The sequence below is a fragment of the Thermopirellula anaerolimosa genome (genome assembly GCF_054657335.1).
Genome location: NZ_BAAHYX010000006.1, coordinates 2,998,919 through 3,056,589 on the forward strand (window position 1 = coordinate 2,998,919; position 57,671 = coordinate 3,056,589).

General features: G+C 61.5%; 46 protein-coding genes (2 of these 46 running past the window's edge). 20 read left to right on the forward strand and 26 right to left on the reverse strand.

The genetic code is table 11. The features are described from left to right. Positions 1 to 1,472, forward strand: the 3' portion of a protein-coding gene (locus ACYQ6J_RS16710; protein ID WP_460185334.1) for a sulfatase family protein. 73 nt of this gene lie to the left of the window's left edge; only the last 1,472 of its 1,545 coding nucleotides appear in the window; its start codon lies off the left edge, out of view; it ends in the stop codon at positions 1,470 to 1,472. A 334-nt stretch (positions 1,473 to 1,806) separates the two neighbouring features. Beyond that, complete coding sequence (locus tag ACYQ6J_RS16715) at positions 1,807 to 2,802, forward strand: aldo/keto reductase (RefSeq protein ID WP_460185335.1); 996 nt, start codon at positions 1,807 to 1,809, stop codon at positions 2,800 to 2,802. Between the two features lie 147 nt (positions 2,803 to 2,949). Here ACYQ6J_RS16715 and ACYQ6J_RS16720 read toward each other — a convergent pair whose 3' ends face one another. Together ACYQ6J_RS16720 and ACYQ6J_RS16725 are read right to left on the reverse strand one after the other, a co-directional pair. Further along, positions 2,950 to 3,243, reverse strand: a complete 294-nt coding sequence (locus ACYQ6J_RS16720) for a BON domain-containing protein (RefSeq protein ID WP_460185336.1) — start codon at positions 3,241 to 3,243, stop codon at positions 2,950 to 2,952. A gap of 125 nt (positions 3,244 to 3,368) precedes the next feature. Continuing rightward, positions 3,369 to 3,638 (reverse strand): BON domain-containing protein, encoded by a 270-nt coding sequence (locus tag ACYQ6J_RS16725; RefSeq protein WP_460185337.1) that lies wholly within the window; start codon positions 3,636 to 3,638, stop codon positions 3,369 to 3,371. Between the two features lie 701 nt (positions 3,639 to 4,339). On the opposite strand from ACYQ6J_RS16725, the gene ruvB reads away from it, so the two are divergent. Both ruvB and ACYQ6J_RS16735 read left to right on the forward strand, forming a co-directional pair. After that, the gene (gene ruvB, locus ACYQ6J_RS16730) at positions 4,340 to 5,368 is read left to right on the forward strand and encodes a Holliday junction branch migration DNA helicase RuvB (RefSeq protein ID WP_460185338.1); all 1,029 of its coding nucleotides are present in this window, start codon (positions 4,340 to 4,342) and stop codon (positions 5,366 to 5,368) included. Between the two features lie 237 nt (positions 5,369 to 5,605). After that, positions 5,606 to 6,892: a uroporphyrinogen decarboxylase family protein gene (locus tag ACYQ6J_RS16735; RefSeq protein ID WP_460185339.1), complete on the forward strand. Its 1,287-nt coding sequence runs from the start codon at positions 5,606 to 5,608 to the stop codon at positions 6,890 to 6,892. 165 nt (positions 6,893 to 7,057) lie between these two features. On the opposite strand, the gene ACYQ6J_RS16740 is transcribed toward ACYQ6J_RS16735, so the two are convergent. The 3 genes from ACYQ6J_RS16740 to ACYQ6J_RS16750 all read right to left on the reverse strand — a co-directional run bounded on the left by ACYQ6J_RS16740 (position 7,058) and on the right by ACYQ6J_RS16750 (position 8,893). Continuing rightward, positions 7,058 to 7,414: a DMT family protein gene (locus ACYQ6J_RS16740; RefSeq protein ID WP_460185340.1), complete on the reverse strand. Its 357-nt coding sequence runs from the start codon at positions 7,412 to 7,414 to the stop codon at positions 7,058 to 7,060. Positions 7,415 to 7,626: 212 nt separating this feature from the next. Next, a complete protein-coding gene (locus ACYQ6J_RS16745) occupies positions 7,627 to 7,956 on the reverse strand; it encodes a DUF6793 family protein (protein ID WP_460185341.1) in 330 nt (109 codons plus the stop codon). A gap of 244 nt (positions 7,957 to 8,200) precedes the next feature. Continuing rightward, entirely contained in the window at positions 8,201 to 8,893 is a 693-nt protein-coding gene (locus ACYQ6J_RS16750; protein ID WP_460185342.1) for an RraA family protein, read from the reverse strand. A 643-nt stretch (positions 8,894 to 9,536) separates the two neighbouring features. On the opposite strand from ACYQ6J_RS16750, the gene ACYQ6J_RS16755 reads away from it, so the two are divergent. Beyond that, the gene (locus tag ACYQ6J_RS16755; RefSeq protein ID WP_460185555.1) at positions 9,537 to 10,079 is read left to right on the forward strand and encodes a SufE family protein; all 543 of its coding nucleotides are present in this window, start codon (positions 9,537 to 9,539) and stop codon (positions 10,077 to 10,079) included. Positions 10,080 to 10,224: 145 nt separating this feature from the next. Further along, complete coding sequence (locus tag ACYQ6J_RS16760) at positions 10,225 to 11,223, forward strand: methyltransferase (RefSeq protein ID WP_460185343.1); 999 nt, start codon at positions 10,225 to 10,227, stop codon at positions 11,221 to 11,223. A gap of 249 nt (positions 11,224 to 11,472) precedes the next feature. Here the strand turns inward: ACYQ6J_RS16760 and ACYQ6J_RS16765 are convergent, their stop codons facing one another. The 6 genes from ACYQ6J_RS16765 to ACYQ6J_RS16790 form a co-directional block, all read right to left on the reverse strand. After that, positions 11,473 to 11,895: a DUF3467 domain-containing protein gene (locus tag ACYQ6J_RS16765; RefSeq protein ID WP_460185344.1), complete on the reverse strand. Its 423-nt coding sequence runs from the start codon at positions 11,893 to 11,895 to the stop codon at positions 11,473 to 11,475. A 432-nt stretch (positions 11,896 to 12,327) separates the two neighbouring features. Further along, positions 12,328 to 13,062 (reverse strand): metalloprotease, encoded by a 735-nt coding sequence (locus ACYQ6J_RS16770; RefSeq protein WP_460185345.1) that lies wholly within the window; start codon positions 13,060 to 13,062, stop codon positions 12,328 to 12,330. Between the two features lie 75 nt (positions 13,063 to 13,137). Further along, positions 13,138 to 14,436 carry a lipid-A-disaccharide synthase gene (locus ACYQ6J_RS16775; RefSeq protein ID WP_460185346.1) on the reverse strand — a complete coding sequence of 433 codons (1,299 nt, stop codon included), beginning with the start codon at positions 14,434 to 14,436 and terminating at the stop codon, positions 13,138 to 13,140. Between the two features lie 91 nt (positions 14,437 to 14,527). Further along, positions 14,528 to 15,502, reverse strand: a complete 975-nt coding sequence (gene lipA / locus ACYQ6J_RS16780) for a lipoyl synthase (protein ID WP_460185347.1) — start codon at positions 15,500 to 15,502, stop codon at positions 14,528 to 14,530. A 166-nt stretch (positions 15,503 to 15,668) separates the two neighbouring features. Further along, entirely contained in the window at positions 15,669 to 17,462 is a 1,794-nt protein-coding gene (locus ACYQ6J_RS16785; RefSeq protein ID WP_460185348.1) for a S1 RNA-binding domain-containing protein, read from the reverse strand. Positions 17,463 to 17,729: 267 nt separating this feature from the next. Beyond that, positions 17,730 to 18,434 carry a 3-keto-disaccharide hydrolase gene (locus ACYQ6J_RS16790; RefSeq protein ID WP_460185349.1) on the reverse strand — a complete coding sequence of 235 codons (705 nt, stop codon included), beginning with the start codon at positions 18,432 to 18,434 and terminating at the stop codon, positions 17,730 to 17,732. Positions 18,435 to 19,005: 571 nt separating this feature from the next. On the opposite strand from ACYQ6J_RS16790, the gene ACYQ6J_RS16795 reads away from it, so the two are divergent. After that, the gene (locus tag ACYQ6J_RS16795) at positions 19,006 to 20,346 is read left to right on the forward strand and encodes a Gfo/Idh/MocA family protein (RefSeq protein WP_460185350.1); all 1,341 of its coding nucleotides are present in this window, start codon (positions 19,006 to 19,008) and stop codon (positions 20,344 to 20,346) included. A gap of 950 nt (positions 20,347 to 21,296) precedes the next feature. On the opposite strand, the gene ACYQ6J_RS16800 is transcribed toward ACYQ6J_RS16795, so the two are convergent. After that, a complete protein-coding gene (locus ACYQ6J_RS16800; RefSeq protein ID WP_460185351.1) occupies positions 21,297 to 22,406 on the reverse strand; it encodes a glycoside hydrolase family 5 protein in 1,110 nt (369 codons plus the stop codon). Between the two features lie 357 nt (positions 22,407 to 22,763). Between ACYQ6J_RS16800 and ACYQ6J_RS16805 the strand changes: the two genes are divergently transcribed. The 3 genes from ACYQ6J_RS16805 (at position 22,764) to ACYQ6J_RS16815 (ending at position 25,023) form a co-directional block, all read left to right on the forward strand. Beyond that, positions 22,764 to 23,156, forward strand: coding sequence for a bifunctional nuclease family protein (locus ACYQ6J_RS16805; protein WP_460185556.1), 393 nt, complete (start codon positions 22,764 to 22,766; stop codon positions 23,154 to 23,156). A gap of 430 nt (positions 23,157 to 23,586) precedes the next feature. Then, complete coding sequence (locus tag ACYQ6J_RS16810) at positions 23,587 to 24,678, forward strand: DUF1559 family PulG-like putative transporter (RefSeq protein WP_460185352.1); 1,092 nt, start codon at positions 23,587 to 23,589, stop codon at positions 24,676 to 24,678. A 129-nt stretch (positions 24,679 to 24,807) separates the two neighbouring features. After that, the gene (locus ACYQ6J_RS16815; protein WP_460185353.1) at positions 24,808 to 25,023 is read left to right on the forward strand and encodes a hypothetical protein; all 216 of its coding nucleotides are present in this window, start codon (positions 24,808 to 24,810) and stop codon (positions 25,021 to 25,023) included. A 263-nt stretch (positions 25,024 to 25,286) separates the two neighbouring features. Here the strand turns inward: ACYQ6J_RS16815 and ilvB are convergent, their stop codons facing one another. Continuing rightward, positions 25,287 to 27,077 (reverse strand): biosynthetic-type acetolactate synthase large subunit, encoded by a 1,791-nt coding sequence (ilvB, locus tag ACYQ6J_RS16820; RefSeq protein WP_460185354.1) that lies wholly within the window; start codon positions 27,075 to 27,077, stop codon positions 25,287 to 25,289. A 519-nt stretch (positions 27,078 to 27,596) separates the two neighbouring features. Between ilvB and ACYQ6J_RS16825 the strand changes: the two genes are divergently transcribed. Then, positions 27,597 to 29,096, forward strand: a complete 1,500-nt coding sequence (locus tag ACYQ6J_RS16825; RefSeq protein WP_460185355.1) for a DUF1570 domain-containing protein — start codon at positions 27,597 to 27,599, stop codon at positions 29,094 to 29,096. 309 nt (positions 29,097 to 29,405) lie between these two features. After that, positions 29,406 to 29,744, forward strand: coding sequence for a tetratricopeptide repeat protein (locus tag ACYQ6J_RS16830; RefSeq protein ID WP_460185356.1), 339 nt, complete (start codon positions 29,406 to 29,408; stop codon positions 29,742 to 29,744). A 66-nt stretch (positions 29,745 to 29,810) separates the two neighbouring features. On the opposite strand, the gene metG is transcribed toward ACYQ6J_RS16830, so the two are convergent. The 6 genes from metG to ACYQ6J_RS16860 all read right to left on the reverse strand — a co-directional run bounded on the left by metG (position 29,811) and on the right by ACYQ6J_RS16860 (position 39,147). Further along, positions 29,811 to 31,883: a methionine--tRNA ligase gene (metG, locus tag ACYQ6J_RS16835; protein ID WP_460185357.1), complete on the reverse strand. Its 2,073-nt coding sequence runs from the start codon at positions 31,881 to 31,883 to the stop codon at positions 29,811 to 29,813. Between the two features lie 422 nt (positions 31,884 to 32,305). Beyond that, entirely contained in the window at positions 32,306 to 34,591 is a 2,286-nt protein-coding gene (locus tag ACYQ6J_RS16840) for a glycoside hydrolase 5 family protein (RefSeq protein WP_460185358.1), read from the reverse strand. Between the two features lie 372 nt (positions 34,592 to 34,963). After that, positions 34,964 to 36,466, reverse strand: a complete 1,503-nt coding sequence (locus tag ACYQ6J_RS16845) for an alpha,alpha-trehalose-phosphate synthase (UDP-forming) (RefSeq protein WP_460185359.1) — start codon at positions 36,464 to 36,466, stop codon at positions 34,964 to 34,966. Next, positions 36,456 to 37,253 carry a trehalose-phosphatase gene (otsB, locus tag ACYQ6J_RS16850; protein ID WP_460185360.1) on the reverse strand — a complete coding sequence of 266 codons (798 nt, stop codon included), beginning with the start codon at positions 37,251 to 37,253 and terminating at the stop codon, positions 36,456 to 36,458. The genes ACYQ6J_RS16845 and otsB overlap by 11 nt, the downstream gene beginning before the upstream one ends. Further along, positions 37,241 to 38,497 (reverse strand): glycosyltransferase, encoded by a 1,257-nt coding sequence (locus ACYQ6J_RS16855; RefSeq protein ID WP_460185361.1) that lies wholly within the window; start codon positions 38,495 to 38,497, stop codon positions 37,241 to 37,243. The genes otsB and ACYQ6J_RS16855 overlap by 13 nt, the downstream gene beginning before the upstream one ends. Beyond that, positions 38,497 to 39,147 (reverse strand): DUF5752 family protein, encoded by a 651-nt coding sequence (locus ACYQ6J_RS16860; protein ID WP_460185362.1) that lies wholly within the window; start codon positions 39,145 to 39,147, stop codon positions 38,497 to 38,499. Before ACYQ6J_RS16860 ends, ACYQ6J_RS16855 begins: the two co-directional genes overlap by 1 nt. 632 nt (positions 39,148 to 39,779) lie before the next feature. On the opposite strand from ACYQ6J_RS16860, the gene ACYQ6J_RS16865 reads away from it, so the two are divergent. Next, on the forward strand, positions 39,780 to 40,793 hold the full coding sequence (locus ACYQ6J_RS16865) for a sugar phosphate isomerase/epimerase family protein (RefSeq protein ID WP_460185363.1): 1,014 nt from the start codon (positions 39,780 to 39,782) through the stop codon (positions 40,791 to 40,793). 70 nt (positions 40,794 to 40,863) lie between these two features. Beyond that, positions 40,864 to 41,589, forward strand: a complete 726-nt coding sequence (locus tag ACYQ6J_RS16870; protein ID WP_460185364.1) for a histidine phosphatase family protein — start codon at positions 40,864 to 40,866, stop codon at positions 41,587 to 41,589. Positions 41,590 to 41,601: 12 nt separating this feature from the next. Here the strand turns inward: ACYQ6J_RS16870 and ACYQ6J_RS16875 are convergent, their stop codons facing one another. Both ACYQ6J_RS16875 and metK read right to left on the reverse strand, forming a co-directional pair. Continuing rightward, positions 41,602 to 42,696: a hypothetical protein gene (locus tag ACYQ6J_RS16875; RefSeq protein ID WP_460185365.1), complete on the reverse strand. Its 1,095-nt coding sequence runs from the start codon at positions 42,694 to 42,696 to the stop codon at positions 41,602 to 41,604. Between the two features lie 28 nt (positions 42,697 to 42,724). Next, positions 42,725 to 43,885: a methionine adenosyltransferase gene (metK, locus tag ACYQ6J_RS16880; protein ID WP_460185366.1), complete on the reverse strand. Its 1,161-nt coding sequence runs from the start codon at positions 43,883 to 43,885 to the stop codon at positions 42,725 to 42,727. Between the two features lie 433 nt (positions 43,886 to 44,318). On the opposite strand from metK, the gene ACYQ6J_RS16885 reads away from it, so the two are divergent. The 3 genes from ACYQ6J_RS16885 (at position 44,319) to ACYQ6J_RS16895 (ending at position 47,926) form a co-directional block, all read left to right on the forward strand. Beyond that, positions 44,319 to 45,311: an aldo/keto reductase gene (locus ACYQ6J_RS16885; RefSeq protein ID WP_460185367.1), complete on the forward strand. Its 993-nt coding sequence runs from the start codon at positions 44,319 to 44,321 to the stop codon at positions 45,309 to 45,311. A 298-nt stretch (positions 45,312 to 45,609) separates the two neighbouring features. Continuing rightward, a complete protein-coding gene (locus tag ACYQ6J_RS16890; protein ID WP_460185368.1) occupies positions 45,610 to 46,680 on the forward strand; it encodes a sugar phosphate isomerase/epimerase family protein in 1,071 nt (356 codons plus the stop codon). Between the two features lie 79 nt (positions 46,681 to 46,759). Further along, complete coding sequence (locus ACYQ6J_RS16895) at positions 46,760 to 47,926, forward strand: Gfo/Idh/MocA family protein (RefSeq protein WP_460185369.1); 1,167 nt, start codon at positions 46,760 to 46,762, stop codon at positions 47,924 to 47,926. Positions 47,927 to 48,085: 159 nt separating this feature from the next. Here the strand turns inward: ACYQ6J_RS16895 and ACYQ6J_RS16900 are convergent, their stop codons facing one another. The 3 genes from ACYQ6J_RS16900 to ACYQ6J_RS16910 all read right to left on the reverse strand — a co-directional run bounded on the left by ACYQ6J_RS16900 (position 48,086) and on the right by ACYQ6J_RS16910 (position 51,523). Then, positions 48,086 to 48,823, reverse strand: coding sequence for a PEP-CTERM sorting domain-containing protein (locus ACYQ6J_RS16900; RefSeq protein ID WP_460185370.1), 738 nt, complete (start codon positions 48,821 to 48,823; stop codon positions 48,086 to 48,088). Between the two features lie 129 nt (positions 48,824 to 48,952). Continuing rightward, complete coding sequence (locus tag ACYQ6J_RS16905; protein ID WP_460185371.1) at positions 48,953 to 50,134, reverse strand: putative glycoside hydrolase; 1,182 nt, start codon at positions 50,132 to 50,134, stop codon at positions 48,953 to 48,955. 78 nt (positions 50,135 to 50,212) lie between these two features. Then, positions 50,213 to 51,523, reverse strand: a complete 1,311-nt coding sequence (locus ACYQ6J_RS16910; RefSeq protein ID WP_460185372.1) for a glycoside hydrolase family 16 protein — start codon at positions 51,521 to 51,523, stop codon at positions 50,213 to 50,215. 228 nt (positions 51,524 to 51,751) lie between these two features. Here ACYQ6J_RS16910 and ACYQ6J_RS16915 point away from each other — a divergent pair, with 228 nt between their 5' ends. From ACYQ6J_RS16915 to gdhA, 3 genes are all read left to right on the forward strand, one after another. Beyond that, positions 51,752 to 51,877 carry a hypothetical protein gene (locus ACYQ6J_RS16915; RefSeq protein WP_460185373.1) on the forward strand — a complete coding sequence of 42 codons (126 nt, stop codon included), beginning with the start codon at positions 51,752 to 51,754 and terminating at the stop codon, positions 51,875 to 51,877. After that, positions 51,874 to 52,074 carry a hypothetical protein gene (locus tag ACYQ6J_RS16920; RefSeq protein ID WP_460185374.1) on the forward strand — a complete coding sequence of 67 codons (201 nt, stop codon included), beginning with the start codon at positions 51,874 to 51,876 and terminating at the stop codon, positions 52,072 to 52,074. The genes ACYQ6J_RS16915 and ACYQ6J_RS16920 overlap by 4 nt, the downstream gene beginning before the upstream one ends. A 336-nt stretch (positions 52,075 to 52,410) precedes the next feature. Then, complete coding sequence (gdhA, locus tag ACYQ6J_RS16925; RefSeq protein ID WP_460185375.1) at positions 52,411 to 53,763, forward strand: NADP-specific glutamate dehydrogenase; 1,353 nt, start codon at positions 52,411 to 52,413, stop codon at positions 53,761 to 53,763. 341 nt (positions 53,764 to 54,104) lie between these two features. Here the strand turns inward: gdhA and ACYQ6J_RS16930 are convergent, their stop codons facing one another. Both ACYQ6J_RS16930 and ACYQ6J_RS16935 read right to left on the reverse strand, forming a co-directional pair. Beyond that, the gene (locus tag ACYQ6J_RS16930) at positions 54,105 to 56,612 is read right to left on the reverse strand and encodes a GIY-YIG nuclease family protein (protein WP_460185376.1); all 2,508 of its coding nucleotides are present in this window, start codon (positions 56,610 to 56,612) and stop codon (positions 54,105 to 54,107) included. Beyond that, a protein-coding gene (locus ACYQ6J_RS16935) for an Eco57I restriction-modification methylase domain-containing protein (RefSeq protein ID WP_460185377.1) crosses the window boundary here: on the reverse strand, positions 56,605 to 57,671 show its 3' portion. 442 nt of this gene lie beyond the right edge of the window; only the last 1,067 of its 1,509 coding nucleotides appear in the window; its start codon lies off the right edge, out of view; it ends in the stop codon at positions 56,605 to 56,607. The genes ACYQ6J_RS16930 and ACYQ6J_RS16935 overlap by 8 nt, the downstream gene beginning before the upstream one ends.

Here is a 57,671-nt window from a genome sequence, read left to right on the forward strand (position 1 = left end):
CCGTGCGGGCGGAATCCGCGTCCGACTCTCGGCCCAATATCCTCTACATCATGTCGGACGATCACGCTTATCAGGCTGTCAGCGCATACGGGCACGGGCTGAATCAGACCCCCAATATCGACCGCCTGGCGCGCGAGGGGATGCTCTTTCGGAACTGTTTCGTGACGAACTCCATTTGCGGACCGTGCCGGGCCGTGGTTTTGACCGGCAAATACAGCCATCTCAACGGGTTCACCCGTAACGGCGACCGCTTCGACGGCAGCCAGCAGACGGTGGCGAAGTTGTTGCAGCGGGCCGGTTATCAAACGGCGATCATCGGCAAGTGGCACCTGGAGACCGATCCCACCGGCTTTGATCACTGGGAGGTCTTGTTCGGGCAAGGGCCCTACTACAACCCGCCCATGAAGACGCCGCAAGGCCGCGTGGAGCATGAGGGTTACACGACGGACATCATCACCGATTTGGCGCTCGAGTTCTTGAAGAACGGACGCGATAAGAGTCGGCCGTTCTTCTTGATGTATCACCACAAGGCCCCGCATCGGAATTGGTGCCCCGGTCCGCAAGAACTGGACCTGTTCAAGGACGTCACGATTCCCGAACCGCCCACCTTGTTCGACGACTACGCGACGCGCGGCCGCGCCGCCCATGAGCAGGAAATGACCGTCGCCAAGCACCTCACCCCCCACGACCTCAAACTCGTGCGGCAAAACGAGAAGTTCACCCCAGAGCAGGCCGAACGCTTTTACAACGCCTACGCCGATGAAAACAAGGCCTTCGAGGAGGCGAATCTCCAGGGCGACGAATTGGTGCGATGGAAATACCAGCGTTATCTGAAGGACTACCTGCGCTGCGTGGCGGGCGTGGATCGCAACGTCGGTCGCGTGCTCGACTACCTCGACGAGTCCGGATTGGCCAAGAATACCGTCGTGATCTACACCTCCGATCAAGGGTTCTATCTGGGCGAGCACGGTTGGTTCGACAAGCGTTTCATGTACGAAGAGTCGTTCCGCACGCCGCTGTTGGTGCGTTGGCCCGGACACGTCTATCCCGGCAGCGTGTGCGAAAAGCTGGTCATGAACCTCGACTTCGCCGAAACGTTCCTCGACATCGCGGGCGTCCCCGTCCCCGACGACATGCAAGGTCGAAGCCTGAAACCGCTGCTGGAAGGCCGGGACGTCCCCGATTGGCGAAAGTCCATGTACTATCGCTACTACGAATATCCCGGACCGCACATGGTCCACAAACACTACGGCGTGCGGACCGATCGCTACAAGCTGATCTATTTCCACGAAATCAACGAGTGGGAATTGTACGATCTGGCTGAGGATCCGCATGAGTTGCGGAATGTGTACGGCGATCCGGCTTACGCCCAGATCACGGCGGAACTGAAGGCCGAGTTGCTGCGGTTGAAGACGCTGTACAAGGACGACGACACCATCCGCGGCGTACCGGTGACGCAGGCTTCGCGGTAAGCGGTTCGAGGTCCGCCCCGTTGCGCGTGAGCCGGCGGCTCCACCTCGGGCTGCCGCCCGAGGCTCGCGCTGCCGCGTTGTGCATCACGCTTGCGCGCCGCGTCCGTTCCAAGAGTTACCGGTGAGGTCCGGCGGTGTCCTGTGGAACACGTTTTGACGGCGCAGACATGAGCCGCCGGCGTAAGCCGGCGGTGGGGGCAAGCCAAGCCGAGGACGCCCACGGGTGGCCTCTCCGAGCGGCACGTATACAATACGGCAAGAACCGTCGGCAAGGCCCGCGCAACCTTACGCGATGCCCGGTTGCTGTGCCTCGGGTGATTCTCCCGAGGTTGGGATGGCAACGGTAAACCGGCGGTTGCACTGGGTGGAAGCAAGAGAAAGAGACCCCAACATGGAGCCAAATGCGATGCGTGTCGATCGACGTGAGTTCTTGAACGAGGCGATGGCCGGTTCGGCGGGCGTCCTGCTGGGCGGCGGCATCGCGACCAGCAGGGCCGACGTCGTCGAAGCCCCGGTTTCCCGGGATCCCACGGCCTGGGTGTCGCTGGGAAAGTCGCTCACGGTGCCCCGAATCGGGATCGGCTTCGGCGTGAAATCCTACAACCGCGAATCGAATCTCACCCGCCGCGGAATGGATCACGCCGAACGGATCGTTCGCTATGCCTACGACTGCGGCATCCGCCTCTTCGACAACGCGGATCTCTACGGCAGCCACGGGTACGTGGGCAAGGTCCTCCGCGATAAACCCCGCGACAGCTACGCCCTGGTTTCGAAGGTCTGGTTCCACCCAAGCGGACTTCCCGAAACGGAGCGGCAGGACGCCGGCGACGCGGTGCGGCGATTCCTGAAGGAATTGGGCACGGACTACATCGACCTGGTACAAATCCACTGCATGACCGCCCGAGACTGGACCTCCACCATGCGGCGGCAGATGGATCAGTTGGAGGAACTGAAGGAGAAGGGGCTGATTCGCGCGCACGGGGTCTCGTGCCATTCCGTCGCCGCCTTGGAGGCCGCCGCCGAATCCGATTGGGTCGAGGTGGTGCACAGTCGGTTCAATCACCTGGGCACCAAAATGGACGATCGCCCGGAAGTGGTGCAGCCCGTTCTAAAGCGAATTCACGACGCAGGCAAGGGCGTCATCGCCATGAAGGTCGTGGGCGAAGGGGCCTTTAGCAAAGACCCCGAATTGCGGGAGAAGGCCCTGCGCTTTGTGATGGGCTCCGGTTGTGTGGACGTGATGATCGTGGGCTTCGAACTGGAATCGGAGATGGACGAATTCAAGTCCCGCGTGGCCGCCGTCTTGGAGGAAAGGGCCGTCGCGGCCTGAACCCCATCTTTCGGCCCTGTGCCGAGGGGGACGGATGTTCCCCCGCGCTCGGCATCGCTCGATCGGTGCTCCCGGGGTATGCGCCCGGCCTTCGACGAGAGGTAACCCTCTCGCGTCGCATCGGCGTTTCCTAACCGCCGGATCGGCTCAACGCCGCCAAGCGACCTCGATTTCGTTCTCCAGGTTGCCGGAGACGAATTTCAAAGCGGCATGTTGGGCCTTTTGCTTAAGGTGATAAGTCGGGCAGCGTCCGGTGAGGACGACGCCGTCGGGCAGCACCACAACTTGGAGGTCCTGAATACCGCCCGCGGTGGCCTCGTCGATGGCCCGTTCGATCTTGGCCGCCAAACGATCGACTTCGGCGGCGACCGGGGCGAGGGGAAATTCCCGCACGCCTCGCAACTGGATCACGACATCCTGGTCGTACGGCAAGAAAGCCATGGCTCCCTCCCTGGGCGGCACTTCGGGATCCTTCGTTCGCCGCCCTCCGGCTTGGAGAGAAATCCGTTCCTCCCGTCCTTCACCTCCCCGCAATCGAAACGCACTCCCTCCATGCTGGGGTGCGACTAATCCGCCGAGACCGCGGCGGTCGCTTCGAGACTGCGGACCGTAATGCGATTGTCGATGTCGTACGCTCCCGGTCCCGCAATCGCTCGAACCGCCTCTTGTGCCAGTTGCTTGTGATAAAAACTGGAGACCGTGCCGCACAGGACGACTTTTCCGTCCTCGATGGAGGCCGTCACGTCGCGAAGCTCGTACACCGGACTTTCGGCCAATGCCCGGCGCAGGCGCATCACCGTGTCCGGAGCAAACTCTTGAACCTCGACCACCATCATTGTCATCCTTGCTATGCGCCCCAATTCGCAATTTCCGATCCGGACGGCGCGGCCGAAGATGAGGGATGCCGTGGTGAGGAGTGCCGAGCCGATCGGAAATCGTTACGCGAGATTGAATTCGTCGTTCGCCGATGGAACTCGTTTCCTCGGCAACCATTACTATTTATACCGGCTACCGGTGCGGAGTCAATCCTGGAATCGGTCCCGCCCGACCGTCTACCATGTTGCGGCGCCGGCATCGTGCGTTGAAAGAACGATCTCCGAACCGGCGGCGTGACCTGACGAAGTGTTTTGTTGTATCGTAAGCATGAGCCGCCGGCGTAAGCCGGCGGTGGAAGAACTGCGAACGCGTTTTCTACGTTGCACGTTGTCCGGCGTCTCCACCTCGGGCTGACGCCCGAGGCTCGCGCTGACGCGTTACGCAACGCGTTTTCGCTCCCCATCGGCTCTCACGCGGCACCGGCGTGAGCCGATGGTGCGACCGCGCGACGGAGCGCGGACCGCCGGCGTCATCGCTGCGGCTTTCCGCCTTCGCTCCATCCCACCGTTCGGATATACTACCGATAACGAAAATCGCCGCGGACTGGGAAAACCATGACGTCCCGGTGCGTCCTCGGCACCCGAATTTGGATCGGTCGCGTGGCGAATCGTCGGACAATTCCCAGTCCGGTATTCCCCGGCACCGCCGTATTTCCGCCATCATGACACGTGAACCCCTCCTTAGACCGCCTGTCTCCGCCCCGGACGACGATCACGACCTCCGCCCACAGCGGATGGAAGAGATGGTCGGACAGCGGGAGGTCTACGCGCGGCTCAAGATCGCCATCGACGCCGCGCTGGTCCGTCGGGAACCCTTGGGGCACATCTTGTTCGACGGTCCGCCGGGGTTGGGGAAGACCACCTTCGCCATGTGCATCCCTCGGCACCTCGGCGTGCCCGTCCAAATCGCCAGCGGCGCCACCCTTAAGGCCCCCAAGGACCTGATACCGTATCTCACCAATGCCGAGGAGCGTTCCGTGCTCTTCGTCGACGAGATCCATCGCATGCACAAGTCGGTGGAGGAATTCCTCTATCCCGCCATGGAGGACTTTCGCATTGACATCACCTTGGGGGAGGGTGTCAACGCACGGACACTGAACCTGCGGCTCAAGCCTTTCACGTTGATCGGGGCTACGACGCGGACGGGCTTGATTTCGGCCCCCCTGCGGGACCGTTTCCACATGCGGGAACACTTGGAATTCTACACCGTCACGGAACTGGCCGAGATCGTCCGCCGCAACGCGGTCAAGCTCCGCATCGAGATCGCGGACGATGCCGCCGAATTGATCGCCGCACGGAGTCGCGGCACGCCCCGCATCGCCAACAACCGCCTCCGCTGGATTCGCGATTTCGCCACGGCCAAGGCGTCGGGTCGGGTCTCGAAGAAGGTGGCCGAGGACGCCCTGGCCATGCAAAAGGTCGACCATTTGGGCCTGGATCGGCAGGACCGTCGCTACTTGGAGACCATGGCGCGGGTCTTCGGTGGGGGACCGGTGGGGGTCGAGGCCCTGGCCCACACCATGAACATCCCCGCCGACACCCTGGTCGATGAAGTGGAGCCTTTTCTCCTCCGCTCGGAATTGATCGTCCGCACGCCGCGGGGACGACGGATGACCGCCAAGGCCTTCGAGCACTTGGGATTGTCACCCGTCGCCGCGCCCGGTGAGGATCAGCCCACGCTTTTCGACTGATCGACGGTCGGCCCGCAATTGGTTCGCGGCCTGTGTCTGCCGCCAAACGCGAAAAAACCGCTTCGTGACGCAAACCGCCGATGCGTTGCGGGTGTCATGTTGAGCGGCCTACAATATGGTCCTAATGAGGGACGAGGGGTCCCATTGCCGGCGTCAGACATGCTCAGACGCGTACGGGCGGCGTATCGGTTTGCTCGAAACTTTGATCGAACGATGAACGCTCGGAGGGGGTGATCGATGGCGATGTCTTCACGTGAGCGGGTACAGGCCGCGCTGCGGCACGAAGAACCGGATTACCTGCCCTTGGATTTGGGAGGCAGCGCAGTCACGGGGATGCACGTCAGCAGCGTTTATCTTCTCCGCCAGGCCCTCGAGCTGGACCCGCCCGGCACGCCCGTCAAGGTCGTCGAACCGTACCAAATGCTGGGAGAAATCGACGACCGACTGATTCACGCCCTGGGCGTGGACGTCGTCCCGCTCGGTCGCCGCAAGAACATGTTCGGCTTCGAAAACAAGGATTGGAAGCCGTGGCAATTGTGGGACGGTACGCCGGTTTTGGTGCCAGGCGACTTCAACACCGAACCGGAGCCCAACGGCGACATCTTGATGTATCCCGAGGGCGACCGCTCCGCTCCGCCCAGCGGTCGCATGCCGAAGAACGGCTTTTATTTCGACACGATTATCCGCCAAGATCCGATCGACGACGAGCGTCTGGATCCCGAAGATAACTTGCAGGAATTCACGCCCATCGAAGACGACGAATTGCAATGGTTGGCGTGCGAGGCGGAGCGATTGCGGCGGGATACCGACAAGGCGGTCCTGGCCAATTTCGGCGGAACGGCCTTCGGTGACATCGCCCTGGTGCCCGCTCCTTTTCTCAAGCACCCCAAGGGCATCCGCGACGTCGCCGAGTGGTATATGAGCACGGCCTCGCGATTCGATTACGTTTATGCCGTCTTCGAGCGACAATGCGAGATCGGCGTCGCCAACCTCCGGCGCATTTACGAAGCGGTGGGCGACCGCGTGGATGCGGTGTTCGTCACGGGGACGGACTTCGGACAGCAGCAAGGTCCCTTCATCAGCCCGGCCAGTTATCGCCGACTGTACAAGCCCTTTCACCAAAGGGTCAACAACTGGATTCACGAGAACACGCCGTGGAAGACGTTCATCCATTCGTGCGGGTCGGTGACGGCGTTCTTAGAGGATTTCGTGGAGGCGGGCTTCGACATTTTGAACCCCGTGCAGTGCTCTGCCGCGGGCATGGACGCCGCCATCCTCAAACGCAAGTACGGCGACAAACTGACGTTCTGGGGCGGCGGCGTGGACACCCAAAAGACGCTGCCGTTCGGTTCGCCCGACGATGTTCGCTGGGAGGTCCGCGAGCGCATTCGCACGTTTTCGCCCGGCGGCGGCTTCGTATTCAACACCGTCCACAACGTGCAGGCCGGCGTACCCGTCGAAAACTTGCTGGCCCTCTACGAAGCCGTGAATACTTGCCGCGGTCTGCCGTTTCCGGTGCCTTGAGCGCCGGGTGTGCGGATATGCCTCGACCGCCGAATCATGCGCGAGGCTAAGGCGAACACCGCCGGTTCGTAAATGCCCTCGCCGTGTTCACGCTCACTGCCACGCGATGGTGAGCACCCCGGCGAGAAGCGTCGGCGGCGAATACGGGCCAAGTCGCGTGCCGTTTCATCCCCCGCTCAAGCCGCGGAACATGAAGAAGGCCGCCGCCGTCAATGAAATACCCGCCGCCACGAAATCCCAACTGAAACTCTGCCGCATGTACATGGTGGCGAAGACCGCGAAGACGCCCATGGTGATGATCTCCTGCATCACCTTGAGTTGGTAGAGCGAATAGACGCCGCTGCCGATTCGGTTCGCGGGCACCTGCAAGCAGTACTCGAAGAAGGCGATTCCCCAACTGGCAAGAATCGCCACGAAGATTGGGGCATGCTTGAGGTCCTTGAGGTGACCGTACCAAGCGTACGTCATGAAGATGTTCGAGCCGATCAGCAGCAAGATGGGGAGAACGCGCGGCCAAAACATAAAAAGTCGCCTTGGCAAAACGATGCAACCGCGGGGACGGAATTCGGAAAGCCGTTCGTGAACGCTTCGCCCGAGGGAAGGGAACAATACGCCGGGAATACTACGCGATCGAGGAGGGGGGCGGAATATCGCCGGACGCAAACGTCGTCAAGCGGAATTTACGCCGAGGCACGGCGGCATGGGGCGGTGTTGACGGCGAAAGCCGGGCACGCTCACCAGCCCATCACCATGTTGGACTCGATGACCTTTTTCGCCCGTTCCAGGTCCACGCCCGTCTCCTGCATGTACAACCGAATGGCGTGAATCTTGTCGCCGGCAGCGCGGGCCAAGCAATCTCGGGCGACGTTGCAGGGGTCCGTCCTCTCACCCAGACCCAGTCCTAGGGCAGCCTTGGAAATGACCCAGGTATTGCGCGGCCGCTTGGCCAAGCGGAGGAGCTTTTCGCGGGGATAGCTGGCCTGCACCACTTCCCGGGCGGACTCTTCGCTCTCCGCCCAAGTGATCAGGATATGGCACTCGGTCTCAATCTCGTAAAGCGGCATGAACGATGGAACCTCTATCAAAAATGACCCAAATTCCCGGCGATCGCGTGCGAGCCTGCATCCACCAACCCAAGGTTGGGCCGGTCCGGTCTTGAAAACCCCTCTCATGGATGGATTTTCTCTGCCCAACGTCGCCCAACTTGTTGCATTATACTCTGTCGTGCGATTTCGTCGTCGGCCCCCCCAGCGGCGAGTCGGACGGATAGTCACTCGCAAGGGCTGACGGCAGCCTGACCGAACGGCGTCAAATCATATTGTGCCTGGCGAAAATCTCGACCGCCGACGTGCCCAACTCCAATTCCCGGCGGACCTCCGAGCGTTTTTTCGTCCTTTCCAGTGCGGCGTTGGCGACTTCCTCCTCGGCTCCTTGCGGGATGAGGCAGACACCTTCGTAGTCCCCGAAAACAAGATCGCCGGGGCGGACTCGGACCGTGCCGATCTCGACCGTAGCTCGGAAGTCGACGACTTTTCCGCGGATGCGTTGGTCTTGCGCGAACGAACCGCGGCAGAAGACGGGAAAATTCATCCGGAGCAGGGCGGCGGTATCGCGGACGCAACCATCCACCAAGGCCCCTGCGGCGTGCAACCGCTGTGCCCGAAGCGTCATCAATTCGCTCCACATCGCCAAGTGATTTCGCCCGCCGGTGGCCAAAAAGATCTCGCCCGGTCGAAGATCATCCAGGGCCTCCAACATCAAGCCGAAGGGCTTGGCAAAGACGGGGTTCAACCCGCTGGGGGAGAAGGTCTCGAAGCAATCGGCGAACAAAACGGGCATGGCTCGGCCGATGATCGTCATTCGCGGATCCAACGGACGAATGGCATTGGGGAGAAACTGCGCCCCCAGCCCAAATTGATCCAAGACCTCGCCGACGATCGCCGTGGAAAGCTCCTGGCGAAACAGGGCGAAAATCTGCTCATCGTTCTTCGTCTGGTTCATGGTACGCGTCCCCAAAGTGTCGGCCGAATGCGGCACGCAACCCGGTTCGGCCCGGCAAAGGCCTCGCCCCGCGACTGCGGTAATCGTGCGGCGGTACAGGTGCCTCGCGGTGCCGCCCCGTTCGGTGGGGTAAAGCGGACCGCGCAGGAAGCCGGTTTTGCGGTTCCTGTCCCCCAAGTAAGTCTGTCTAATTCTCGCAGGTTGTCAACTGTGGAGTTTCCGAATTCTGCGGTGTTTGCGCCGGAATTCACTATTAGCTAATGCCGGAATTCACCATCAGCTTACGACGGTGCTCACCACCAGCTTACACTGGTGGCTCCAGGGGGCATTTGGATTGCTGCGCCGTCGGGGCGCGGCGTGGCGATGAATAAACACAATTGAAAAAGTTGAAAATAGCGTGTTGTCCCCTACCGTCGGGTAGGATACAATCCAAGGAGGGTTTGGGCCGAAATAAAACAGGCCTGCGTAAGCCGCATTTTGAACATTTAGGCTCAGCCGTCTTCGTTGGGTTCACATCCGAACCGGCCTCGGCGGGATCTTACCCGAACGGAGCACGCCTTTTTTTCGTAGATAAGTTTTCGGAAATAGCAGTTGTTCCGCATCCGACCATCGTGAACGCGACCGAATCTGCCTTACCTTGACCATGCTCAACCAATCGACATCTCCCCAGGCCCACGATAACTGGTGCTGTGCGACGGAAGCCTCGTGCGAACTGGACCGCGCCATGCAGGCGGTCGAGGCGGAATTTGCCGGAGTGGAAGAGTGGGAGGAGCGGTATCAAATCTTGGTGGAGTTGGGCGACACCCTCGAACCGCTGCCGGACGAGTTCAAAGACGATGAGCACCGCGTGCACGGTTGCTTGAGCACGGTCTGGATGGCGTTCTCTTGGAGCGACGACGATCCGCCTCGGCTTCATGTGCTGGCCGACAGCGACTCGCCGATGGTAAAAGGGCTGCTCGCCATCGTATTGCGTATCTACAACGGGCGGACGCCGGAAGAGGTCTTGTCCTGCGATATTCGGTGCCTCTTCCAGCGTTTGCAATTGGAAAAGCATCTCAGCTATAACCGGCGGAACGGTCTGACGGCCATGATCCGCAGGATTCAGGACGCTGCGCGGCAGAAAACGCAGTCGTTCGAGCAGGAATCGGCGTCGGCACTGCCGACCGCCGATGCTGCCGGGGCTTGATTTCCCACCTTGATATTCGCAACTCCCCGCCGTTTTCGGGCACGTCTCGGCGACGCAATGCCGTGGTCGCCGGATAAGCGATGCCCCGCTTGGCCTTTACCGAGGAAGCATTCTCTCGAAAACTTGTTGGCAGGAGAACATAATCGTGCATGATGTCGCGGAAACCAAGACGTGGCTTATGGGCTTGAGCGACGGTTTTCGTCAAGCTTGCATCCTGGGGGCGGCGACCGAATTGGGCATTTTCGACGCCCTTTCGCCGCAAGGCGACACCGCCGCCGAACTGGCGCAACGCACGGAAACCGATCTGCGGGCGCTAACGATTCTGCTGGACGCCTTGGCCGCGATTCAAGTCCTCAAGAAGAACGGCAATCGCTACAGCGTCACGGACGGAATCCGCGAATGCCTGTCCGATCACTCGCCCGCCACCGTCGCACCCATGATCCGCCACCGCATGAACGTGATGCGCGCTTGGGTGCAATTGGCATGGACGGTGAAGTCGGGCGTCCCGGCGCCGAAACCTTCCGGCATTCGAGGCCCCGCCGCCGACTTGGCAGACTTCATTTTGGCCATGGAAAGCGTCTCGCGGGACGTCGCGGACGGCCTAGTCGCCGATTTGCAGCCGCTGGAGTTTCAAACGCTGCTGGACGTGGGCGGCGGACCGGGTACGTGGACCTTCGCCTTTCTTCGGGCTCTGCCCAACGCTCAGGCAATCTACTTTGATCTTCCCCACGCGGCGGCACAAGCGCAACGATTGGCGCGGCAGAACGGTTTCAGCGACCGCATTCGCTTCGTGACGGGGGACTTCTACGCGGATCCTCTGCCCGGCGGGGCCGACTTCGCTTGGGTCTCGGCCATCGCGCATCAGAATTCGCGGGAGCAGAATCGGGCCTTGTTCCGCAAGGTATTCGAGGCCCTGGTCCCCGGCGGAAGAATCGCCATTCGCGATGTGGTCCTCGAGCCTTCCCGAACCGCTCCCTTCGAAGGGGCGCTGTTCGCCGTGAATATGCTGGCCAATACGCCCAAGGGCAACACCTACACGCTCGAGGAATACCAAGAGGACTTGGAAGCGGCGGGCTTTCGAGAACCCTTCCTCCGCCTCCGCTCGGAGGCCATGAACTCGGTGATTCTCGCCCACCGTCCGTGATCCGCGACGCCCGGGCGGTCTGGGGCTATTCCGCCGCGACCTCGCGATGCCGCAGGGCACTGCGGAGCCTCGAGACGTTTTCTCTCGTAGAATCCAATAATGGAGGCCGAGGGGATTTCGTGAATCTCCTCGGCCCGGCCTTTATTTCGCGTTTTCAATGACGGTGGGCGATCCGCATGCTCGCGTCTCCGGTCGGAGTCGCGTCGCTTCCATGCCGGACCTGCGGTCGCCGCAGTTCTCAAGCGGTGATCAACCCTGCGGGCGCGGTTGGTTGGGCATGGCCCGAACGCGCTTCTGGATGTCCGTCTCCAGCACGCCGAAGGTCGCCTCGTGCCGCTGAAGCGTCAATTGCAAGGCGTGCAGCATCCGCTTGGCGGTGTAGAAGTTCATCACGATCCGCTGGTTGATGACGATCGGTTGGGTGGGGACGCCGATCGGTTGCGGGTTGAGTCCGAAGTCGATGATCAGCTCTTCCGGCGTACCCGTCACGCGGCAGAAGTTCGCGTAGAGGGCGTTGACTTTGGTGTCATCGATTTGCAGCGCGACGCGTTGCGCGGCGGGCTGCTGCTGTTGCCGCTGGACTTCGCCGGCCTGCTGTTCGCCGGACTCTTGCTTTTCAGCGGCGGCGGTTACCTGGTCCTTTTCTTCGGGGAAATCGAGTGGATTCGACACGGCTGACTCCCTTTCTGTGGTAAAAACGTCCGACACAACTTTCGACGGCGAGTCGGGCAAGCAGTGCCTCGCAACATCCGCCGTCGCCGAGACCGCTCTCGGCAGCTCGAACCGAAACCCGGCTTCACCGGACCGGACGGTACCGTCCGATCACTCGCCGAACGGGCTGCGGTACCAATCTCTTTACAATGCCGCCCGCGATACGCAGGACGAACTTCTTCTTCAATATAACACGGTGTTTTCAACGCCCAACGGCGGTTTGAACGAAACTCGGCCGACGCCCGATGCTTTTTGGCGCTACGCCTTGCCTACGCTGCGCAATCGGTACAGTCGCACCTGGAATTAGGCGTCTTCGAGCAAATTTCGGGTGCTCGACCGCTTCGTTCGCCGGCGCTGGTGGACGCCGCGGCACTTCGACCGCACGCGCTCGCGCTACCACCGCATCGTGAGGCCCGCGTAATTCATATAGGCCAGATACCCGAACAGGATGGCCAGGAACCAATTGCTCGAGAATATGCACAGGGCGGCCATAGCACCGCCGACCACGAAGGACAAGGCTGCCGCGCGGTATGCGCCCAAGGCGGGATTGTTCCAACCCAGCAATTCCCGGGCGATCTGGCCGCCGTCGAGGGGAAGGACGGGAATCAGGTTCAAGACTCCCCAGGCAATCAGCACGAAGAACAAATCGTTCAGAAAGTCGGTGAACCAAGGACTGATGACGACTTCGCGGAGAAAGACCATCACGCCAATGGGCGGACCGACGTAAACGACGGGATTAAACCGCAGAACGCCGAAGAGCACCGTCAAGGCGGCGGCGACCGCGAAACCGGCGAACGGTCCCGCCGCCGTAATCAGGATTTTCGCGGCGGGGGAGAGCCTGCCTGCGTTGGGGCGGCGCATCACGCCGAATTCGGTGTAACCGCCCAATCCGTAAAGGGTAATGCTGGGATAGAATCCGAACGATTGCATGGTCAGCGCATGCCCCAGTTCGTGAAGCAGAACGCCCAGGAACGCGGCCAGCACCCAGCTTACGATGCCGAAGAGGTCGCGATTGCCGGCACCCAGGATCGCGATGGCGATCCAGAAGAAGGGGTGCACGCGGACGGGAATGTTGAAGATCGCGAAGTATAGGTCGTAAGGCGTTTCGGATTGTCCCCCGCCGAGCATGTTTCACCTCCATTTCGGCCGCAGGCCGCGCGGAGCGGACACGGCCCGTCGGTCTGTTCGCCGGTCGATCGCGGTTCAACGGGTCGGGGCGGCGCCGCAGCGGGGCGGTCCCTCCTCGCGCGTTGGCGGCGATTCGCCGGACCGGTGTCGTTCCACCACTTGCAACACGGCGTGAGCGGCCCGACTCGATGCCCCCTCCCAATCCAATTCGCGTTTGAGCGCGGCCAAGCGCTGCACCGCTTGTTCGCGCCGCCGCGGTTCCGTCAACCATTCGATCAAGTGCTTCGCCATATCCTCGCTGCGATCCCGGTAGGTCAAGTACTCGGGAAAGACGGCGCGATCGGCACGCGGCGAACGGGGATCGTACAAGCGCAAATCGGAGTCATCCAAGCCGCCGTCGGCCAGCAAATTCACCAGCGTAATATACCTCACCCTGCGAAAGCGATTTTGGACCCAAAACGCGAACGGATTGATTTGGTACACGATGACGCCGGGCTTTTCCTGATACAAAAGCTCCAGCGACACGGAACCGGAGACCGACAGGCAGCTCGTCGCCGCGCGGATCAATTCGGGCGTTCGACCGACGTAGAACCGCCAACCCGGCAGGGCTTCCACGCCGTCCATCCCATCGCCGAATTGCGCGGCGGGCGGATTTCCCCCGGTCGCCTTGGCGACGAATCGGGCCGCATGACTTTCGCGAAAGGCCGCCACCGCCACGCGGACCTCAGGCACCGCTCGGCGGACCCGCTCCACGCAGCGATGCATGACTTGCGCGTTGGCCTCGACTTCCTGGTTCCGAGAACCGGGCAAGACGGTCAAGAGCGGTCCGCCCTCCGCCGCCTTGCGGACGAACGCCTCGTCGTAGGCGTGACGCGCCAACTCGTCGAAGCTGGGATGACCGACATACGTGGTGGGACACCTATGCTCCTGAAACCATCGGGCCTCGAAGGGCAAACACGCGAAGGTGTGGTCGATCAGGCGCCGCATCTTTGCCACACGCCAACGCGCCCAGGACCAGATTTGCGGAGGAACGTAGTAGAAGACCGGAACGCCGTGCTTTTTGGCGGCGTGGGCCACCCACCAATTGAAGCCCGGATAGTCGATCAGAATCACGGCATCGGGGCGTTGTTCGCGGAAAAAGGTTTCCGCTTGAAGGTACAGTCGGCGATAGTACGGCAAGGCCCCGCCCGCCCGGCGGAACCACATCACGGCATGTTGCGTCAGGTCTTCGAACAGTTCGCAACCGGCGGCGCGGAGGCGGGGACCCCCGAATCCCACAGCGCGGACCGTGTCGTCCAGCGTCCGCATCTCGCGAAGCAATTCCGACGCATGCTGGTCGCCGCTTGGTTCGCCCGCCGAGAAAAAGAGCAACATGATCCGGTCCGAACCTCCGTCATCGGGCCTATCGACGAACCTATCCGATCGGCGTCCGCGACGCGACGAGCGACGCGCGCCTCCGCCCTCTTCATCCGTGATGCGCGGCGGATGAGGCACCCGCGCACGATTCCGTCACAACGGCGCCGGTCGAGTGCTCGTCGTCGGGAGCAACCTCGTCCAAGGGGACCATCATGTCCCGAGCGTGATAACTGGAACGGACGAACGGTCCGCTCGCCACGCGGTGGAATCCCATTTTTCGCGCCGCGCGACCGATTTCGTCGAACTCCTGCGGGTCGAGATAGCGGACGACGGGGAGACTCTCGGGCGCAGGTTGCAGATACTGGCCCAGGGTCAGCATTTCCACGCCCGCCTCGAGCAGATCCGCGAACGTATCGAGGAGTTCACCCCGGGTTTCGCCCAGTCCCAGCATCAAGCCGCTCTTGGTGCGGACTGCCGGATTGCGGCGTTTGATGCGGCGGAACATCTCCAGCGTCCAGCGGTAGTCGGCCTTCCGCCCGCGGACCGTAGGATACAACCGCGGCACGGTCTCGGTGTTGTGGTTGTAAACATCGGGGGCGGCATCCACCACGCGATCCACCGCCGATCCGTTGCCCGCGAAGTCCGAAGGCAAGACTTCCACCGCGGCGTCGCAAAGTTGGCGAATCGCCGCGATCGTCCGCACGAAATGTTCGGCGCCGCCGTCCGGCAGATCGTCCCGCGTCACGCAGGTGACGACGACGTGCCGCAGACCCAATCGCCGCGCGGCCTCCGCCACGCGCCGCGGTTCCGTGGGATCGACCGGGCGGGTCTTTCCCTTGGCCACGCTGCAAAAGCCGCAGCGCCGCGTACACACGTCACCCAAGATCATGAACGTGGCGGTGCGGTGCGCATAGCACTCCATACGATTCGGGCACTTGGCCTCTTCGCACACCGTGACCAGCGACAATTCGTCGATCAACTTCGCGGTGAATCGCCCGGCGTCACCCTTGGGGACGTTGCGTTTGAGCCAACGCGGCAGCGCCGGGCGCGGCCCCGAGTCGGCCATCGACGATGTGGTTTTCATGGAGAATAGCGCACCCATTCGAAATGAAAGATCGCGAGACTCAGCGGAACTGCGAGGCGTCGCCGTTCCTAACGGAATGATACGCACGGCGGCAAAGCGCCGAGTCGATCGGTCGCGGCGATTCGGGCGAACACACCGTGCGCGATCACCGTGGGTCGAGTCGCCGCTACCATTTCAGGCCGAACTTTGCGCCGCCGGGGGATTGCCCCAGACCGCCCTTCAACGGGCCGACCGGCTTGAGTTTCTTGGCCGGCTTGGCCGGTTCCGCTTCGGCGGGCGACTCTTCGGCCGACTCGGTCGCTTCCGCGCCCGCCGCCTCCGCCTCCTGCTTTTGCAAAAGCGCCTTGATCGACAACCCGATGCGGCGGGTCTCCGGTTCGAACGATAGCACCATCACATCCACGGCATCGCCTTCGTTGACCACATCTTTGACGCGGTTAACCCGCTTGAGCGAAAGTTCGGAGATGTGGACCAACCCCTCCACGCCCGGTTCCAGTTCGACGAACGCCCCGAAGTCCATCAACCGCGTGACGGTACCCTTCCAAACGCTGCCGGGGAGGTACTTCTTGTCGGCTTCGTCCCAGGGATTGTACATGAGATCGCGGTAGGCTAGGCTGATTTTGCGGGCGTCGCGGTCCAGCTTGTCGATCCGCACTTTGATGCTCTGCCCTTCGCGGAATAATTCGCTGGGGTGTTTGACCCGCCCCCAGGCCATTTGGCTGACGTGGAGCAGACCCTCCGCCCCGCCGATATCCACGAAGGCGCCGAAATCCATCAGTTTGCGGATTACGCCGTCGCGAACCTGCCCCGGCGCGAGGGAGTCCCAAAGGGCCTTCTGAGCTTGCTCGCGCTCCCGTTCCAGGACGGCGCGGCGACTGAGGACCAGGTTCTTTCGCTGTGGATTGACCTCGATCACTAGACAGGTGAACGACTGCCCGACGTAATCCTCGGGCTTTTCCACGCGAAAGAGGTCGATCTGACTAATTGGAATGAAGCCCCGCAGACGGTTGACCTGGACCTCCAAGCCCCCGGAATTGGCCGCCGTGACCTTGGCCTCGACCAGCATACCCTGGGACAGATCGGCCCAGTCCCCCACGTCTGCTGCCGCGGCGGGCAACGTCAGTTCGTACAAGCCTTCCTCCGGAACGTACCGGACCACGCGGACCTCAACCGGTTGGCCCACCTCCGGAGGCTCGCGGAACCACTTCATGGGCACAATGCCTTGTTCGCGCGAACCCAATTCCACGAAGACGTTCTCGCGGTGGACGGCCAGGATTTTCCCCAGGTGCCGGGAATCCGCTTCCAACCGTCCCAGCTTGACCTTCTCCGCCGTCTCGTCGATGAGGGAATCGAGCGAGGCGTCACCCAGGGCTTCCTCCAGTTCGCGCTGAAGGTCGGGCGGTAGGGCCTGCCGCTTGAGCGAAATCGTGGGGGAGCCGAGCGGCTGAAATTCGCCGACCGATTCTTGCACCTCGGCCTTCAGTCGCTCAATTTCGGCGTTCAACCGCTGCTGCTCTTCGTCGACCTCGTCCTCGTCCAAATCGTCGGCCGCAATACCATGCGCGACGGGACGCGGCGAATCCTCGTCTCTCGCCACGGCGGCGCGAGGTTCGCTGCCAAGCGGCGGGGACGGTTCCGCGCTCGTTTCTCTCGCCGTCCGATCCTTTTCCTCGCCCGATGCCTCCGCCCCGCCCAAGGGTCGGCGTTTTCCCGGGGTCAAAGGCATGCCCGGTCCGGCGCGATATGCGGCGGGGTCGCGCTGCGAACCGATCAAGATTTTTCGCTTGGCCGGTCGTTCGTCCATTTCCCGACCCGCTTCGCCTGCCGACGCGCCTTCATCGCCGGATCGTTCCTCGGATGGCGGCGTCGCAACCGGTCGCTCGGTTTCCGGTTCGGATGGGGAGCGGGTCGGAGCGTCGGCCGAATCCTCGGGCACGGGGTGAACTTCGTCACTCATCATTTCGTCAACTCTTCATGGAACACAATGCCATCGACTCGCGACGACCCAAGGGAGCCGATGTGCGGGAACGGGAAACGGGCGCATGAACCACGCCGGCGCCGCCCAGCGACGGCGCACAACTTCATTGTACGGCGGTACCTCCGGCTACTCTAGGACGGTCCAAGATCGGCTACCGATCCTTGTAGGACGGAGCGGTTCGGAGACGGGAGAAGATCGCGGCGCACTCCAATCGGCAATCGCGGCGCTGCGGACTACCCTTCTATTGGCCTATTGGGCGGAATCCGACAACTCTTTGATCTTGATATTGCGGAAGAAGATCGGGGCGTTGGCGTGCTTGCCCTGCAATCCAATCAGGCCCTTTTGCGGCAACTCCGCCTTGGGACGGCTTAACCAGGGCGGAATGTCCGAACCGTCGGGATTGGTCTTGGCCGACGTCCATTTCCGCATGTCCATTTCGGTGACCAATTCGCCATTCAAAACGACCGTGATGATCGGACCGCGGCAGGTGACGGTCATGCGATTCCACTCGCCGGGCTTCTTGACGGCCGACTTCTTCGGCGCCAGGTGCCCGAAAATCGCCCCGCAATGCCAACTGGCCGGAGCGTTCGCCCACTTTTCGGCGTAGTCGTCTGCGATCTGAATCTCCACCGAATTCGGGATCCAATTATTCGGATCGCTGCAATACACGATGACGCCGCTATTGGTCTCGTGTTCCGTCTTGAACTCCAGGTCGATCACGAAATCGGCATACTCTTTCTTCGTCCAAATGGCCTGGTCTTCGGAGGCGGTGAGAACGCCGTCCTGAAACGTCCAAACGCCCTTGGGGAACGTGGCGTTGGAGAGGTCGGGAGCGAAAAGGTCCTCCCAGGTCGAGGAGTCCGGATGACCGGCCGATTTCGCCTCTTCCCCCCCCGCCCAGGCGGGCAGAACCAATAGTCCCAACAGTGCCCAATACATCCCTAGCTGTTTCACGGCAAAACCCTTTCAAAAACGACGTCCATTCAATCATGATCCTCGGTTCAGGCGGAAATCCCCCTTGGCCACACCATCGCGGGCGCGATCGTCCGGGGGCGGCGACCGCCAAGCACCGCCGGATCGCCCGTTCTGCTCATCTTAAGACGCAACCTCCCCCGTCACAAGGCGTTAGCGGCATCCCATGTTTCGCGGGGGCGAGATCAAACCGGGAAAACTCACACGGCTGACGGCAAGACGGATAGGATGCGGCAAAGCGTCGGCGTCGGAATCGCGGAAGTACCGCTAAGCCGTCGGTCCGTCAGATGCGCCGCCAGTCCGGGATCGGTTTGTCCTACGCGGAAAAGGTTTGACGTTCGGGGTTGTGCTGGGAATAATTTGGAGCGTCCGTCCAGCCGACGCATTCATGCCGAATTTTATCAACATTCGGTCTGTTGCCGACCCGGCTCAGCTTTGCCTTCCTCGGAAGGCTCGTGAAAACTGGGATGGCGGGCAAAGCCGAATGGGCGGGACGGATGCCGGTTTTCGCTTGGGACGACAGTTCGACATCTTTTTTTACAGGAGAGGCACGATGGGCAAAACGACGCGACGCAGATTCCTGGAAACCGCCGCTGCGGGTACTGCCGCGGCTTGGTTTGGTCCGCAAGCGATTCTCCGAGCGGAGTCCCTGGCGGCGGGCGCGAACGAGACCGTCAACGTTGGCCTGATCGGATGCGGCGGCGAAGGTCGCGCGGTCGCCTCCGCGCATCAGCGATTGTCCGATGCTCGCATCGCGGCGGTCTGCGACGTTCACGCGGGGCGCTTGGCCGATGCCCGAAAGCAATTCGGCGGCGACGCGATCCTAGCCTATTCCGATTACCGCAAGATGCTGGAAAACAAGGATATCGACGCGGTGATCGTGGCCACCAACGATCATTGGCACGTTCTTCCCACCGTTCACGCCTGTCAGGCGGGCAAGGATGTTTACGTCGAAAAACCGCTGGGCACTTCGATTGGAGAAGGCCGGGCGGCGGTCCGCGCCGCGGAAAAGTACAACCGCGTCGTGCAGATCGGAACGCAACAGCGGAGCTGGCCGCACTATCAAGAGGCCGCCGAGATCGTTCAGTCCGGCCAGTTGGGCGAAATCAGCGAGGTCCGGGTATGGGATTTCGATTGCTTGTATCCCGGTTTCGGCGCCCCGCCCGACTCCGACCCGCCCGCCGAACTGGATTGGGATTTCTGGTTGGGACCCTCGCCCAAGGTTCCTTATAACCCCAACCGATTCGCGTATTTCTATTGGTTCTTCGATTACGGCGGGGGTTGGCAGGTCGATTGGGCCGTGCATCACTACCAGATTGTGCATTGGTTCCTACAGGCCGAGGCCCCGCTCAGCGCCGCCGCGATGGGCGGTTTCTACGCCTTCGAGAAGACCAATACCGAATGGCCCGACTCGTTCGTGGCGGTCTGCGAATACCCTGCCACTCCGGTGGCCAAGAAAGGCTTCCTGCTGCAATACACGTTCAGCGGGACGGCGCGGCGTCAACAACGTTCGCACGCTAAGTGCTTCTACGGGACCAAAGGCTCGTTGACCATCGATCGCAGCGGGTACACGATCTCTTGGGAACCGGAAAAAGGCAAACAGGACGCCCCGCCGGACGTGACGGTGCCGAACGCGTTCAAGCAAGACGTGCACGTCACCAGTCTTCAGGCACATGCCCGGGTCTTCATCGACTGCATCAAGGACCGCAAGACGCCGCCCGCCGACGTCAAGGCGGGACACTTGGCGACGAACCCCGGCCACCTCATGAATATCGCGTGGCGCGTCGGTCGCAAGGTTCGCTGGGATGCCAAGAACGAGCGCATCGTTGGGGACCCCGAGGCGGATGCCCTGGTCACCAAGCAATACCGGGCGCCGTGGACCCTGGAGGTCTGACCTTTCCACCGGCGACCATTCGATGCGACGGCATGGCCGGTTTTCGCCAAGTAACAAAAGCGATTCGCGACAAGTAACAAAATAAGTAAGGGCGAGAGGCTGAAACGCTTCTCGCCCTTTTCGTTCGTTCGGAGTTAATAACGCAAGACGCAGCGATCCGGGGCATGCCACATGCGGGCAGCACGTTGGCACGGTTCGCAGCGCGGTGACGCGTTCCTATCGGCTTTGCACGCCGTTAGACCCGACTTCTCGACTCACCCAAGGACTGCGCCCTGAATGATGAGGCTAGGATGCCAGGTCACCCACCGCGTTGACGGGTACCGATGTTATTCGCAGGCCCTATCTCGGTCGCAACGCGTCTTGCCGAAGGCAGCACGCTGAAGAGATGAGACTGCTTTCGATAGGCCCTCCTGTCGTTCGACCATGAGAACATCATGGAAAAATCGACCGCCTCAACGCGGGCGCCCGACGCCGCCGTCGGACGCCCCTCAGCCAGGATTGGACCGCATACCCTTTCGTAACATGCTTCCGTCTCCTGTTTCGGCTGGAGGTTTCCGGCGAGGTTCCGATCACTCTCGCCACTTCTATAAATACACACCTCGTAAAGAAAGTCAAGCGCAAAACATTTTGGGTTCGCGCCGGATCGAGAAAAACCCCTAAATGCCTATCCGTAAGCAACTTGTGAACATAAATCCGCCGCGGTTCCGCGGTGCCGGCGGCGGGGACCGGCCGGATTTTGACTCAAAGCGCGGGCCGCGCGTTTTCCCAACCCCACGCCTTTGCCATGTCGGCAAAAGAATCAATTCCGGTACGCCGATTATCGGCCAAATAGTCTCGCTCACTTACACATCGCAAGCCGCAGGCTCGGTAATCTTTGCGCCGTTGGCCGAGGAGACTTTGCGAGTCGTAGCGCTTATCGAGCCAAAGGGCGGCGCGAATCTTGGGAGCGGTTATTTTTCGGCCTCGGGCATGATCGCCTTCAGGACCGGTTCCACCCATTTTCGCTCCGGGATGTTGAACAGGATGAAATCGCCGTCGAACTGCCAATAGCCCCAACTCCAACCACGCCGCTCGGCTTCACGAGTGACGAAACTCAGCCAGCGGACGCGATCCTCTTGGGGGGCGCGGTCGTACACGCCGAACTCGCCCAAGTACAGCGGTCGACGGTTCGCCTCGGCCCAGACCTGGGCGCGATCGAAGTCGGCACGAATCGCTTGCCGATCGGCGTCCGACCCCCAATGGATGCCCACCTTGTCGGCCTTCCCCGCAAAAGCCGCCCCTTGATGCGTGAAATCGAATGGGCTGTAGTAATGGATCGTTACCAAGATGCAACGATCGTCTTCGGGCAGCACGAGGCGATCGAGATGCGCAATGTTGTTCCACTGCGCGGGTCCGATCACTACCGTCCGGCGAGGGTTTGTCTTGCGGACGATGGCCAGGGCCTCGGACGCGAATTGATTCCACATTTCGTCCGTCATCTTGGTGTTCGGTTCGTTGAGCAGTTCGAACAACAGTTGCGGCGGGCGATCCGCATATCGCCGCGAGACCGTTTCCCAGAAGGCCAGAAAGGCCGGTTTCAGCGTCTCCGGGTCCTTGGCCATGGCCTGGAATTCGTGGAAGTCCAAAATCACGGCGAGGTCCGCCTCCAAGGCGTGCCCGACGGCCCAATCCAGGGTTTCGAGATACTCGGGTCGCAAGACCAACTTCCCAGGCTCTTGATGGGGATTGTCGCGGAAGGGGTGTAGATTGATGCGGACGTGGGTGAAACCCGCCTCGCGGATCATTCGGAAAAAGCCCGCCTCGAATCGCGCGCGGGAACGGTCCCGCCACAGCGGATCGTAGCCGATCACGTTGACTCCTCGCCCCAAACGGTGATTGATCTCGGCGGCGTCGGGGAAATCGGTCTGGGCAGCGACCGCGGCCTCTTCGGCGAGGACGCTTCCCGATCTGAATGTAAGCGTCGCGCCGCCCGCAAGCAGCGGCAGCAAAACGACCGGCGCGAGAATCCAAACCCTCTCGCCAAAGGAACGACGAAGCAACGCGACGGCAATCGCACGCATGGCGGATACCTCCCGGAAACTGAAAGATGCAACCGTCGCGGTGATCGACCGCGGCGGAACAACGCCGATGGGTTCTCGATCCGACGCGGAAGGCGGGGCCGCGTCGCCCATCATCTTATCGAGGCGATCGAAGCTGCACTAGACGGCGGCCCGCCGCTTTTGCTACTGGTTGCCGCCGTTTGAACGGGATTACAATAGGCAAAGGGGACCGCCGATCCCGCGTTCACCGCTCGTCTTTTCTCGCGAGGGGGGATGGCCGGGAAGCGTCGTACGCGGCGTCGCGCGGTTAGCCCCACGTCCTCGTCCCGCCCGAACCCGAGACGACTCCCAAACAAGGTGGATGCAATGCCCGTGCAAATGGAACTGGCGCGGCTGATCCTCAGCGAGACCAGCGACGAGCAGTACATCATCCTGAAAGAGAAGGACGGCACGCGGGCTTTTCCCATCGTGATCGGCAGCGTGGAGGCCTTCAGCATCCGTCGCAGCCTGGTGGGAGAAACCACGCCGCGACCCATGACCCACGACTTGGTTTTGAACATTTTTCAAGAGTTGCGGGTGGAACCGGTGGACGTGATCATCACCGAGCTTAAAGAGCACACGTACTTTGCTCAATTGCGCGTGAAGCAGGATGGAGAACTGGTGGCGATCGACGCCCGACCTTCGGACGCCATCGCCGTTGCAGTGCGTTGCAATCCGCCCCTGCCGATCTTCGTCAACGAAAGCGTGCTGGAACAGGCCCTCGGCGGCTAGATTGGGCGAGGCGGGCGACTGCTCACGGCGCGGCTGATCTGGGTCGGGTTCTGGCGATCTCTAACTCTCACAGGCCGGTGCGTGCCCGCGTCGATAGCGCGCTTTTTTATCCGAGAACGCGCGATATCCAAGAAGTGAAATCGGTACGCGCAATTTGCTTGACTCGGTTCGCGTCTTTTTTATACTAGAATCCACGGAGTCGGATTGGGTTGTTTTTCGGATCCCAATGCTGTGGTGTGCTCCGGGCGTTTGATCTGGGTGGGCCGGGATGCCACAGCAAGACTTTCGCAGATTACAAAGGCCTTTTCCTTTCGCGTTCTCGATCGTCCCTTACATCAACGTTACGCGAACGGGAGTTTTTTCGTTCGATACGGTTTTTCGCGTGGCTCGAGTTGCGCTGTTTGTCTTGTCCCTTGATTGGAGGTGGACAATGAAGCATTGTTCAAGTCTCGTCAAGCGACGGGGATTCACCCTCGTCGAGTTGTTGGTGGTGATCGCCATCATCGGTATTTTGATTGCATTGCTTTTGCCCGCCGTACAAGCCGCGCGGGAGGCCGCCCGGCGGTCGCAGTGCACGAACAACCTGAAGCAAGTCGGCTTGGCCCTGCAAAACTACCACGACACCTACAAGAGCTTTCCGCCCGGCGTGATCTGGGGGATGGGCTGCATGGGAGCGCCGGTGGGGGACTCCGGACAAGACAATTGCCCGGGAACGACCGTCCCACTCGCCTATCACCACACCTGGAACTCGATGATCCTCCCTTTCATCGAACAGAAACCGCTTTACGATACCATCAACTTCCGGGCTCCGGTTTGGACCGGTCCGGACCTTCAGGGTAACAGCCCGCAAAAGATCGTCAGCACCGACGTGGCGGCACTCCGCTGCCCGTCCGACGGTAATTTCCTCAAGTCCAATCAGTCTAATAATATCGCCATCACGAACTATCCGGGTTCGGAGGGATACCACTGGCACGCCGGAACCTGCTGCCTCGGCAATTCGGCCCCGTGGAACACGGTCGATGACCCCATCACGCAGACCTGCACCTACCACGGATTGTTTACCCAGACCAGGACGGCCAACATGGCCCAAGTGACGGACGGGACATCCAACACGATCGCTTGCGCCGAGAAAGACTCGGTGGGCCATTACGGCGGACCTATCCGCACCAGCGGGACGGGGAAACGCCGCAACATCGGCGACGCCATCGCCTGCTCGGCCTTCATCGGAACGGCGGTCAACGGGTGGGGCGGCAATGAGACGGGCCAGCACGTGAAGAATGTGGACGGCGGATCGAAGAGCCCGAGTTGGTTCCGCTGGAATCCCGGCAGCTTCACGCCGACCTACATCGCGGCGTGGGGACCGAACGCCGAATGGCCCAGTCCCTCCAGCTTCCACCCCGGCGGCGTGAACGCCGTGTTGGTGGACGGCAGTGTGAAGTTCATCCGCGATAACATCGCGTGGGGAACGTGGTTCCGCTTGAATTCGATCGCCGACGGCTTGACCATGCAAAACGCCTTCTGAAGCCGATCCCGTCGATCGGTTCGGATAGGAACGTCGGCTTCTTTGCAAGGCATCGTCGAGGACCGAGATTCGATTCGGCATCTCGGTCCTCTGGATTTTCCTTCAACTCAAGGATCGGGAGTGCGAAATATGAAGCGTCTGATCGTCCTCGGGGCAAGCCTAGCCATTTTGACGGCGACCGGCTTGGGCTGCGGAAAGCGTCCGGAGGATAATCCGGAGTTCAAGGCCGAGACTGCCAAGGAACCCTTGAAGATCGCGAATCCCGCCGAGGGACTCACCCCGGGAGGACCGGGAATGGGGGCGCCTCCCGCCGGAGCGCCCGGCATGGGTGGTCCCAATCCGTAATGCGATCGCTCGATCGGCCCGCCTGTTGCCTTCAGCGATCCGCTTGGAACGCTGGGTGGCGCCGAAACACCTCCAGCTCATGCTGGAGGCTCCCTGCGCGATCGCGAATTGGTAAACTGGCAAACCCATCACCGCCGGCGTGAGCCGGCGGTGATGGCATGGAACATGAGCCACCAGCGCAAGCTGGTGGTGATGGCATGCAACTAGAGCCGCCGGCGTGAGCCGGCGGTGTCTTTCGAGCGGCGGTACCCCCTCGCAACCGTCTACTCGCGGATCAGCTCGCGGACGGTCATGCCGGAGGGGATCATCGGCAGGACGTGTTCTTGATAAGGCACCAACACGTCCAGCAGGTAAGGCTCTTCGCTTTCGATCATCTCCTTCAGGCCGTCGATCAGTTCGGACTTGTGCCGGATGTGACGCGCCCGCCACGAAAAGCCCTTCGCCAGAGTGACGAAATCGGGGTAATAGTGCTTGGGGACCAATCCCTCGCCCAAGCCGACGGCCTCCGGTTGATCGATCGGCCCCAGGTAGGTGTGTGCCCGATTCCTGGCATGGAATCGGTCCTCCCACTGCACCACCATGCCCAAGTGCTGGTTATTCAGGAGCAGCACCTTGACGGGAATCTTTTCGCAATGGCAGGTGGCCATCTCCTGGATGTTCATCAAGAAGCTGCCGTCGCCGTCGATATCGACCACGAGCTTGTCGGGATGGGCGACCTTGGCGCCCATCGCGGCGGGCAAGCCGAAGCCCATCGTTCCCAGGCCCAGGCTGGACAGCCACGTCCGTGGGCGACGGAACTTGTAGAACTGGGCGGTCCACATCTGATGCTGGCCCACGCCCGTGCTGATGATCGCGTCTTGATCCTTCGTCAACTTCCACAGTTCGTAGATCGCCTGCTGCGGCAGAATGGCGTCAGGATGCTCGCGGTAGCGGAAAGGCTCCGTCTCCTTCCAGACGCGAATCTTCTCTAACCACTCGGAGATGTCCTCCGGCGGTTGCACGATCTGATTCAGTTCCTGGAGCGCGTATCGCAGATCGCTGACCACGGCGATGTGCGCTTGCTTGACCTTATTGATTTCGGAGGGATCGACGTCGATATGGACGATGACGGCATTCTTGGCGAATTCCGCCACCTTGCCCGTCACGCGGTCATCGAAGCGGACGCCGAACGCCAGAAGCAGGTCGCACTCGGCCACGGCGAAGTTGGCGTACACGCTGCCGTGCATGCCCAGCATATCGAGGGAGAGCGGATGGTCGCCCGGGAACCCGCCAAGGCCCATCGCGGTCATGGTGACGGGGATATTGGTCTTTTCCACCAATTCCCGCAGTTCGGCGTGGGCTCCGGCGGTAATGACGCCGCCGCCCGCATAAATGACGGGCCGTCGCGCCTTGCGAATGGCCTGGGCGACTTCGCGAATTTCCTCGGGCCTGGCCCTGGCCGTCTTGGGCCGATAACCCGGCAGGTCCATGGGGGCATCGTAGTCCGGCTTGGTCTGGGCGATTTGCACGTTCTTGGGGATGTCGATGAGCACCGGTCCCGGGCGGTCCGTGGAGGCCACGTAAAAAGCCTCCCGCAGAACTCGGGCCAAGTCGCGGACGTCCGTCACCAGGTAATGGTGCTTGGTCACGCTGCGGCTGACCTCGACGATGGGGGTTTCCTGGAAGGCGTCGGTGCCGATGACGGGCGTGGCCACCTGACCCGTGATCGCGATGATGGGGACGCTATCCAGCTTGGCATCGGCGACCGGCGTAATCAGGTTGGTGGCGCCCGGCCCGCTGGTCGAAACGCAAACCCCCACCTTGCCGGTCGATCGCGCATAACCTTGCGCTGCAAACCCACCGCCTTGCTCGTGCCGCGGCAAGACCACGCGGAGCTTGTCGCGAAACCGGGTGAGGGCTTGATGGATCGGCATGCTGGCCCCGCCGGGATAGGCAAACACTACATCCACGCCGTGATTGACCAACGACTGTACGACGATCTCCGCCCCGCTGACGAGTTCTTCGTTTCGAGACGTGATTTGCACTTGGCGGGATGACTGCACAGCCGTGGACACGGACACTCCTCCTCAAACGAAACCCGGAACTTACCAAACGCCTCAGCGGCGAGCGGACCGCCGCCCAGCGCCGATGTCATAACACCCTGTCCGGCCCTGCTAATCTCAGTACCGAGACCGGCCAACACATCAGATCAACCGTAGGAATGCCCCGAGCAGCGGCCAGGGTTCGCCCGGCATGCCGCGGCATTTCGCGCGTCGCACCATTGTCGAGACCGCGCCGCGCTCAGCCACACAACCCTAGCACGCTATCCCCGAAATCGACGTAAATCTATTGTACGCTCAACACCCTACGGGGCACACCGCCCAGGCCTTCGGCGGCGAAGGCCAGACCGTCGGCGTATCTCCATGAGACGCCGAATCTCAATTCTCGGTTCGCATTACGGAACCGATCTTTTCGGAAACTAGACTATAAGAAGTGGGGCGAGTGCCCTATCGCCCGTGCTCGCTTCGATTCGCAGCCCCGTCAATTAGGGGGATTCGGCCCTGAAATCGTCGCTGTCACTACTATCGAAACTGATGTTCATTGTCGTGCCGCTGGTCGTGATGGGGGTGATTGCCCCTCCTGCGGCCGATGCGGATGAGTTGGCCGCCGCGGTCCAGCGGAAGTTCGAGGCCTACCGGGAAAAGCTGGGGCAATTGGCCGACTGGTGCGAATCGCAAGGCCTGGCCGAGCCTGCACGGCGAACCCGGGCATGGCTCCAGCCCGTCGCTCAGGATCGACTGCTGGTCCCGATTCTCCCGAACAAGATAGGCGGAGAAACTCCATCGGACGAGGCCGCCCCCGCGGTCCAAGACTGGTACCAAAAATGGATGGCCTTGCGTCGGCAGCAGGCCGAGGACTTGTTCGCCTTGGCGCGCGGAGCGGTCCGTCAAGGCCGGGCGGGCTTGGCGTTGGACCTCGCCCTTCGGGCCCTGCACGAAAATCCCGACCACGAGGCGCTCCGCCGCATCTTCGGTTACCAACCGTATGCGGGCGAATGGCGGACCCGATACGAGGTCGGCCGACTCCGCGCAGGACAAATCTGGGACGATCGTTTCGGTTGGATTCCCAAGGCACAACTCCCGCGATTCGAGCGCGGAGAGCGCCCCGCCGAACCGCGCTGGATCTCCGCCGAGGAGGACGCTCGCCGCCGCCGCGAGACCAACACCGGTTGGACCGTGGACACCGAGCACTTTCAGGTCTGGACCGACCACAGCCTGGAAGGCGCGGCCTTGGTCGGCAAAAAGCTGGAGACGCTGCACGAGCTTTGGAGCCGACTCTTCGTCCGCTATTACCTTACCGAAGCCCAGGTGCTATCGCTGTTCGACGCCAGGTCTCGGGCGTTCGCCCCCCAGCCTATGCAGCACAAAGTGGTGGTCTTCCGCACGCGCAGCGAGTACAACGAGGCCCTTCGCAACCGCGCGCCGCAAATCGAGATTACGGGGGGAATGTACGTGGGCGACCGACGCACGGCGTACTTCTTCTTCCATGATCCGCCCGAGGGAGGCGACTTGGAGCAATCCCTCGACGTGACCACCGTTTACCACGAGGCCACGCATCAATTGTTTTACGAATTGGGGCGCGTGGCGCCGACGGCGGGACGGCGGAGCAACTTTTGGGTCATCGAGGGGGCGGCCATGTACATGGAGACGCTCCGCCGCGAGGGCGATTTCCTGGTGCTGGGTGGGATCGACACGCCTCGCATGATCGCCGCCCGCTTCCGGCGCCTGCAAGACGGTTTCTACATCCCCTTTCGCGAATTCACCGCCATGACGATGGACGATTGGCAGAGCGACGCGCGGATCGGGGCCATCTACAGCCAAGCGGCGGGGATCACGAACTTTCTGATCCATTATGACGGCGGCAAATACCGCGAGGCGATGGTGCAGTGCCTATTGGCCGTCTATCGCGGCACGGATACCCCCGACGCCCTGGCGCGACTCACCGGTCGCAGCTTTGCGGGACTGGATGAAGAGTACCTGCAATACCTCAAGGCGATGCCCCCTTTGCCGCCCATGCGTCTGGAATCGCGCTAGAATCCCGCTCGCGCCTGGGCATGAAGAATCACCTCCCGCGACTCGCCGGACCGCGCCGCGGTCGTCGTCCGCTCACGCCCGCGATTGCAAGATGGCAGGCGATCGGAAGATGGCGAGGGCCTCGCCCCGCCGACGCGCGCCGCCGGCGATCCGCTCGGCACTAGCCGCACGCGATTGTGCGGCGTACCATGAAGGGTTCCTGTATGCGTTCAACATCGGCGTCGGCCCGCAGACCGGGAGCCTTTCGGTGCGGGTCGAAAAAACGCCCATCCAAGCTACCGTTCCTGTCCTTAGGAGGAAGAGTCGATCATGGCGAATTTGGATGAAATGTACGATGCGGCAATCGCGCTCCAACAACAGGGAGATTTGGACGGAGCGATCGCCAAGCTCCACGAACTCCTGGAGCAGGACGGGAATTGGCCGCTGGCGCACGCCGCTTTGAGCGTTTTCTACAGCAAAATGGGCGAACACGAAAAGGCGGTGTCGCACGCCCAAAAGGTCTGCGAACTGGAACCGGAAGACCCCTTCAGCTTCATTTCCCTCAGCCTGATCTGCCAAAAGGCGGGGATGATTCCGGAAGCCGAGCAAGCGATGTGGCAGGCCCGGCAGGCGCAGGTTGCCGCCCTGCAAAAGCGGACGCAGGCCTAGTCGCCGGTGGCAGATTCCCGCGATTCCGCCCCTTTCCTTCATCGAGACCCGCGCGGAGGACGGCGCTCAATGCACGCGATGGCCGGGTTTGGCGCCCTCGTCCGGCGCTAAGAGGAAGATTTGGCTATCGCCCGTCCCCGCCGCGAGAATCATCCCTTCACTCACGCCGAAACGCATCTTGCGGGGGGCCAAATTGGCCACGCAGATGACGAGTCGGCCGATCAATTGCTCGGGACGATAAGCCTTCTTGATGCCCGCGAAAACCGTCCGTTGCTCCTCGCCGCCCAGCGAGAGCTTTAGCTTGAGAAGCTTGTCGGCGCCGGGGACCTCCTCGGCCGAGACAACACGGGCGACGCGGAGATCGACCTTGGTGAAGTCGTCGATGGAGATCGTTTCGGCGACGAGCGGTTCGGCTTGGAGCGGTGCGGCATCGTCGGCGGAGGGAACTGGGGCACCGGGGACGTCCGCCGCGCTCGCGGCGGGAGTGGGGGCATCGCCTTCTCGGCTTTCCGCGGTCATGGCTTCGATTCCTTCCTTCGGCACGCGCGTCATCAGGTGAGTGTACTTCTCGACTCGCCGTCCGGTGAGCGGTTCCCCTGCCTGCCTCCACGATACGATCGGATCATTGAGCAACCTGCCGGTTTGCTCGGCCAAGCGGGGGAGCACGGGGGCCAAATAGACGGCGATTTGGCGGAACAGATTCAGGCCGACGGTGCAGGCGTCGCGGAGGGTCTCGCGACGGGCGGGATCTTTCTTGAGATTCCAGGGCGCGGCTTGTTCGATGAAGCGATTGGCCCGGTCGCCCGCCGCCAAGATGATGCGGATCGCCCGCCCGTAGTCGCAGGTCTCGTAGGCCTCGGCGACGGCCTCGCCTTCGGCGGCGGCCTGCGCGAACAAACCGCCGTCGTCGGGATACGCGGCCGAAAGCGTGTCGCCCTCCAAAAACCGGGCGGTCCGACTGGCCAGATTCACCACGTTTCCCACCAGGTCCGAATTGATTTTCTGTGCGAACTCGTCGAAATTCAGGTCGATGTCCTCCACCCGCGACGAGAGCTTGGACGCGTAGAAATACCGCAGGTAGGACGGGTCCAAATGCTTCAGGTAGGTTTCCGCCCGAATCAACGTCCCCTTGGACTTCGACATCTTCTCGCCGTTGACCGTGAGGAATCCGTGGATGTGAACCTTCTTGGGGAGGTTCAAACCGGCGGTCTTCAGCATGGCCGGCCAAAAGAGGCAGTGGAAGTAGGTGATGTCCTTACCGATGAAGTGGTGGATTTCGCTTTCCGGATTCCACCACCAGTCTTCCAACTTCTCGCCGGTGCGTTCACACCATTGCAGCGTAGATCCGACGTAGCCGATGGGGGCGTCGAACCAGACGTACCAATAGTTGCCGGGACTGTCGGGGATTTCGAAGCCGAAATAAGGGGCGGGCCGCGAGATGTCCCAATCCCGCAACGGTTCGTTGAGGAAATGGCCCTTCAGGTAATTCGCAATCTCCGGTTGCAGGTGATCGCCGCCCTGCGTCCACTCTTCCAGAAAGTCGTGGAGCTTTTCGATTTGCAGGAATAGGTGGATGGACGACCGCAACTCGGGCTTGGCCCCGGAAATCGTGCTGACGGGGTCGATCAAATCGGTGGGGCTGTAGGTGTAGCCGCAACGATCGCAACTGTCACCGTATTGGTCGGGCGCCCGACAGGCCGGGTTGGGACACGTGCCCTTGACGAAGCGGTCGGCCAAGAACACGCCCGCCGTGGGATCGTAGAGTTGCGTCACCTCACGTTCGACCACGAGGTCGGCCTTCCGCATGGCCTTCCAGAACAGTTCGCACATGCGCCGGTTCTGTTCGCTGTGCGTGCTGCCGTAGTTGTCGAACCGAATGTCGAAGCCCGTAAAATCGCGGACGTGCGCGGCGTGCATCATCTCGATGAACCGCTCGGGAGGGATGCCCTCCCGCTGGGCCGAAATCATGATCGCCGTGCCGTGCGTGTCGTCGGCGCACATGTACAGGCAGCGATGGCCGCGGAGATTCTGAAACCGAACCCAAATGTCGGTCTGAATGTACTCCACCAAATGGCCGATATGGATCGGCCCGTTGGCGTAGGGGAGCGCGCTGGTGACCAAGATGCGTCGTGGAGTCATGGGGGTCGCAAATGCATCGGGGCGAACCGCGACGACCCGCCGGAGGTGACGGTGGAACGCGGCAACGCCGGCAAACCTTTCCAAAGAAACGAGTAAGCCGGTATTCTACCCCCCGCCGGTTATTCTCGAAAGGTCGCCGCGCGATCCAACACAGGTCGCAGGTCCGCCAACCGGCGTCCACCGTTGCATTGCCCCGCCCAATCTCATTTGCACCGCCGGCTTACGCCACCCAGTTTCATTTCCACCGCCGGCTTACGCCGGCGGCTCTATATTTTGCTTTCAAGTTTTCACTGCCGGATTACGCTGGGAGCCTCCGGCGCTGACTCAGAGCTTACGGCGCCAATTTAGAGCCTCCAACGCAGACTTAGAGCCTCCGGCGTCAGCCGGAGGTGTTTCAGCGCCGCCCACGATCCACCGCCGTTTCAGGGCTTTTCGTCCGCGGGAAGAATCTCGGCGGCGAGGTCCTCCGCGAAGGGCGGCGTCGTCAAGGAATCGTCCGCGCTCGGGGACCACGGCGTCTCCTCAATCGCTTCACCCGTGCGCGTGTCCCACCAACGGACGAGGTAGCGTCCGGGCGGCAGGGACAAACCGGAGACAACGACCGGCTTCGCCTCGGGCGGCGGTTCGTGACGCTGCCGTGCCAACCACGACGCTTGGTCGCGAACCATCCACAGATAGGCGGCCCGATCCGTCTGCAAACCCAATACCCGGACGCCCTGGCCCGGCGCGGTCATCGCCGAAGGCCGCAAGTTCGGGTCGGACCACGGAATGCGTTGCGCGAATCGCGAGACCGGCAGATAGTGCGGATAGGCGTTCATCCGATCGAGACGATCCCACCACCAAAACATGACCGTGCCGGACGTCCCCGATACCGCCGATGCCCACAGCGATTGGCGGAAGTGCAGGAGTTCCGCGTCGTTTCGCATCTCGGGGTCTTCGCCCCAACGATCGTCGGCCAAGCCGAACTCGGCGATCAGGGCCGGCTTTTCGGGGGCATGCTGGCGGAGAAAGGCGGTCCGATCTACGACGGCGGCGGTGACGTCGCGAATGCGCTCGCGGTCGGTCGGCCGAAGATAATAGTGCACCTGCGCTATGTCCAACGCGGGGTGACGGCAATCCTTGGGCGAAGGGCCCCATGTGCTGGTGGCTCGGAGGTGACCGTACGGATCCGTCACCTTCAAGTAGTCGCCCAACTCTTGATAGAATCGATCGGTGGGTAAGCCGGGGTCCATCTCGTTCCAATACTCCCAAACTCCCACCGCCCGCGAATACCCCCAACGCGCCACGGCGTAGCGGAGCAGTCGTTTGGCGTCGGCCACCGCCGCATCATAGGCGGGATCGGCGGGATTCTTCAGTCGGTGCATGTAGAGGTCTCGTGTCAGAAGGCACAATTGCAGCACGATGCCGGACGCCTTCGCGGCCTCAACCAAGTGATCGAGTTGGGCGCAATCGAGCGGATGGTACCAACCCAGCACCGGCAGATTGGGGGCGGCCTCCGGGAGCAGGTTGGGACCGCCGCCGGCCTCGCGCAGTTCCAATCGGTACAGATAGACGGTTCCTTCAACGTCCCATTGCAATTCGATAGGGCCGAGCCACCAGGTGTCGCCGCCTGCGCGAAGGGGAAAACTCAGCGTCGTCCAGCGACCCGCCGCAGACGCCGGCACCTCGGCGGAGAATTCTCGGCCAAGGCATTTCCCACGAAATCGGCCCGGGTGGGAAGTCAGGAAGACCAACTCCAGGCGATACTCGCCGTCCGGTCGAACGGCGACGCGATGGGGACGGTCCGGTCGAAGCGGTCGCCCGCCCGGCCAACGGACGGCCTTCCGCGGCGCCGGCCCAACGATGCCGGCCGGAGTCGGCGGAGGGGGCGTTTCACCCGGCAAATCCACGACCGGCGGATCCCAACTCCAGGTCCGAGTCCAGGCACTCTTGCGGCCTTCCAAGCAGAGCGCCCAATCCTCGCAGCACGTCCAAACACGCAGAAAATTGGCCCCGTTTTCCGCCAGCTTGGTGAAGGCCCCTTCCGTGCGGCTGACATTGAAGTATTGACCTTCGCCGATGAACGCCAAATTCTGGCCGACGGCAAAAAAAGGCGTGCCGTCGTCCCAGGCCAGGAATCTAGGGTTTTCCTTGGCGATCCGAAGAAAGCCGCGACCGACCGAGCCTTCGCAGCGAAACGCCGTTTCGGCCGACACGCTCTCGCCCGAATCGTCCCGCAAGACGGCCCTTGCCCGATACGTCCCCTCCCGTTGCGGTGAGAATCGGACGTACCAGCCTGCCTTGCCGACGGGATGCCACCAGTCGTCTCGTCCTACGGTCCGCCGTTCGAACGGTTGCATCCAAAAGGCGGGGAGCCGAATCGTCGCGCCGGCGGGATCGACCAAGACGACATCCAACGCCGCACACTCCGGGTCGAACGGTCGGGCGTATTCGCGATCGCAGCGGACCTCCGCCTCGATTTTCTCACCGGCGGGCACCGTGTCGCGCGACCACACCAACTCCAACCGGGGCTTCGCCTCGGCGCTCCACGCGACGGAAGGTCCCCACGGCACGCCCAGCAAAGCCAAGGACGCAAGACGGCAAATCCATGACGACGCCGCGCGGCCGAATCGCCTCGAGGGCGCCAAACCGCCGCCGGTACGAGTACCGCTATGCTGGGAGTTGTTTGGGCGGACGCGCGGATGGTGCGAGCGGGTCAGTGGCAGCATCGTTAAACCCTCGCGTATGGATTGGGACGCTATCCGAAGGCGATCGGCGGGCCGGGGGCAACGCCGCAGCGGCGGAACGCGTGGAACGCCGGAACGTCGTCCAACGCCCCCACCGTGCGATTCGCCGCCCAGTCTCATTTCCACCGCCGGCTTACGCCGGCGGCTCTATATTTTGCTTTCAAGTTTTCACTGCCGGATTACGCTGGGAGCCTCCGGCGCTGACTCAGAGCTTACGGCGCCAATTTAGAGCCTCCGGCGTCAGCCGGAGGTGTTTCAGCGCCGCCCACGAACCACCGCCGGATTGGGACGCTATCCGAAGGCAAGCGGCGGTCCGCGGGCGACGTCGGGCGGCGCGCGGGGAGCGTGCCGGGTTCACACTTCGACGGCCTCGGTCGGCATCAGCGGCGAGTATTCGTCCAGGGACGGGAATTCGCTCAGGTCCTTGGCGATGGCGCTGCGGAGAAAAGAGTCCACCCACCAAAAGACGTCCTGTTTTCGGATGGCGGCACGCATCTTGCGCATCCGCGACTTGCGCTCGCTCACGGGCATCTTGCAGGCGCGGTAGATGGCGTCCGCCGTACCCACCACATCGAACGGATTGACCAACAAGGCGCCGATTTGAAGTTGCGAAGCGGCACCCGCGAACTCGCTCAAAATCAGCACGCCGTCGTTATCCACGTTCGTGACGCAGTATTCCTTGGCGATAAGATTCATGCCGTCCTTCAAAGGCGTCACCAGAGCGATGTCGGCCGCACGGTAGTAGCCCAGCAGTTCCTCCCGGGACAACGACCGGAAAATGTAGTGTACGGGAATCCATCCCGGGCGCGTGAATTGGCCGTTGATGCGTCCCACCATGCGTTCGATTCGAGCGCGGAGCCGCTTGTACTGCGGAACTCCCGTTCGACTGGGGACGGCGACCTGCACCAGGGTGGTCTTTTCGCGAAGTTCCGGATAGCGGACCAGGGCCTCGTAGAAGGCCGCCAGGCGGTACAGAATGCCCTTGGTGTAATCGAGACGATCGACTCCGAGGATGATCGTCCGCTTATCCAGATTTTTTCGGATAGCGCGGACCTTTTGCAGCACAGGCTCGCTCTTGGCCTGCCGCATGAATCCGCGGTAGTCGATGGAGATGGGAAAATCGCCGATCCGAACGTCGCGGTTCTCCAGCGAGGTCGAAGCCACGCGACCGCGACCGCGCCACACGACCTCCGGCATCAGGCTCCGCACGCAATCCATCAGGTTGCGGCGATCCCATGCGGTTTGGACGCCGAGCAGATCGTAGGCCAGCAGTCCGCGGAGGATTTCCGTTCGCCAAGGGATTTTGAGGAACATCCCCAAGGAGGGAAACGGGATGTGCAGGAAGAAGGAGAACATGCCGTCCACGCCCAGTTTGCGGCACTCTTCGGCAACCAACATCAATTGGTAGTCGTGGATCCAGATGAAGTCTCCCGGTTGACTGTGCTCGGCGATGGCCTCGGCATACTTGCGATTGACCGCCCGATAGGCCTCCCAATAGTCGGGATCGAATTTCGCCAAGCTGGGAAAATCGTGAAAGATCGGCCACAGGACCTCGTTGGAGAAGCCTTCGTAGAAGAGCTTGACTTCCTTTTTGTGCAGCGCCACGGGCCGGATACGGTATCCCAACTGTTTCCCCGCTTGCTCCATCAATTCGGGCAAGTTTTCGGGGGCCTGTTGGGCGTTCACGCCCGGCCAACCGATCCACGTCCCGCCGCGATTGCGGAGGACGGGGGCCAGGGCCGTCACCAACCCGCCGGAACCCGGTTCGAAAGTCGCTTTTCCGTCGGGGCCGGGCACCACTTTCAGCGGTAGGCGATTGGAAACGATCAACAATCGAGATCGGTAGTCATCCCGCATGACGACCCTCCTTTACACTCATCAACCAGCGCGTGAGGAATGCACGCACTTCCTCTTCGCCAGTTAAGCGGATATCCGCCAAGCTGGGTCTCGACCGGGCCGAAACCAGCACGTTCAGCCCCCGGGGACCGAGCGCCGCGAAGGCGTCCTCATCGGTGCGATCGTCGCCCAAGTAAGCGACGACCGGTGTGGTCTCGCGTTCCTCCTCCAAGACGGTGCGCACGGCACGCCCCTTGTCGGCCCCCGCGGCGCGAAACTCCCAACCGCCGTTGAAGGGGAGCAGTTGGAGCGGTTTTGCGGCGGGAGAATCGGCGAGTCGGCGCACTTCCCGCTCGGTAGCGGCGATTTCCTCGTTGGAAAGACCACGGACGTGCACCGCCAACGCGCCGGGCTTGCGTTCGCTTCGCGCCGCCGCAAGCGTCTTGCCGAGGCGATCTTGCAATGCGTCCAGGGCCTGTTCGGCGGCGGGTTCGGCGGGCAGGACGGCGATGCGGGCGTCCGGCAATCGCCGTTCGCGACCGTGCGAGGCCCAAACCTCCAGCCCTTCGAGGGGAAAGACGGCGGCCAGATCGTCGGCCGCGCGGCCCGTCACCATGATCACGCGCGTCCCGGACGACGAAATCGCCTCCAACAGCGAGGGCACCCAAGGATAGGGCACAGCCTCGGCGGGGACCTCACGAAACGGGGCCAGCGTCCCGTCGTAGTCGCACAGCAAAACCCCGCGCGCCCCGCCCGCCAGTCGGGCGAAGAAGGCGTCGATATCTACGTTCGGTTTCAAGAATTCCATTGCGTCATGTCGATGCGTTCCGAGTCGCGATGGAGGAGGAAGTTCATCAAGGTCAGATGTTCCCTGGCCAATCGCGACAAGAGGAAGTTCTCGCGCACATGGCGTTGTCCCGTTTCGCCCATCCGCGCCATGGACTCGGGATTTTGCAGGAGGTAGCGAATCCGCATCGCGGCGCCCTCCGGGGTGTTGACCAAGAATCCGGTGTGATAGTTGACCACTTGCAAGCGAATTCCGCCCGTGTTGCCGCCGATGACCGGTTTGCCCTTCCAGAGGGCCTCCGCCACGGTCAGGCCGAAGCCCTCCTTGGTCGATTTCTGGATGACGACGTGAGCGGCCCGCTGAAGGGCGTTGATGATGCGGTGCGCATCGGGCGGCAATTCCAGGATGAACACCGATCCCGCTTCGCTCTCGGCGGCGGCACGGACCTCCGCCAGAACCGCCGCTCCTTCCGGGTCGTCGTCGGCGCTCCCGCCCGCCAACACAAGCTGTGCCCGAGGGAAAAACGGCTTGACCATGCGAAAGGCCTGGATCACGCCCACCGGATCCTTGAAACGATCGAATCGCGAAACCTGGAGCAAGAGCGGTCGCTCCGGGTCCAGCCCGAAATCGCTCAAGACATTGGCGATGAACTCGTCCGACAAGTCGCAATTCTTGGGGCTGAAGGGATCGATGGCGGGAGCGATGAGGTATTGAGGGTGAGGCAATGCCCGCGCGAAGTCCGCCAACGAAAAAATGCTCGCTTCGTAATCCCGCAAGAACCGCCGCAGATAGTGCCACACCGCGCGGACGGGCCGACTCACGTCGATGTGGCAGCGCCAAATCCATCGGCCTTTGCGGTCCGGCGTGAAGTTCAATAGCGGCGCCGGCTGGGGATCGTGGATGACCACCAGGTCCGCTTCACGGAGCACGTCGCGCATCCGCTCGGCGTTTTCCGCGTTGACCCGCTCGTACTCGTGCAGTTCGTGGGGCGTGGGCGGTTCGCCTCCCCCTTGCAAGCAGTTGTGAAACTTCTTGGTGCACGAGAAAAACACGGGGTTGCCTTCGATGACATGCCACTCGACGGTCAAACCCAATTCGGTCAGCAAAGGGACTAATTGATTCAGGATTTCGGCGACGCCGCCGCCGGTTCGCGTGGAATTGACGTGCACGATGCGACTTCCCCGCAACGGCGCAGCCAATTGCTTCAACTGCTCGACGGCCTCCGGTCCCGCGGTTTCGCTATAACGTTCCAACAGACTGCTCATCACGCGGCGCCTCCGTAAATGCTCGCAAAAACTTCCTCGATCTGGCTCTTCAATTGTGTCAGGCCGCCGAAATACGGGTCGATCTCGGCCAAGCGACCGCAAAGCTCCGCGCACGGTTCTCCGAAATCGCGCAGCCACACCGAGAAGTCATCCGAATGGTCGGCGTTCCGGCGCCGCGCGTCGATGCAGTGGTAAAAAATGCAACCGGACGACAACCGCGGCAGAAGCCGATACAGGTCCTCCGGCGTCTCCGCCCGAAGGCCCGAATCGAAGACCACGATCCTCGAACGCAGGAAGTGGAAGGGGGCGCCGGCGGGAAGCCAGTTCAGCAGTTCCTTCTCGTCGATCCGCTCTTCGATCAGGTCGATCAACGTAGTCCGCAACACCTCCAGGTCGTCGAACTCCGCCGGGTCGATGATCGCCAGTCGCTCGGCCAAGACGTGATCGTGCAGTTCCCGCTGCACCCATACCGCGAAGTCGTTGCGGTACTCGGGGTCGTCGAACCGCGGTTGCAGAAGCCCGCCCCAAAAATGGTGATAGATGGAGTCGGAGGGAATCGTGCCGAGGATCGACTTCAGTTCGCCCAGGTTGGTCGCGTGCCTGCCTCCGGCCAGCGCGATCAGAGCGCAGTCTTTCACAATGAACGTCATTTCACTACCTTCCTTTCACTGCGTCGGGTTCGCCCGAACGCCATTCGCTAATGGTCGCAGACGGTGCATTGCGACCTAGCAGTGCGCAGACCCGCACGGAAGCGGGTGGGCACCTTTTTCCGGCACAAGATGTTTTCATGATTGGCCCGTCGCGAAGAATCGCGTCCCGCGGACCGACGAACCGCCGTCCGCGAGACGACGGCGATTCCTCACGGATACTCCGTCCGAAACCCGGAACCAGCCAAGCAGAACGACGGAGTGCAACGGCTAATGACCGGACATCAATGAGTCCGGAACCGATTTGGCTGACAGAGGACGGGCCGCACAGCCGAGATGGCGAAACTTGCTCTCGCGTGCGACATCGAACCATTACTTGTAAAGCATAGGGGTTGGGAACGCAAAAGTCAAATCGCGCTGCTTTGAATTCGGTACATATGTACATTATATTTTGCGCAGAATCAATATATCCTGACGGGCACAAACCACGGAGACAGGGAAACGCGGCCACGCAGAGGTTCTCTTTCGGCGGTGGGGGATGTTGCCCCGCGATGCTGCGTCGCGCAAAATGGATTCCGCCGTGTGATTGCGCAAGGCACGAATCGCGGACTCTCAACGAAGCAAGGAGTTAAGTCATGGCGCGACCCGTCACGATGTTCACTGGGCAGTGGGCCGATCTCCCCCTGGAAACCTTGCTCGGCAAGGTCAAGGAATTCGGTTACGACGGCGTGGAATTAGCCTGCTGGGGCGATCATTTCGAAGTGCAAAAAGCCCTGGAGGACGACGGGTATTGTGCGGCGAAGCGGGCGTTGCTGCAAAAGTACGGCATGCAAGTCTTCGCCATCAGCAATCACCTGGTCGGTCAGGCGGTCTTGGATATCATCGACCAACGGCATCAGGCGATTCTGCCCCCGCACGTTTGGGGCGACGGTGATCCGGCGGGCGTAAATCAGCGGGCAGCGGACGAACTGAAGGACACGGCTCGGGCCGCCCAAAAGTTGGGCGTCTCCATCGTCAACGGTTTCACCGGTTCCAGCATCTGGCACTTGCTCTATTCCTTCCCGCCCGTCTCGCCGCAAATGATCGAGGACGGCTTCAACCTCCTGGCCGAGCGTTTCATTCCCATTCTCGATGTCTTCTCGGAATGCGGCGTGAAGTTCGCGCTGGAGGTCCATCCGACGGAAATCGCGTTCGACCTCTACACGGCGGAAAGGGCCTTGGAAGCCTTGAAGTATCACGAGGCCTTCGGTTTCAATTTCGACCCCAGCCACCTGATTTGGCAGGGCGTGGACCCGGCCCAATTCATCCGCCACTTCCCCGACCGCATCTTCCACGTGCACATGAAGGATGCGATCGTCAAGCTGGACGGCAAGTCGGGCATTTTGGCCAGCCATCTCAACTTCGGCGACTGGCGGCGCGGTTGGGACTTCCGCTCTCTGGGACGCGGCGGCGTGAACTTCGAGGAGGTCATGCGGGCGCTCAACGACGTCGGCTACGACGGTCCGCTCTCCGTGGAGTGGGAAGACAGCGGCATGGACCGCGAGCACGGAGCCAAGGAAGCCTGCGAATTTGTGCGGAAGATGGATTTCCGCCGCAGCGAGCGCGCGTTCGATTCCGCCTTCGACAAGGAAGAGCAGACCAAGGCCTGACTCTCGTCCTCGCAGCGAAGTGACGTTTTATGGGTGAAACACGCGACACGGCCCTTCTCGCGGAGAGGCCGTGTCGTACTTTCTTGCCCGGGCGGGGGCGGCGATAGTCGTTGCCGGATCGCTTGCCCTGCCTTCGGGAAAGATGCGGTTGCGCGGAGGCGGCATGATTCTCTATTGCGTTCGGCATGGGGAAAGCACGTACAACGCCGAGGGACGCGTGCAGGGGCAGTCCGACGTCCCCCTTTCGCCGCTGGGTCTGCGGCAAGGGCAGGCGACGGCGGAAACGCTCCGCGCGGAGGGAATCGAGGCGGTCTTCAGCAGTCCCTTGCGCCGGGCCTATCAAACCGCCGAGTTGGTGGCGACCGCCTCGAAGTGCCCCCTATTCGTCGACGACGATTTGAAGGAGATTCACGCCGGGATTTTCCAGGACAAATTGCGGCGGGAATTGGAGGCCGACTTTCCCGATGAATATCGCCGCTGGATCGGGGGCGACATGGACTACGTGATCCCGGGTGGGGAGTCCCGGCGGCAATTGGCCGAACGGGGATCCGCGGCGCTGCGGCGAATCGCGGCCTCGCCCTATTCCAAGGTCGCCGTTATCGCCCACGGTCGCATGTTCGTCGTCTCGTTTGCCGCTTTGATGCCGCACGAGGCGCACCGCATACCGCGGGCATTGCAGAACGGTTCGATCACCGCGCTCGAGGCCGATCCCGATAGCGGTCGGTTCCGACTCTTGGACGTGGACCGGACGGAGCATCTGACGACGGTGGGCCTGACGGGGCGGGGTGATCTTTGACCGGCGAGGAGATCAGGCGTCCGGCGACGATTGCGCGACCGTCAAGATCAGAATCTCGCTCGGTTCGTCGAGCGGCGCGGCGAGTCGCACTTCCAACCGTGCCCCGAATCCCCAAACTCCGGAAACCTTGACGTTTCCCGGCGGACCTTCGATGATTTGGGCCTCCACGGCGGGCGGAGATTCGAAGGCCGGCCAAAAAGGAAGATGCACCGTCTGGTGGGTTTGCCCCGGCGAAAACTCCAGGCGATGCCACGCGGAGAGCACGTCACTGCCGTCCGGCATGCGCTGCCGCGTCCATTGTTGGGAGACGTCGGGCGGCGGCAAATCCTCCGCTTCCTCCTCCGCCGCCTCTTCTTCCTCTTCCTCCGCTGCTTCTTCCCCCTGTTGCTCTTCCCATTCCTCCATTTCTTCCGTTTGCTCTTCGGCGCCGATTTCCTCGCCCGCTTCCGGCGCGGATTCGCCTTCCGGATCGCAAGCGTCGCCGCTCCCTTCGGGAAGTTCGCAAGATTCTGCGGGCGACGAATCCGGAGCGTCGTTCGCATTGCTCGTGGCGCGGGAAGATTCCACCGTCGCCGCCGCGCGATGCGCCACGGTTTCCGCGGCGTCTGCGCGGTGCGATTCGGCTTGCTGCAACACCTCCGCTGCGGGAGGTTCCGACGGTTCGGGTTTGATAATTTTCCGGGCGACGAGGGAACGCAAAGACTCCGGCGGCGACGCCTGCCACAAGCCGAGCGCCCAGCTTTCTTCCGCGATCCACAGACAGATTCCCACTCCCAGCCAGAACGGTTGGCCGAAAAGGAGTAGGGCGACGCCCGCTAACGCCGTGAGGGAGAGTAAGGCGTGACCGACGGCGACCGTGCCGCGTGGGAAGGTGCGGCGTCGGGCCTCTTGCCTCCAAACAATTCGGGCGACGATGACGGCAAGGAGCAAGCCGCCGTAAACGGCGGGAGTTCCCCAAGTGCCGAAGGCGGGGAAGCGGAGCGTCAGCGCAGTCCGCCAGGCCAAGATGACCGCGCCCGCGGCGACCCAGAATACGACGCTGAATATCACGACACCCCGAGCGCGAGCATATTTTGAGCCGCCGAATGTTGACGATCGGTCGGCCATGCGGCGCGCCCTTCCAGGATCGGGGGCATCAACGGACGGCCATGCGACCGGCGGCCTCTTGCAGTTCCGCCGTGCGGTGCGTGCTTTCCCAGACGAATTCCTTCTCGCTCCGCCCGAAATGACCGCCCGAGGCCGTCTTCCGGTAGATCGGACGAAGCAGATCCAGATAGCGAATGATCCCCTGAGGCGTGAGGGGGAACAGGTCGCGGATGTATTGGCAAAGGCGTTCGTCCGGGACTTCGCCGGTGCCCTCGGTATCGACGTAGATGCTGACGGGATCGGCGACCCCGATGGCATAGGCCAATTGAACCTCGCATCGTTTGGCCAATCCGGCGGCCACAATGTTCTTGGCCACGTGCCGCGCCATGTAGGCGGCGCTGCGATCGACCTTGGTGGGATCCTTTCCGCTGAAGGCCCCGCCGCCGTGCCTGGCCCAGCCTCCGTAGGTGTCCACAATGATCTTGCGTCCGGTCAGACCGGTATCGCCGTGCGGACCGCCGGTCACGAATCGCCCGGTCGGATTGACGAAAAACTTGATGTCGCCGTTGACCAGGTCGGGCGGAAGGACGGGCTTGACCGCCTCTTCGATGACGAATTCCTTGATTTCCTTCTGCTCGACTTCAGCGGCGTGCTGCGTGGAGACCACGACGGTGTCGATGCGGACGGGTTGGGCGCCTTCGAACTCGACGGTCACCTGGCTCTTGCTATCCGGACGCAACCAATCCACCTTGCCCGCCTGACGCAGTTCCGTCAGTCGGTTGAGAATGCGGTGCGACAGCGCGATGGGAAGCGGCATCAATTCCGGCGTGTGGTCGATGGCATAGCCGAACATGAGGCCTTGGTCGCCGGCACCCTCGCGGTCCACGCCCATAGCGATGTCCGGACTTTGCCGGCGGAGGGAGACGAGCACGGCGCAGGTCTCGTAGTTGAAGCCCATGGCGTCGCTGTTGTAGCCCACCTCTCGAATCACGTCGCGGACCACGTCGGCGTAATTGATGGAGGCCTGCGTGGTGATTTCGCCGGCCACCACGGCCATGCCGGTCGCGACGAGGGTTTCGCAAGCGACGCGACTGGCGGAGTCTTCGGCCAGCAGCGCGTCGAGGATGCCGTCGGAGATGCGGTCGGCCAACTTGTCCGGATGCCCCATGCTGACTGATTCACTTGTGAACAAATACTTACCCTGCGCCACGGAGCCGTCCTCCAGAAAAAGACCCAATATCGAGATGCCTCGGGGAAAATGCCGTGATATCGGCGAAAGCCGGGGCCGCGGACGCTCGCCCGACCTGCGTACCGACGATCGCCCGCCCGTTTCAAACCCCTGATTATAGGTCCCTCCGGTAAGCTAGGGCAAGCCGACGCAGCGGGGCTATGGTACCCACGAATAGAAATGGCCCCTGATTCTCGCGAAGAGAAATGTCCCTTGCTAGGGGTTCAAGGAACTTGCGAATCGGGCGGCGGAGCGAAGGGCGGGGTATATCGTCGCAGGCGAATGTCGGGCAAAATATCCGTTTGGAATTCAATCAACAGTATTCAAGGCGCTTCAGCCTCACAAGGTGTAACACGGTTCGAGCGCACAACGTTTAACACAGTTCGGGCACGCAAGGCGCAAACGGAGGCCGACGGTGAAAGATCGGACATTTCCCTGCTTGCAACGGGCGGTTTCCGAGATCGGCTTGGGAACCTGGCAATTGGGCGGAACCGAATGGGGCGACGTCCCGGAGGCGGAGGCCTTGGACACGCTTGCCGCCGCCGCGGACGCCGGGATCACGTTTCTCGATACCGCGGACATCTACGGCTTGGGGCGGAGCGAAAGCCTGATCGGTCGCTTCCTCCGAGGGAGATCGGATCGGGATCGCTTCTTCGTGGCCACCAAATTGGGGCGGCACCCCGATCCGGGTTGGCCCGACAATTTCACCCGCGAGGTCGTCCGCCGACATACGGAGGATTCGCTTCGCCGATTGGGCGTGGATGCCTTGGACCTGACTCAAACCCACAGTCTCCCTTTGGAGGCCATGCGCGATACGCCGATCTTCGACGCACTCCGCGAACTCCGCGATGAAGGCAAGATCAAGGCCTTCGGCGCCAGCGTGGAAAGCGTGGAGGAAGCCCGATTCTGCCTCGGCGTGGACGGCATGGCCTCGTTGCAAATCATCTTCAACATCTTCCGTCAAAAGCCCATCGACGAGCTTTTCGACGAAGCCAAGGAGAAGGGTGTGGCGATCATCGTTCGGCTGCCTTTGGCGAGCGGACTGCTGGCGGGCAAGTTCACGCGAGACACCCAATTCGCCCCGACCGACCACCGCCGCTTCAATCGCGACGGCGAGAAGTTCAACGTGGGCGAGACGTTCGCCGGGTTGCCGTTCGAGACGGGTTTGCAGTTGGTCGATCGCATGCGGCCATGGTTCCCCAAGGGGATGAATCTCGCCCAGGCGGCTTTGCGATGGTGCCTGGACTTCTCGGCCGTGACGACGGTGATTCCCGGAGCACGGCGTCCGGATCAAGTCCGATCCAACGCCGCCGCGAGCGACCTTCCGCCGCTTCCCGGCGAATTGCACAATCGCCTGGGACGCTTCTACGAACGCGAGGTGGCTCGGCATATCCGCGGCAAGTATTGAGAGGCGAAGGCCCGACCGCACTGTGCCGAAGCGGAGGTTGCGTTCGCGATCGGCATCGTTCGCCATCCCCGCGGGCGAACGGTCCGGACGGGGCGAGGCGCCGTCCTGCCGCCGGCAAGCAGAACATCCGGGACATCCATCGCCGCATAGTGACAAGCCGCGCGCGGTTTGCTAGGATGTCGGCTTGCCGCAGAGGCAACAGGCGGCGCGACCGCAACGACCCTGCGTCGCACGCGGTCGGCACGATGATTGTCGTTCGGGTAGGCATGCGTTCTTGACGAGCGAGGGAGACCGCCGGATGAGTACAGACCATCGCAACAACTATCCGAAGCTGCACAACGCGGCGTGGCCCGGCGTCGTGGGCAAGGGTGACGGCGGCGAACCGCCCATCGAGCTGGACACCATGCTCGATCTTACGGCGGGCGCCGAGGTGGACGGAGTCAAGTTCGACGGCTTCGATTTGTTCCTCTACCTGCCGCACATCGACATCGACTCCACCGTGCAAAGCGACGACGCGATCAAGCAACTGGCGGAGAAGGCCGAGAAACGCGGCCTGAAGATCGGCACGGTGGTAGCGCCGATCTGGCCTCCCACGGGCGGCGGGTCGGCCATGGGCGACCAGGCCGAGCGGGCGCGATTCCTCGATCAAGTCCGCAAAGGGTGCCGCGTGGCCCAGGTCTTGCGCGAATTGGGAGTTCGGCCCCACGGATGCGTGCGAATCGACTCGGCCTGCGGCGTCCACGACTGGTTGGCCGACCCCGAGGGGAATCAAAAGAAGATCGCCGAGACCTTCCGTCAAGCTTGCGACATCGCCGCCGATCATGGCGAAAAACTGGCCGCGGAGGGGGAAATCTGCTGGGGCGGTATGCACAGTTGGCGACGCATGATCCAACTCCTCGAGATGGTCAATCGACCGGATATCTTGGGCTTCCAGGCCGACATGGCTCACACCCTGCTGTACCTGCTGGGATACAACGCCCCCGAGGACGCCCTCTTGCCGCAGGATTTCGATTGGCAGGACGAGGGGCGATTCTACGCCGCGTACAAGCAATTGACCGACGCGCTCCGTCCGTGGACCGTCGACCTGCACATCGCTCAAAACGATTGCACGGTGCATGGGTCGGGGTCTCACGACAAGACCGGGCGGCATTGCCTGGCCACCGATCCCAACGGCAAGTTGGACATCCCCCGCGCCGCCGGCTATTGGCTCCGCGACGAATCGGGACAAATCACCAAGAAGATGCGCCACATCTGTTGGGACGGTTGCATGTTTCCTAACGCCGTGATGATGGACCCCAAGACTTGGAACGACATCCTTCGGGCCATGATTGCCGTGCGCGACGCTCACGGTTGGTACGAAGCGGAATGACCGCTCGCCGAACCCCGCGCTCGGCGAACGGATTGGAAATACGGACTTTGGATCAGCTTTTCCTTAGGAGGCATGCGCTATGGCGAAAGAGCTACGCATCGGCATGTTGGGCTGCGGTTTCATGGGCAAGGCGCACTCCAACGCCTGGTCTCAGGTCAGCCATTTCTTCGATCGAGAGCACAAACCGGTCCTCAAGGCGATTTACGGACGCAAGGAGGACATGGACAAGCTGGAACCGTTCGCTCGCCGCTGGGGTTACGAGTCGATCGAGACCGATTGGCGGGAGGTGATCGAACGCGATGACGTGGACCTCATCGACGTGTGCGTTCCCAACCACATGCATCACGATTGCGTGATCGCGGCGGCGGAGGCGGGCAAGATCATCGTTTGCGAAAAGCCGCTGGCCATGAACGCCAAGGAGGCGGAGGAAATGGTCGCCGCCGTGGAGAAGGCGGGCGTGCCCAACATGGTCTCCTTCAACTACCGCCGCGTCCCTGCCATCTCGCTGGCCAAACAGGTCATCGACGAGGGGCGGATCGGTCGGCCCTTCCACTATCGCGCCACCTACAACCAAGACTACACGATCTCCACCAAGGTACCCCAAGGCGGTTTGGCGCTCTGGCGGTTGGATGCCAAGGTGGCCGGTTCCGGCGTCACCGGCGATCTCTTGGCCCACTCCATCGACACGGCCGAATGGCTCAACGGTCCGATCCGAAAGGTCACCGCCTACACCGAGACCTTCGTCAAGGAACGGGTCCACGCCGAAACCGGCAAAGTCGAAAAGGTGGACATCGACGACGCCTGCATGTTTCTGGCGGTGTTCGAAAACGGATCGCTGGGGACGTTCGAAAGCACCCGCTACGCCCGGGGGCGCAAGAACTATAACACCCTGGAGGTCAACGGCGAGAACGGCGCCGTATTCTTCGACCTCGAGGATCCGCACATCCTGCAATACTTCCGCTACGCCGACCCGGACACCGGCAAAAAGATCGAGGACCACCTGACCGGTTGGCAGCGGATCCACGTAACCAATGCCGAACACCCCTACATGAAGAACTGGTGGGTGCCGGGGTGCACCATCGGTTACGAGCACACGTTCACCAACAGTTTCGCCGACTTTTTGGCGAGCCTGGAGGGCGGGCCCAAGTTCCAACCCGACATGCGTTCGGCTCTGCGCACGCAGCGCGTGTGCGACGCCGTCCTGCAAAGCGCTAAGGAAGGCCGCTGGGTCGAGATTCTCGACTGATCACGCGCCGAGCCCGTTCATCGCAACGAAACCCGGCCCGAAACACGCAAGGAGCGGAGAGCCGAATTCGGCTTCTCCGCTCCTTGTACATCCTCCTTAGGAGCGACGGGAAGATCAATTCCGCGATGTCGCTGCCGGATATCTAAATTGGGGAAGGCGTCAGGCGGGCTTTCGGCGTCGTCCGCGGGCGAACCAAACTAATCCCACGCCGCCCAGACCGAGCAGCAAAGCCGATGCCGGTTCGGGAATACACTCGGTCGCCACATGGAAGCGATCGATGAAGAAGTATCCGTCGCGAGGTACGTAGGGCAATTGAATCACGATCTCTTCCCAGATGGGGTTCGGTCGCAGTTCGAACCAGAGGTTCTGCCGCAAAAGACCGTCTTGATCGATCTGCCGCACCTCGCTCACCCAGTCCGCCTGCGGCAAATTCCCTTCCGAGTCGCCCACGAAAAACGTCACGGGGATGTTCGAGGACGACGCGATGAAGTCCCACTCGATCCAAATCCGCTTAACGGCCGTTACCGTCGGGATGTTGTCCAGGTGGAAGACGATTTGCCCGCCGGTCGGCACATTCCCGGATCGGTTGTCGATGCCGATTAATCCTTGGTAGGGCAACCCGCTGACCGAGGAATACCAGGTCATGCTCCCGCTCAAGTCCACGAAGTCGCTAGCTCGCAACCACGAATCGGCCGAGCCCTCGTAATGGGCGCCCGGCGTCCCGGCTGGGCTCGGCCCGCCTTCGGGATTCACGTCGAACTGCCAGTCGATGTTTCGTTGGTAGGGGAACCCGCCGGTCCAGGGTCGATGGTCTTGCGGGGACCATTCAAAGGGACTGGCGGCAGCCACCCCGGCCAGCAGGGCGAAAACGGCGAGCGAACCGAGTAGGCGTTTCATGGATGCGATCTCCTTTTCGGCGGTCGGCGCACGGATTCTCCTGCGCTCGTCCGATCGTATTTATGATACAGTCGGCAAGGTCGCTGTCAACAAAATTACCCGCAGAGTCATTGCAACCCGGCGTCCCTCCTAACCGTCCCAGTCGATCAAGGCCCTTCGTTCGGCCAAATCGACTTCCACCGTCGCATGGGCGAAGCGGCGGCGGTACATCCACCCGTCGTGGTCCGGCGGTCCCTGCGGCGGTCCCAGCGGGCGGGAAAGTTCCGGATAATCGATCAAGCAACCGTCATCCGCACGGTAGCCCCAGGCGTAGGCGAAGTAGGTGTGCGGTTCGGCGGCGATCAAAAAACAGGCCAGGGAAAAAGTGATTTTGTCTCGCGCCTCGGCGATCAGCCTCTCCCGCGGTTCCCGCATCTTCTCGGAATTGGTGAAAACGAACTGCGGGTCGGGCCAACCTTTGACGGCCACGATCTTCCCTCCTTGAGCGGCCCGGCGAATCGTCTCGAGATCGCGCTGAAGTGCCTCTTTCTCGCCGGAGCGAAAGATGCCGAAATGTTCGACCATGGCGCCGTCCGCGAAGGGCAAGTAGACTTCCCCGGTCGTATCCTCGGCGGTGCTCCGCAGGCCGTTGTACAGGAGGAGGGCGGATTCCCCCATGGCCGAGCGAGCACGTCGCATCATGTCGATTACCGCCTCGGTGAGTTGCGGCTCTTTGCCCTCTCCCCAGCCTTGCCGCATCCAGATCGGACGTTTCGCCTGATCCACCGCGTCCATGAAGATGCCGTCACAACCGTATTCCGTGACGGCGCGACCGGCAATGCCCGCCCACCATTCACGGAACGCCGGGTCCAGCAAGTTGTACTGTTCCAGTTTCCCGGTCTTGTAGATGGGATTGCCGTTACGATCGCGAAAGATCCATTCGGGATGCTGCGCAATCTCCCGGCACGCGTCATACAGCGGGTAATTGAGGAACGTGTTCCAGTAGAAAAGGACCTTCGCGTTCGGATTGACCGCTTTGATCCGTCGTGCGTCGTGTGCGATACCCTTCTCCGTCGATCCGAGGGCGCGAATCCCGTGCGCCTTCTCCAGGCAGATCAGATCGCATCGTTCCGCGACGAAACGGATCTCGGCATCGCTGAGCGGTCCCTCCGTTTTGCCGAAATGCAGATACGGCGGGACCCTCTCCCAAGAAAACCGCGGCAATCGGTTGCGGAAAGACTCCCGCTCGCTCGTCGGAGCCGAGGCGGCATCGCCCGCGACTCGCATCGCTGCGGATGCAACGGCAACTTGCAAAAACTGTCGTCGCTTCATGGGCATCGTTTCAGGTTACACGTCTCGAGACTTGACCGAACTCGAGCATGCGGTCGCATCGGGCACGCGGCGGCGCTCTCACTTCCGCTCGCCTTGGTACACACGCACGTAATCGACGTACATATCGATGACGCCGTGATACCGCGCAAGGTCCACCGGCCAACCGCCCCCCGTGGCCAGGTTGATGAAGAAAAACAGGGGTTCCTTCTTGCTTAACGGCATGGTGGGATGGCGCGCCACCTCGATGTTGTCGCAGTAATAAATCGTGTCCGTCTCCGTGATCTTGCAACCGTAGATGTGGAACGTCTCGAACCACGTCGAGGGGATGCCGAATTCGCTGAAGCGGACGGGAGAATACTTCTTGAAGAACGGATCGGCGATCGCCTTTTGGACGTCCGGTTGCCCCCAAGCATGCGCGGCGACCTGATACCCAAAGCCGAAGTTGGGATGCCCGGGACCTTCGCCCCCGTACGCTTCGATCACGTCCAGTTCGTCGCTCGGTCGGGTCTCGCCGCCCTTCCAACCGAGCATGTAGTTGGTCATCAACCAGAAGGCCGGCCAACTGCCGGGGGCGTTAGGTCCCAGAAAACGACACTCGAAATAGCACGGGGCCTGGGCGGTGACGCCGCTGCCGTCATTCTTGACGGACGATATCAGGCCCGAACTCCGCGACCGGTCGTCCGCCCGAATCCGCAGGTAGGTGTCCCGCTGAGCGAACGGATTCCGCGGCGACTCGTAGTCGCTGAACCTGTGAACGCTGAAATCCGTGCTCCCGTGCGGAGGCTTGTGGCTATAGTAGGCGGCTGATACATCCGTTGCCGAGATGGAAAGCGGCCCGGCGAAATCATCGGCGAACACCAGCCTCATGCCCTCGGCGGCGGGCGGCGGTCCCTCCGGCATCCCTTCGTTCCAAGACACACCGCCCACGTTATAGACTTGTAGATAACAATTGTCGCTCGCATCGCCTCCTCGGGCGCTGATCCGTAGCGTCAGGGGACCGTGCGGGTAGCGATCCGCAGGAAAAACGAACGAACCGTTGCCTTGCCCGTCCAAGGCGACAACGGCGACCGTGGAATCGGTACCGAAGCCCGGCCCTTGCTTCCAGCACTTCACCGTGACCGTGGTGTCGGGGAAGGCCGGGGCGGAAATCACCACCGGCGAGTCGCCCTTCACGTCCGCTCCATACTCCGGCGAGACCACCGAGACTTGCGGGACGGGCGGCGTCTTCTCCGCGCCTTTTTCGGAATCGACGCCCGGAACTTCGGAATGCAGTTCTCCCTCCGCAGCCAAGATCCGCGCGCCATCCACCAACCGGATGATCCATTCAGCCTGAATCGGTCGTCCCCAACCCAGCGAGAGCAATACCAGGAACCAGATCGAACCACGCATACGACGGCTTTCTCGGCACGCACGACTGACGGTCAAGAGACGGGCGAGCGTCCACGCCTTGCCGCCCAACTACCCGCAACGGTCGCCCCCGATTTTCACCGTGAGACAAGGGGCCGTCAATCAGCCGAAGGCATGGTTTGTCGCAAGTGAATCAAGATGCCCCTTGGGGCGTGAATAGAAATGTCCCTACGAGTTCCCGGAACGGAGGACCGTATGGAGACAACACCGATGAGCGCGAAAGAGCAAGCGAGACTCGAGTTTTTCGGCCGGGTGAAGGCGGGAGATGTCACGCTGGTGAAGGCCGGCGAGATTCTGGGGATGAGTCATCGCCGGGCCAAGCGTTCGTGGGCGTGATATCCGATTTGCGTGGCGGCACGGCAACTGTGGCGGGCGTTTCGGCTTGGGAAAAGCGAGGCGGTGATGTCTGGGAGGCCGAGGAGGGATGGCCGCCCGAATCGGGCGACTCCGCTGCGGACTCGCTCCGCCGCCCGATTCGGCAGTCCCTGGAAACCCTAGCAAGGGACATTTCGATTTGTGAGAATCAGGATTAGGGAGCATTTTTCTTCGCGGGTAACACCGACGCAGCGGGGCCGGGCGGAATGTCCGCCAACGTGGCTCGGTGCAGCCAAGCACGCTATTTCGACGCCGACGGCCCCCGATTGACAGTTCGCTCGCGGCGCTCAAAAATGCGACGTTTTGTATTGATTACCGTCCGGACGCATTCTTGCGGTACGGTTCGCGCGGACTTGCCGGCATCCTGCCGGGCTTCTCCCACGACGGTCACTCGATGCCGCATCGGTATGAGGCGGTTAAGGTACGCCCGGACACGTCGTTTCAGTCCCTGCTTCACGTCGTTGGTTCACGTGTTCACTTTTGGAGGAAACCCCATGACCGATTCGGCCACCTACGCGTCGCTCCAACAATTCCTTGAAAAGGTCTTGGCCCGGGACCCCGGACAACCCGAGTTCCACCAAGCGGTGACCGAGGTCTTCGAGAGCCTGTGGCCCTTCCTGGAAGAGAACCCGAAGTACAAGGAGCGGGCCCTGCTGGAACGGATGGTGGAACCGGAGCGGGTCATCCATTTCCGCGTGTCGTGGGTGGACGATCAAGGCCGTGTGCACGTGAACCGGGGCTTCCGCGTGCAGATGAATAGCGCGATCGGTCCCTACAAGGGCGGCTTGCGGTTTCACCCCTCGGTCAACCTGGGGATTTTGAAGTTCTTGGCCTTCGAGCAGGTCTTCAAGAATTCCTTGACCACCCTTCCCATGGGCGGCGGCAAGGGCGGTTCGGACTTCGATCCTAAGGGACGTAGCGACGACGAAGTGATGCGGTTCTGCCAAGCCTTCATGTCGGAATTGTTCCGTCATATCGGTCCCGATTTGGACGTGCCCGCGGGCGACATCGGCGTCGGCGGTCGCGAAATCGGCTTCCTCTTCGGCATGTACCGAAAACTGCGGAACGAATTCAGCGGCACGTTGACGGGTAAGGGCTTGAGCTACGGCGGAAGCCTGATTCGTCCCGAGGCCACCGGCTACGGCCTGGTCTACTTCGTCCAGGAAATGCTGAAGACTCGCGGGCGTTCGCTGGAAGGATTGCGGGTCACCATTTCAGGCTCCGGCAACGTGGCCCAATACGCGGCCGAGCGGGCGATGGGCTATGGGGCCCAAGTCATCAGTTTCTCCGACTCCGACGGCAGCGTTTACAACCCCAAGGGCTTTACCACCGAGCAGTTGAATCTGCTGATGGAGGTCAAGAACGTCCGCCGCGCCCGGATCAAGGTCTTTGCCGAAGAAACCGGCCTGCAATACTTCCCGGGTGCTCGACCCTGGCAATTCCCCTGCGATGTGGCCTTGCCCTGCGCCACGCAAAACGAGATCGACGAGCAGGACGCTCGCACGCTGCTGAAAAACGGTTGCTTCTGCGTCGGCGAAGGGGCCAACATGCCGTCCACGCTGGACGCCGTCAAGGTCTTCCAAGAGGCGAAGATCCTCTATGCGCCGGGTAAGGCCTCCAACGCGGGCGGCGTCGCCGTCAGCGGCTTGGAAATGAGCCAAAACTCCATGCGGCAGTTCTGGTCCCGCGAGGAAGTCGATGCCCGACTGAAGGACATCATGATCCGCATCCACGATTCGTGCACGCAGTACGGGCGCAAGGGCGAATATACCGATTACGTGGCCGGCGCCAATATCGCAGGCTTCGTGAAGGTCGCGGACGCCATGATCGCCCAGGGCGTCGTTTGATACTCGCCCAAGCGTTGCACTGCGCGGACGCCTTTTGTGCCGCACGTGCGTCCACGGCAATACCCCACGCCGCCGGCTTACACCGGCGGCGTTCGTTTGAAGGGCCGGCGCGCTCGTTCACCATACAACGGCACGACCTCGTGGAACGCAAGGCCGACGAACGTCCGGGCACGGCTTAGCGGCGGACCTGCTTTCGCAGGGCGTGCCCGATGGGATGGTGCGGGCCAAGTACCGCCCGATGCCCTACCCGATCCGCAGGGACCGCTTCGCCCCCAACCTCGCCCTTGTGCACCGAACGGCCGACTGCAACCCATGGTCAGTCCATTTATTCTGTTGTAACGCTAGTTTTCTTCGCCTACAATGATAGCCTCGTAGTCCGCACGGCGTAATACCGTATCATAAAGCCCGACGTCTTCCCCTTCATGCCTATTGATACCGGTATAGACAAGGCTGGGGTCTTCGTAGCGCTTATATTTATACACCGCATCGTTCATCAGGGCGCTGTTGAACACCCCCAGGCTGACGAGCAACTCACAATCCTTCACCGTCAACCCGGTGACTTTCTTAAACAATCCCGGCTCCAGTTGCGTGATCACATCACGGAGGGTCCTTTCCCGGTAATCTGTCAGATACATAAAGATAGGGATCCGCGTGGCAAACTTGATGAGCTTTTCCTGAATCTGTTTCCGTTTGCTCTTGGATTCCTTTTCTTCCTCGGTCAGTTCGCGTTTTTCTTTGGCTGAAAGCTCTCTATCGTTAGCTTCTTTCTTCAGCCTTTTCACGGCTTCGGATTTGTTGATGATGGTCTCGATATCTTGATTGAGGTTCCGGAACCCTTCGATGCTCATCAGCGCTTTCATCGCTTGTTCATTGTTCATCAGCCGTCGCAAGGTGTCGTTGTCCACGTTCACCAGCAGGGCGCTCTCCCAACGGCGAGCGAGTAGGGTGGCAGTCGTGCCGCTCATGGCCATATCGAGCACGCCCGCGGCGTCAATCTGTTTCATGGAACTGCCATCATAGGCCAGCACCGGCAGGAAATGGATGAATTCCTCGACCTTCTTCTCCGGGTCATCCTCGTTGACGTTCAGGCTGCAACTGTAATCGGCGATCTGGCGAAGGGCGCGATCCGGCGCAAAGTCAAAGACGTAGCACTCTTCTTTGAGGATCAACTCCTCATTGGGTGAGGTTCCGTCAGGATTCTTGATTGTCCACGGATTCTGCACGCGAAAAGCGGCCTGAAAGTAGGTCTCCGGGCTGGAAGAGTTGCGCAGCATGAAGATTCCCGTCCAGGGCCGAACGGTAACGCCTGTGGTCAGTTTGCCGCAGGTCAGGGTGATGGTTTTCGTCTTGAGGGGATCGCCCATGGCCTCCAGAACCGGCGGCAACGCATGCACCCCTATGCCTGCCGCAGCACCGGCGGCAACGATGACTTTGTAATCGTGGTAAAACTTGTTTTGCCTCTTTGCCAGCAAATTACGCATGGCGTAACAGGAAGCCACGCTCGGCAGAAACCACAGGGTATGAGAAAGCACACTCAACAGCCGCACATCCGAATAGGGCAGCGGCGGCTTCTGCGCGCCCAGCCTTAGGTTATCCAAACTCGTGGGAAGATAGGCGCCTCGAATCAGATCCAACCACTTCTGGACCTCATCTTCATACTTGAACCTCGCCTGGTCGGCGACGCCTTCGGCCGAAAAGAACACGTTCAGGTCGAACTCGTTGAACTCGCCCTTCATCGCCACTTCGCGGATGGCGTCCGGCAATTGATAGGTCATCAGCACCATGCGCGGCAGAGCGGCATAGGGGTTGTCCGGCCCTTGCCACTCTTCTTTGGCCTTCTGCTCATCGGAATAGGTCCAGTTGTAAATCTGTTCTTCGATGAACTCACCGGTAGCGATGGCGCGAAACGGGGTGCCGGAAAGGTACAAATAGTGATCGGACGTAATCGGCAGAATGTCTTCATCGAAATAGTCAATGGCGTCGCCTTCCGCCGCTTTGCGTTCCGCTTCATCTTCCGCTTCAAACAGGTCCTTGGCTCTTTCTCGCCAGGCGCCGAAGTGATATTCATCGAAGATCACGCAGTCCCAGTGGGTGGCGTGGACCCATTCGTTTTTGGTTTTGATGCCGCCAGTGCTCGGGTTGCGGCCGAGGTAGTCCTGAAAGGAACCGAAGCAGACGATAGGTTTTTTCTTGTCCGCCTGTTCATAGGTCAGCCCGCCGGGTTTGATGAACTGCCAGCCCTGAAAATCCACGTGGCAGCGTACATCTTCTTCCCAGGCACTTTGCACCGCGGGCTTGAAGGTGAGCACCAGAATCTTCTTCCAGCCCATGCGTTTGGCGAGTTGATAAGCGGCAAAGGTCTTGCCGAAGCGCATCTTACAGTTCCACAGGAAATGGGGCGGCTTGTTGTTTTCCCGGCGGTAGCTCTTAAAGTAGGCCATGGTCTTTTCCACCGCCGCCTCTTGCTCCGGCCGCATGGCGAAGTTGAGCGAACGCTGCACCTCAAACAGTTGTCGTTCGTGGACGGCGTGGATGGCCGCCTTGACCTTCTCCACGGTGCAACGGAACCATTCCCCGCCGGCCTGTGGAATACCGTTGATGCGCAGCATCCGGTGCACGTCATGGTCGGTGAACCCTGTGCCGTCGCTGCGGATGGCCGGCTCTTCCAGCACGATGCGATAGGGCCGTTCCCCCGGCCTGAAGGTGGGATACTGCTGTTTGACCCGTTCCTGCACACTTTGGGTGGTGTAGCCGATCTTGAGCAGGCCGGCATACTGCGGGTTCGTGTCCTCGTAGGCGTAAATTTTCGGCTCGACCTTGGGGCGGGGAGGGAAGAAGTTGCTACTCATCGGCGGACTCCATAGGGCGGATTTTCGACTCGATAAAGGTGATTTCTTCCTCCGTAAGCCCATATCGCTTGTAAAGCATTTCGTCACTCCATTCGGTGTCCATGTCGAGAATAGGGACAAAAGCGTAAGCATCTTTTGTGATGTGATGCGAATACATGAACTGAGACACCAGGAAACGGAATAGCCTAGTCTTCATGTAAGCGACTAAATTCTCAGCGTGTTTTCGGGAATCGTAAGCACCAACTACCAAATACGTTTCAGTACAGATTGTCCCTGGTGGTAGGATGTCAATTTTGGAAAAGACTCTTCTCTTTCCGTCCGGCCCAGGATTTCCAGCGTGGTCATAGCCTACGTAGGATGTAATCACCTTCCACTTATCAATCATCGCCACGCCCACTTTAATCTCTTCTCGCGGGTAAGGCCCTTCGCCATTTTGCCAGCGCAAGATGAGGTCGCCAGATTTTTGTGGACGAGCATATGTACGCAATCCGAAAGGTTTGCTATTGGATACCTGCTCGCTCATGCTCCTTTCCTGCTTAGCGAGCACCTTGCGCACTATGGCCACAGCCTGACTATGGCGGATGAAGGTGGGGAATTCATTGAGGCTTCGGACCGACACGACCTTTTCGCCCTTATGCACATTGGTCACTTCACAGGGTCCGCGGGAGTCTCGTTCCCAGAGGAAATAACATACACCGCCGGCAATATCTACTCCCGGAAATACTTCCGAAGCATCCTCGAAATCAACCAATTTGCGAATGCGATCATCGTTAAGCATTTCGGCTCTGAAGGCATCCAGGCCCTTTCCACCTGCAAACCAGCAGGAAGGAATAATCATTGTCAGGTAGCGGGGGTTGATCTTCTTCGCCTGATGGACGAACTTGTTGTAAATCGGTGTTGCACTCCTTCCAAACCCCCCATCACTCAACTGATACGGCGGATTGCCGATGATGACATCGAATTTCATATTAAAAATCTCCTCCGGGTTTTCGGTGTGGATAAACTCATAAGCGTGGGTTTCCAGTTCCTCGCCGCGGGCGTAGTTTGCTTCGTTAGCGC

Excerpts from the sequence above, each read along its gene's own strand:
- ACYQ6J_RS16715 (WP_460185335.1), top strand. The coding sequence starts at position 1,807 with ATGGCAACGGTAAACCGGCGGTTGCACTGGGTGGAAGCAAGAGAAAGA.
- ACYQ6J_RS16720 (WP_460185336.1), bottom strand. The coding sequence starts at position 3,243 with ATGGCTTTCTTGCCGTACGACCAGGATGTCGTGATCCAGTTGCGAGGC.
- ACYQ6J_RS16725 (WP_460185337.1), bottom strand. The coding sequence starts at position 3,638 with ATGATGGTGGTCGAGGTTCAAGAGTTTGCTCCGGACACGGTGATGCGC.
- ruvB (WP_460185338.1), top strand. The coding sequence starts at position 4,340 with ATGACACGTGAACCCCTCCTTAGACCGCCTGTCTCCGCCCCGGACGAC.
- ACYQ6J_RS16735 (WP_460185339.1), top strand. The coding sequence starts at position 5,606 with ATGGCGATGTCTTCACGTGAGCGGGTACAGGCCGCGCTGCGGCACGAA.
- ACYQ6J_RS16740 (WP_460185340.1), bottom strand. The coding sequence starts at position 7,414 with ATGTTTTGGCCGCGCGTTCTCCCCATCTTGCTGCTGATCGGCTCGAAC.
- ACYQ6J_RS16745 (WP_460185341.1), bottom strand. The coding sequence starts at position 7,956 with ATGCCGCTTTACGAGATTGAGACCGAGTGCCATATCCTGATCACTTGG.
- ACYQ6J_RS16750 (WP_460185342.1), bottom strand. The coding sequence starts at position 8,893 with ATGAACCAGACGAAGAACGATGAGCAGATTTTCGCCCTGTTTCGCCAG.
- ACYQ6J_RS16755 (WP_460185555.1), top strand. The coding sequence starts at position 9,537 with ATGCTCAACCAATCGACATCTCCCCAGGCCCACGATAACTGGTGCTGT.
- ACYQ6J_RS16770 (WP_460185345.1), bottom strand. The coding sequence starts at position 13,062 with ATGCTCGGCGGGGGACAATCCGAAACGCCTTACGACCTATACTTCGCG.
- ACYQ6J_RS16775 (WP_460185346.1), bottom strand. The coding sequence starts at position 14,436 with ATGTTGCTCTTTTTCTCGGCGGGCGAACCAAGCGGCGACCAGCATGCG.
- lipA (WP_460185347.1), bottom strand. The coding sequence starts at position 15,502 with ATGAAAACCACATCGTCGATGGCCGACTCGGGGCCGCGCCCGGCGCTG.
- ACYQ6J_RS16785 (WP_460185348.1), bottom strand. The coding sequence starts at position 17,462 with ATGATGAGTGACGAAGTTCACCCCGTGCCCGAGGATTCGGCCGACGCT.
- ACYQ6J_RS16795 (WP_460185350.1), top strand. The coding sequence starts at position 19,006 with ATGGGCAAAACGACGCGACGCAGATTCCTGGAAACCGCCGCTGCGGGT.
- ACYQ6J_RS16800 (WP_460185351.1), bottom strand. The coding sequence starts at position 22,406 with ATGCGTGCGATTGCCGTCGCGTTGCTTCGTCGTTCCTTTGGCGAGAGG.
- ACYQ6J_RS16805 (WP_460185556.1), top strand. The coding sequence starts at position 22,764 with ATGGAACTGGCGCGGCTGATCCTCAGCGAGACCAGCGACGAGCAGTAC.
- ACYQ6J_RS16810 (WP_460185352.1), top strand. The coding sequence starts at position 23,587 with ATGAAGCATTGTTCAAGTCTCGTCAAGCGACGGGGATTCACCCTCGTC.
- ACYQ6J_RS16815 (WP_460185353.1), top strand. The coding sequence starts at position 24,808 with ATGAAGCGTCTGATCGTCCTCGGGGCAAGCCTAGCCATTTTGACGGCG.
- ACYQ6J_RS16825 (WP_460185355.1), top strand. The coding sequence starts at position 27,597 with ATGTTCATTGTCGTGCCGCTGGTCGTGATGGGGGTGATTGCCCCTCCT.
- ACYQ6J_RS16830 (WP_460185356.1), top strand. The coding sequence starts at position 29,406 with ATGGCGAATTTGGATGAAATGTACGATGCGGCAATCGCGCTCCAACAA.
- metG (WP_460185357.1), bottom strand. The coding sequence starts at position 31,883 with ATGACTCCACGACGCATCTTGGTCACCAGCGCGCTCCCCTACGCCAAC.
- ACYQ6J_RS16840 (WP_460185358.1), bottom strand. The coding sequence starts at position 34,591 with ATGCTGCCACTGACCCGCTCGCACCATCCGCGCGTCCGCCCAAACAAC.
- ACYQ6J_RS16845 (WP_460185359.1), bottom strand. The coding sequence starts at position 36,466 with ATGCGGGATGACTACCGATCTCGATTGTTGATCGTTTCCAATCGCCTA.
- otsB (WP_460185360.1), bottom strand. The coding sequence starts at position 37,253 with ATGGAATTCTTGAAACCGAACGTAGATATCGACGCCTTCTTCGCCCGA.
- ACYQ6J_RS16855 (WP_460185361.1), bottom strand. The coding sequence starts at position 38,497 with ATGAGCAGTCTGTTGGAACGTTATAGCGAAACCGCGGGACCGGAGGCC.
- ACYQ6J_RS16860 (WP_460185362.1), bottom strand. The coding sequence starts at position 39,147 with ATGACGTTCATTGTGAAAGACTGCGCTCTGATCGCGCTGGCCGGAGGC.
- ACYQ6J_RS16865 (WP_460185363.1), top strand. The coding sequence starts at position 39,780 with ATGGCGCGACCCGTCACGATGTTCACTGGGCAGTGGGCCGATCTCCCC.
- ACYQ6J_RS16875 (WP_460185365.1), bottom strand. The coding sequence starts at position 42,696 with ATGGCCGACCGATCGTCAACATTCGGCGGCTCAAAATATGCTCGCGCT.
- ACYQ6J_RS16890 (WP_460185368.1), top strand. The coding sequence starts at position 45,610 with ATGAGTACAGACCATCGCAACAACTATCCGAAGCTGCACAACGCGGCG.
- ACYQ6J_RS16895 (WP_460185369.1), top strand. The coding sequence starts at position 46,760 with ATGGCGAAAGAGCTACGCATCGGCATGTTGGGCTGCGGTTTCATGGGC.
- ACYQ6J_RS16900 (WP_460185370.1), bottom strand. The coding sequence starts at position 48,823 with ATGAAACGCCTACTCGGTTCGCTCGCCGTTTTCGCCCTGCTGGCCGGG.
- ACYQ6J_RS16905 (WP_460185371.1), bottom strand. The coding sequence starts at position 50,134 with ATGAAGCGACGACAGTTTTTGCAAGTTGCCGTTGCATCCGCAGCGATG.
- ACYQ6J_RS16910 (WP_460185372.1), bottom strand. The coding sequence starts at position 51,523 with ATGCGTGGTTCGATCTGGTTCCTGGTATTGCTCTCGCTGGGTTGGGGA.
- ACYQ6J_RS16915 (WP_460185373.1), top strand. The coding sequence starts at position 51,752 with ATGAGCGCGAAAGAGCAAGCGAGACTCGAGTTTTTCGGCCGGGTGAAG.
- gdhA (WP_460185375.1), top strand. The coding sequence starts at position 52,411 with ATGACCGATTCGGCCACCTACGCGTCGCTCCAACAATTCCTTGAAAAG.
- ACYQ6J_RS16930 (WP_460185376.1), bottom strand. The coding sequence starts at position 56,612 with ATGAGTAGCAACTTCTTCCCTCCCCGCCCCAAGGTCGAGCCGAAAATT.